This window comes from Nonomuraea sp. bgisy101 (assembly GCF_057708945.1).
The window spans coordinates 55,490-113,160 of record NZ_JBYITD010000004.1 but is presented as its reverse complement, the minus strand read 5'-3'; the positions used below and the strand labels follow the sequence as shown (position 1 = coordinate 113,160).

The 57,671-nt window shown below is 71.1% G+C and carries 35 protein-coding genes and 1 pseudogene (2 of these 36 running past the window's edge); 12 read left to right on the top strand and 24 right to left on the bottom strand.

Annotation, left to right across the window (positions count from 1 at the left end; translation table 11 throughout):
• A protein-coding gene (locus tag AC3EO4_RS09020) for a phytase (protein ID WP_431894806.1) crosses the window boundary here: on the bottom strand, positions 1-101 show its 5' portion. The gene continues 1,219 nt to the left of window position 1, outside the view; 101 of the gene's 1,320 nt are visible here — the first part of the coding sequence; it begins with the start codon at positions 99-101; its stop codon lies off the left edge, out of view.
• Between the two features lie 250 nt (positions 102-351).
• On the opposite strand from AC3EO4_RS09020, the gene AC3EO4_RS09015 reads away from it, so the two are divergent.
• Positions 352-747, top strand: coding sequence for a hypothetical protein (locus AC3EO4_RS09015; RefSeq protein ID WP_431894804.1), 396 nt, complete (start codon positions 352-354; stop codon positions 745-747).
• A gap of 50 nt (positions 748-797) precedes the next feature.
• Here the strand turns inward: AC3EO4_RS09015 and AC3EO4_RS09010 are convergent, their stop codons facing one another.
• From AC3EO4_RS09010 to AC3EO4_RS09000, 3 genes are all read right to left on the bottom strand, one after another.
• The gene (locus AC3EO4_RS09010) at positions 798-1,844 is read right to left on the bottom strand and encodes a magnesium transporter CorA family protein (RefSeq protein WP_379575191.1); all 1,047 of its coding nucleotides are present in this window, start codon (positions 1,842-1,844) and stop codon (positions 798-800) included.
• Positions 1,845-2,068: 224 nt separating this feature from the next.
• On the bottom strand, positions 2,069-4,294 hold the full coding sequence (locus AC3EO4_RS09005) for a transglycosylase domain-containing protein (RefSeq protein ID WP_431894802.1): 2,226 nt from the start codon (positions 4,292-4,294) through the stop codon (positions 2,069-2,071).
• Between the two features lie 9 nt (positions 4,295-4,303).
• A complete protein-coding gene (locus tag AC3EO4_RS09000; protein ID WP_431894800.1) occupies positions 4,304-4,612 on the bottom strand; it encodes a hypothetical protein in 309 nt (102 codons plus the stop codon).
• A gap of 1,015 nt (positions 4,613-5,627) precedes the next feature.
• Here AC3EO4_RS09000 and AC3EO4_RS08995 point away from each other — a divergent pair.
• The 3 genes from AC3EO4_RS08995 to AC3EO4_RS08985 all read left to right on the top strand — a co-directional run bounded on the left by AC3EO4_RS08995 (position 5,628) and on the right by AC3EO4_RS08985 (position 8,896).
• Complete coding sequence (locus AC3EO4_RS08995) at positions 5,628-7,181, top strand: glycosyl hydrolase family 18 protein (RefSeq protein ID WP_379575194.1); 1,554 nt, start codon at positions 5,628-5,630, stop codon at positions 7,179-7,181.
• Positions 7,182-7,251: 70 nt separating this feature from the next.
• Positions 7,252-7,491, top strand: coding sequence for a transposase (locus AC3EO4_RS08990; RefSeq protein WP_379575195.1), 240 nt, complete (start codon positions 7,252-7,254; stop codon positions 7,489-7,491).
• A gap of 190 nt (positions 7,492-7,681) precedes the next feature.
• Complete coding sequence (locus tag AC3EO4_RS08985; protein ID WP_431894798.1) at positions 7,682-8,896, top strand: sialidase family protein; 1,215 nt, start codon at positions 7,682-7,684, stop codon at positions 8,894-8,896.
• Positions 8,897-9,009: 113 nt separating this feature from the next.
• Here the strand turns inward: AC3EO4_RS08985 and AC3EO4_RS08980 are convergent, their stop codons facing one another.
• From AC3EO4_RS08980 to AC3EO4_RS08945, 8 genes are all read right to left on the bottom strand, one after another.
• Positions 9,010-9,339, bottom strand: coding sequence for a hypothetical protein (locus AC3EO4_RS08980; protein WP_431894797.1), 330 nt, complete (start codon positions 9,337-9,339; stop codon positions 9,010-9,012).
• Between the two features lie 206 nt (positions 9,340-9,545).
• Entirely contained in the window at positions 9,546-11,333 is a 1,788-nt protein-coding gene (locus tag AC3EO4_RS08975) for a non-ribosomal peptide synthetase (RefSeq protein ID WP_431894795.1), read from the bottom strand.
• A 3-nt stretch (positions 11,334-11,336) separates the two neighbouring features.
• On the bottom strand, positions 11,337-16,592 hold the full coding sequence (locus tag AC3EO4_RS08970; RefSeq protein ID WP_431894793.1) for a type I polyketide synthase: 5,256 nt from the start codon (positions 16,590-16,592) through the stop codon (positions 11,337-11,339).
• A complete protein-coding gene (locus AC3EO4_RS08965; protein ID WP_431894791.1) occupies positions 16,589-19,996 on the bottom strand; it encodes an amino acid adenylation domain-containing protein in 3,408 nt (1,135 codons plus the stop codon). Before AC3EO4_RS08965 ends, AC3EO4_RS08970 begins: the two co-directional genes overlap by 4 nt.
• The gene (locus AC3EO4_RS08960; RefSeq protein WP_431894789.1) at positions 19,993-23,031 is read right to left on the bottom strand and encodes a thioesterase domain-containing protein; all 3,039 of its coding nucleotides are present in this window, start codon (positions 23,029-23,031) and stop codon (positions 19,993-19,995) included. Before AC3EO4_RS08960 ends, AC3EO4_RS08965 begins: the two co-directional genes overlap by 4 nt.
• 2 nt (positions 23,032-23,033) lie before the next feature.
• Positions 23,034-24,662, bottom strand: a complete 1,629-nt coding sequence (locus AC3EO4_RS08955) for a beta-ketoacyl synthase N-terminal-like domain-containing protein (RefSeq protein ID WP_379575203.1) — start codon at positions 24,660-24,662, stop codon at positions 23,034-23,036.
• On the bottom strand, positions 24,662-25,996 hold the full coding sequence (locus tag AC3EO4_RS08950; protein ID WP_379575204.1) for a DUF6002 family protein: 1,335 nt from the start codon (positions 25,994-25,996) through the stop codon (positions 24,662-24,664). Before AC3EO4_RS08950 ends, AC3EO4_RS08955 begins: the two co-directional genes overlap by 1 nt.
• A 16-nt stretch (positions 25,997-26,012) precedes the next feature.
• Entirely contained in the window at positions 26,013-27,062 is a 1,050-nt protein-coding gene (locus AC3EO4_RS08945) for a Rossmann-fold NAD(P)-binding domain-containing protein (protein ID WP_431894786.1), read from the bottom strand.
• A 514-nt stretch (positions 27,063-27,576) separates the two neighbouring features.
• Between AC3EO4_RS08945 and AC3EO4_RS08940 the strand changes: the two genes are divergently transcribed.
• From AC3EO4_RS08940 to AC3EO4_RS08920, 5 genes are read left to right on the top strand one after another with little or no spacing between them, the layout of a single operon-like run.
• A complete protein-coding gene (locus AC3EO4_RS08940; protein ID WP_379575206.1) occupies positions 27,577-27,780 on the top strand; it encodes an MbtH family protein in 204 nt (67 codons plus the stop codon).
• A gap of 8 nt (positions 27,781-27,788) precedes the next feature.
• Positions 27,789-37,001 carry a non-ribosomal peptide synthetase gene (locus tag AC3EO4_RS08935; RefSeq protein ID WP_431895110.1) on the top strand — a complete coding sequence of 3,071 codons (9,213 nt, stop codon included), beginning with the start codon at positions 27,789-27,791 and terminating at the stop codon, positions 36,999-37,001.
• Positions 36,998-40,879, top strand: coding sequence for a non-ribosomal peptide synthetase (locus AC3EO4_RS08930; protein WP_431894783.1), 3,882 nt, complete (start codon positions 36,998-37,000; stop codon positions 40,877-40,879). The genes AC3EO4_RS08935 and AC3EO4_RS08930 overlap by 4 nt, the downstream gene beginning before the upstream one ends.
• A complete protein-coding gene (locus tag AC3EO4_RS08925; protein WP_379577593.1) occupies positions 40,851-42,125 on the top strand; it encodes an MFS transporter in 1,275 nt (424 codons plus the stop codon). Before AC3EO4_RS08930 ends, AC3EO4_RS08925 begins: the two co-directional genes overlap by 29 nt.
• Positions 42,126-42,127: 2 nt before the next feature.
• Complete coding sequence (locus tag AC3EO4_RS08920) at positions 42,128-43,033, top strand: TauD/TfdA family dioxygenase (protein ID WP_431894780.1); 906 nt, start codon at positions 42,128-42,130, stop codon at positions 43,031-43,033.
• Positions 43,034-43,135: 102 nt separating this feature from the next.
• Here the strand turns inward: AC3EO4_RS08920 and AC3EO4_RS08915 are convergent.
• From AC3EO4_RS08915 to AC3EO4_RS08880, 8 genes and pseudogenes are all read right to left on the bottom strand, one after another.
• Positions 43,136-43,402 (bottom strand): annotated as a pseudogene (locus AC3EO4_RS08915) (TetR-like C-terminal domain-containing protein); the annotation flags it as partial.
• A complete protein-coding gene (locus tag AC3EO4_RS08910) occupies positions 43,399-45,006 on the bottom strand; it encodes an ABC transporter ATP-binding protein (protein ID WP_431894778.1) in 1,608 nt (535 codons plus the stop codon). The pseudogene AC3EO4_RS08915 and the gene AC3EO4_RS08910, both read right to left, overlap by 4 nt.
• Positions 45,003-46,037 (bottom strand): serine hydrolase domain-containing protein, encoded by a 1,035-nt coding sequence (locus AC3EO4_RS08905; RefSeq protein ID WP_431894776.1) that lies wholly within the window; start codon positions 46,035-46,037, stop codon positions 45,003-45,005. The genes AC3EO4_RS08910 and AC3EO4_RS08905 overlap by 4 nt, the downstream gene beginning before the upstream one ends.
• Positions 46,034-46,486, bottom strand: a complete 453-nt coding sequence (locus AC3EO4_RS08900; RefSeq protein WP_431894774.1) for a GNAT family N-acetyltransferase — start codon at positions 46,484-46,486, stop codon at positions 46,034-46,036. The genes AC3EO4_RS08905 and AC3EO4_RS08900 overlap by 4 nt, the downstream gene beginning before the upstream one ends.
• On the bottom strand, positions 46,483-47,649 hold the full coding sequence (locus AC3EO4_RS08895) for an anhydro-N-acetylmuramic acid kinase (protein WP_431894772.1): 1,167 nt from the start codon (positions 47,647-47,649) through the stop codon (positions 46,483-46,485). Before AC3EO4_RS08895 ends, AC3EO4_RS08900 begins: the two co-directional genes overlap by 4 nt.
• 55 nt (positions 47,650-47,704) lie before the next feature.
• Positions 47,705-48,532, bottom strand: a complete 828-nt coding sequence (locus AC3EO4_RS08890) for an ABC transporter permease (RefSeq protein WP_379577581.1) — start codon at positions 48,530-48,532, stop codon at positions 47,705-47,707.
• Positions 48,529-49,500 carry an ABC transporter permease gene (locus AC3EO4_RS08885; protein WP_379577579.1) on the bottom strand — a complete coding sequence of 324 codons (972 nt, stop codon included), beginning with the start codon at positions 49,498-49,500 and terminating at the stop codon, positions 48,529-48,531. Before AC3EO4_RS08885 ends, AC3EO4_RS08890 begins: the two co-directional genes overlap by 4 nt.
• A 2-nt stretch (positions 49,501-49,502) precedes the next feature.
• Entirely contained in the window at positions 49,503-51,047 is a 1,545-nt protein-coding gene (locus AC3EO4_RS08880; RefSeq protein WP_379577577.1) for an ABC transporter substrate-binding protein, read from the bottom strand.
• A gap of 83 nt (positions 51,048-51,130) precedes the next feature.
• On the opposite strand from AC3EO4_RS08880, the gene AC3EO4_RS08875 reads away from it, so the two are divergent.
• Positions 51,131-52,009, top strand: a complete 879-nt coding sequence (locus tag AC3EO4_RS08875; protein ID WP_379577575.1) for a MurR/RpiR family transcriptional regulator — start codon at positions 51,131-51,133, stop codon at positions 52,007-52,009.
• 124 nt (positions 52,010-52,133) lie between these two features.
• Here AC3EO4_RS08875 and AC3EO4_RS08870 read toward each other — a convergent pair whose 3' ends face one another.
• Positions 52,134-53,546, bottom strand: coding sequence for a WGR domain-containing protein (locus tag AC3EO4_RS08870; RefSeq protein WP_431894769.1), 1,413 nt, complete (start codon positions 53,544-53,546; stop codon positions 52,134-52,136).
• Between the two features lie 155 nt (positions 53,547-53,701).
• Between AC3EO4_RS08870 and AC3EO4_RS08865 the strand changes: the two genes are divergently transcribed.
• Positions 53,702-54,526: a carbon-nitrogen hydrolase family protein gene (locus AC3EO4_RS08865; RefSeq protein ID WP_431894767.1), complete on the top strand. Its 825-nt coding sequence runs from the start codon at positions 53,702-53,704 to the stop codon at positions 54,524-54,526.
• A 46-nt stretch (positions 54,527-54,572) separates the two neighbouring features.
• Here the strand turns inward: AC3EO4_RS08865 and AC3EO4_RS08860 are convergent, their stop codons facing one another.
• Positions 54,573-54,941 (bottom strand): hypothetical protein, encoded by a 369-nt coding sequence (locus tag AC3EO4_RS08860; protein WP_379577569.1) that lies wholly within the window; start codon positions 54,939-54,941, stop codon positions 54,573-54,575.
• Between the two features lie 217 nt (positions 54,942-55,158).
• A complete protein-coding gene (locus tag AC3EO4_RS08855) occupies positions 55,159-55,404 on the bottom strand; it encodes a hypothetical protein (RefSeq protein WP_431894766.1) in 246 nt (81 codons plus the stop codon).
• A 215-nt stretch (positions 55,405-55,619) separates the two neighbouring features.
• Between AC3EO4_RS08855 and AC3EO4_RS08850 the strand changes: the two genes are divergently transcribed.
• Entirely contained in the window at positions 55,620-55,799 is a 180-nt protein-coding gene (locus AC3EO4_RS08850; protein WP_431894764.1) for a LuxR C-terminal-related transcriptional regulator, read from the top strand.
• Positions 55,800-55,814: 15 nt separating this feature from the next.
• Here the strand turns inward: AC3EO4_RS08850 and AC3EO4_RS08845 are convergent, their stop codons facing one another.
• Positions 55,815-57,671, bottom strand: the 3' portion of a protein-coding gene (locus tag AC3EO4_RS08845) for an ATP-binding protein (protein ID WP_431894762.1). The gene runs 513 nt beyond the window's last position; the window shows 1,857 of its 2,370 coding nt (coding positions 514-2,370); the start codon falls outside the window, past its right edge; its stop codon occupies positions 55,815-55,817.

Sequence of the window (57,671 nt, the reverse complement as noted above, 5' to 3'; positions counted from 1 at the left end):
ACGGCGGGAGGTGTGGCGGGGAGTGCGGAGGCGGAGACAGCGGGGAACACGGCGGGGAGTGCGGTGGCGGTCACCGCGAGGGCGGCCAGGAGGGTACGCATGGCGCCGGAGTATGCCCGCCGCACGTGTACTGCCGGTGAACGGCGGGCGCCGGTGCCCGCCGAGGGACTCGCGGGTCTCGCCCATCGCGCCCGGTGCGGCTTGGCGCGTCGTCGGATCCGCCCGATGAGCGCGCGTCCACGCGGTGTCCTGATCACCGCGGCGCGCTCGGGTCCGTCCAGGTCTGGGAGGCGTAGGCGGCGACCTCGGCCCGGTTGCGCAGACCCAGCTTGGCCGCAGGGCGGAGGCATCGTGCTCGTGGCCGGTGAGAAACCGCTCGCCCTCCTCCAGCCGGCCCTGCAGCACGCGCAGGTCGGCGAGGCGGACGAAGGATCCCGACCGGAGCGCCCGGTAGCTGGCGTCGTAGAGGCGCGCCGAGGCGGTGAGTTCGTGTGCGGCCTCGCGGGCCTGCGCGTCACCGCGGTCGGCACCCGGACGGGCACCGTCAGGCTCGCGTCCATCGAGGACCTGGTGCGGATCGAGGCCGACAGCACGCCGCTGCGTGCGCGGATCAGCGAGAAGGTGTACGGCAGAATCCTCAGGGACTCCCTTGAGGCGCTGGGGCGCTTCCGCACGGACACCGGCGTCGAGGTGCCCATCAAGGGACACATCGTCACCGCCGTCCACGCGGATGCCGGGCAGGGCTGAACGCGCGGGATGTCGCCGGATCCGAAGGTCACCGCTGGAAGCTCCTCCGGTCACAGCCAGCCCCGCCGCTTGAACACCGCGAAGAGCGCGGCGGACGCCAGCACCATCACGGCCAGCGCCGACGGATAGCCGTAGGCCCAGCCCAGCTCCGGGATGTGGGCGAAGTTCATGCCGTACACGGTGCCGACGAGGGTCGGGGCGAAGAAGATCGCCGCCCAGGCGGAGATCTTCTTGATCTCCTCGTTCTGGGCGTAGCTCGCCTCGGTCAGGCGCTTGACCTCCGCGTTCTGCGCCTGGCCGACCAGCGCGGCCTTGATGGTGAGGGTGGTCTGGTAGAACTCGATCACCCCTTGGAGATACTCCCTCTCGCCGTCGGCCACGCTGCGGAACCGGTCGAACTGGTCGGCTATGTCGACCACCAGCCGTTGCCCTGCCGGCGAGATGCGGGTGAGGTTGGTCATCCTGCCGTAGATCGCGCCGCTCAGCGCGCCCATGGTGCGTACAGCGAGCAGCCCGTGGCGGGCGCGGAACAGCTCGTTCAGGAACTCCTCGGGCTCGCCGACCTGCCCGCCCGTGACCCGCTGCTCCAGCCGCCACACGTCGCTGGTCACCGTCTCCAGGTAGCTCTCCTGGTTGCGGATCAGGGCGGAGACGATCGCGTACGACAGTTCGAACGGCGTGGCGGGGTGCAGCCGCCCCGCCTCGAGCCGCGCGAGCACCGCCTGGGTCTCGCGCAGGGCCGAGCCAGGCTCGACCGCCGGGTTGATCGGCCCGTGGACGGTCACCAGGTAGTTCCGGCCGATGAACTGGTCGAGCTCGATGAAGTGCACGTGCCCGCGTTTGCCGCGTTCGGGGGCGTGCAGGACGACGAACACGTGGTCGACGTACGCGTGCACCTTGGGCACGCGGTTGCGCTCGACGCAGTCACGGACCGCCATCGGGTGGAAGCCGAACACCTCCGACAGCACGCGGACGGCTTCGCTGTCACAGCTGGAGATGTCGACCCAGACGAGGCCGTCTTCATGGTCGAGCAGCGCTTTCAGTTCTTCGACGGGGCGTTCCTCGACGCCCTCGTCGCCGACCAGGCGAACGTCCATCGGTTCACCCCCCAAGCGAACCTCCGGGTGGCCGGGCAAAGCCGCCCGCGCGTACCCACTGCCCAAGGATCTCGCAAAAACGCTGAAGGCGTCAGCACCGTGCTGATCACGTCGTGGTGCGCGAACGCCTGGGTGTCCGATCACTCAAGGACCGCGAGGCCGCCCGCGCCTACCGTCGGTACATCGCGGTGCCGGTCGCGCTCGGCGAGCGCGACCGGCGGTTGTCACCGGCGGTTGTCACCGCCGGTGGTGACGTCCGCGCCGACGTCCTCCGCGGCACCCTCGTCGTTTGCCGCACCGTCGTCCTCCGCGGCGCCGTCGTCTTCTACGGCGCCGTCGTCCTCCGTGGGGGAGCGCTCGGGGCGGCAGTCGTCCTGGCAGCCGCCGAACCGCTCGGAGTTGACCGGGGTGAACGGCGTCGGCGGGACGTGCCGCAACGCCCCGATCATGGTGTCCTTCCAGATCGGTCCGGGGAGGGTGGCGCCCAGGACCGCCCCGTAGGAGCGCCCGCCGATCGTGACGCCGTTCAGCTTGTGCTCCTGCGAGCCTCGCGGGTCGCCGATGCTGACCGCGCCCGCCAGGTCCGGAGTGAACCCGGCGAACCACGCGGCGGCGTAGTCGTCGGTGGTGCCGGTCTTGCCCGCGGCGTCGCGGCCGATGCCGCCGACGGAACGCATTGTGCCGTTGGTGAACACGCCGGACAGCACGTCGGCCGCTGCGTCGGCGACCTCGGGGTCGAGCGCCTGGCGGCACTTGGGCTTGTACGCGGTGGTCCTGCCGTTCCGGTCGGTGATCCGGGTGATCGCCATCGGCGCGCAGTACCTGCCGCGGGCGCCGATCGCGGCGTACGCGGTGGCCACGGTCACCGGGTCCATCTCGTTGATGCCGAGCGTGAACGTCTCGTACTCCTGGAGCCTGCGCCCGTCGGAGCGGTGGATGCCCAGAGACCTGGCGGTCTCGACCGTGTCGCACAGCCCGACTCGCTGCTCCAGCATCATGAAGAAGGTGTTCACCGAGTTCCAGGTGCCGGTCCGCAGGGTCTTCCAGCCGGGGCTGCCCTCGTCGTTGGTGACGGTGTGGTTCGGGTCACCGATGTTCTGGCCCTTGCAGTTCTTGAACGCCGCGGGTCCCGACGCGCGGAAGCCGGCTCCCGCGGTGAGCCCGTCGTCGAGCTTCATGCCCTTGCCCAGGGCGTTGAGCAGGGTGAAGACCTTGAACGTCGAACCGGCCTGGAAGCCGACGGCGCCACCGTGGGCGGCGTCGGCGACGAGGTTGTAGGAGATCTCGTCCCTGGCCCTGCTGCGGCCGTACGGCCGGCTGGCGGCCATGGCCTTGATGGCCCCTGTGCCCGGCTGGACCAGCGCCTCGGAGGCGACCGGATCGTCGGAGGCGCGCACCCACTTCCTGATGCCCCTGTCGGCCGCCGCCTGCATGGCCGGGTCGATCGTCGTCTTGATCGTCAGGCCGCCGCGGTTGAGGAACGCGAGACGGGCCTTGGTCGTGCTGCCGAAGTCGGGGTTGCTGAGGATCTCGTGACGTACATAAAGGCAGAAGTACGGATATTTGCTGGACTCGCAGCCTCCGGGAAGCTTTGTGCCTTTGTAGCCCAGTTTGGCGGCCTTCGCCTTCGCCGCCTCCTCCGGCGTGATCCTGCCGAGCTCGGCCATCCTGCCCAGCACGACGTTGCGTCGCTTCAGCAGCAGTTCGCGCTGCTTCCTGCCCAGGTTGGGGTCAGTGGCGTTGGGATCCTGCACCGCCCCGGCCAGCGTCGCCGCCTGCGGCAGCGTGAGCGCTTTCGCGTGGACGCCGAAGAACCGCTTGGCCGCGGCCTCGACCCCGTAGGCGCCTGCGCCGAAGTAGGCGATGTTGAGGTACTTCTCCAGGATCTCGTCCTTGGTGTACTTCTTCTCGACCGCGATCGCGTGGCGCAGTTCGTTCAGCTTGCGCGCGTAGCTGGCCGCCAGCGCGTTGTTCCGCTCCTTGTCGGTGGCGGCGGCGTTGAGCAGCACCTGCTTGACGTACTGCTGCGTGATGCTTGACCCTCCCTGGCTCACCCCGCCCGCCTGGAGGTTCCTGGCGAACGCGCGGATCGTGCCCTCGAGGTCGATCGCGCCGTGCTCGTAGAAGCGGTCGTCCTCGATCGAGACGATCGCGGTCTTCATGATGTCGGCTACCTCGTCGAGCCTGACGACCTCGCGGTACTCCTCGTAGAACCGGGCGATCTCGCCGCCCTTGCGGTCCTGCACGATGGTGACCTGGGCCAGCGGCGGCTCGGCCAGATCCTGGGCCGAGATGTTCAGCTCGCCGGTGGCCGACACGAGGCCGACTCCCGCACCTCCCACCGCGGGCGCCACGATCCCCGCCACCACCACGCCCGCCACCGCCCCGACGGCGGCCAGACGCACGATGTTCGACGCGGCCGCCGAACGGCCCTCCCCGTTTCTGCGCATGTCCTCTTCCTAGGAGAGCTCGCCGAGTCCGCGGGCGCGGACGGCGGCGGCCCGGCGGCCGATGTGGATGGGCGCGGCGTCGGCGAACCTGACCACGGCGATGTCGTCGCGGGCGCCGTACGACGAGGCGACCGCGCTCAGGTCGTACAGGGCAGCGACTTCTCCTGACGACGGTGGCCGCAACCGGCCGAGCGTCGCCTGTCCGTTGCGCGCCTCGACCGGCAGGTTCGCGGCGCCTGTGCCGCTCGCCGGGAGGGAACTCGTCAACGTGGCCGCTGCCTGCGCCGCCAAGGGGCGATGGACGCGGAGGTGTCGCATGCCTGTCCTTGCTCTCGACTATCGGAGAGGCAGAAGCAAAGCAGAGCCCGTCTTTCGATGTCTAATACGGTATCGGGGCGAGATTGATCATATTTCGGATATGAATGCAGGTCTGCGCGTCCCGGCCTGTCGTCCGGCCGTCGCCACGGCGCCGGCGTCGGACCAGCAGTGAGGCGCCTGTCGCGGGGGCGTGGCAGCATCGGCCAGCTGTTCGATCTCCGCCCATCCTCCTTCCCCGGCCCAGGACTACGGCCTGAGCTGCATGGTCTGGGGGGCTGCATGGCCTGGGGATGCGCCCCCGGATCACCAGGGACGTCTCGACAGGCCGTATTACATAGACGAAGACGTTCGGCATCGACTTTCGGCAGGAAGAGCCACCGGCGTATTCGCCTGTGTGACATTCACGGTCGGCATTCCTTCGGTGTCTCCGGCGGCCGGCTGACGAGCGCGCGTATTGGCGAGGTGGCTCTCGGGCATGCCCTGCCTTTTCGACGCCGGTATCCCGGCCGTGGCGATTGACCTCATCGCCCGGTCGAGCGGCTGAACCGCCACTTCAAACCCGCGGTGGAACGGAAGCGAAAGAGCCGCACCATGACCACAGTCAGCCCGAGCTCCGCGGGAACCCCAGAGGACCAGCACGAGCCGAGGTGTGTCTGAAGCGAGGCGGCCACCGAAGCGGCGCACCACGCACCGGGGCCGAGGCCGCGATATATGGCGCCGCTATGGAAAACCGGTATGGAAGTCGAATCCGAACAACATTCCATCTGGTCGCCGAACGTCATGCCACGTCACGAGCTTTCTTGAAAGCCGCTCAGAGGGCGGGTCGCTCGACAGAATCCGGCAATGGTGACGCAAGGCAGATCGTTGACATATGCGGGCAGGGCCAGTCATGGACTTTGACAGTAAATATCCTGATAATTCGGGTCAGCTTGGCGCGAGCCCTGGCCTCGCAACTCCACTTCTCCGTCGTGTCCGGTGACCTGTCGCGCCTCGAGCGACAGAAGGGTCGTCCCTCATGAAGCGAACATCGCGTCTTCTCGTGCTGGCCGTATCGTTATTTCTGGCGATCGTGGGCGTGTTCGTGACGAATACGTCCGCCCAAGCCGCCAATCTCCTGGTCAACCCGGGTTTCGAGACCGGGACTCTCTCTCCCTGGTCCTGCGGCGGCGGGCTGGGATCGGTCGTCGGCACCCCGGTCCGTTCCGGCTCGAAGGCGCTCGCCGGAGCGGCGAGCGGTTCCGACAACGCGAAGTGCACCCAGTCGGTGACCGTACGGCCGAACACCGCCTACACGCTCACGGCCTGGGTGCGTGGAAGCTACGTCTACCTGGGCGTCACCGGCGGCGGGTCAGGCTGGACATCCTCGCCGGCGGCCTACACGCAGCTGTCCGTCTCCTTCACCACCGCCTCAGGCCAGACCACCGCCGAGGTCTATCTGCACGGCTGGTACGGCCAGGGCACCTACTACGCCGACGACGTCAGTTTCGACGGCCCAGGAGGCCAGACCCCGACCCCGACGGTCACCCCGACCCCCACTCCCACCCCGACCCCGAGCCCGACCCCGACCGTCACGCCTACGGTCACTCCCACGCCGACGCCGACGCCGACCGACACCACCTGCCCGGTGAAGGCACGGCCCGCCGGCAAGGTTCTGCAGGGGTACTGGGAGAACTGGGACGGCGCGATCAACGGCGTGCACCCGCCGTTCGGCTGGACCCCCATCACCGACCCCCGGATCAAGGCTCACGGCTACAACGTGATCAACGCCGCGTTCCCCGTCATCCGCTCCGACGGCACCGTCCTGTGGGAGGACGGCATGGACGCCACCGTCAAGGTCGCCACCCCGGCCGAGATGTGCCAGGCCAAGGCGCAGGGGGCGACGATCCTGATGTCCATCGGCGGCGCGGCCGCGGGCATCGACCTCGGCTCCAGCGCAGTCGCCGACCGCTTCGTCGCGACCGTCGTGCCGATTCTCAAGCGCTACAACTTCGACGGCATAGACATCGACATCGAGACCGGGCTCACCGGCAGCGGCAACATCAACCAGCTGTCGGCCTCGCAGGCCAACCTCATCCGCATCATCGACGGCGTGCTCGCCCAGATGCCGCCCACCTTCGGCCTGACCATGGCGCCGGAGACCGCCTACGTGACGGGCGGCAGTGTCGTCTACGGCTCGATATGGGGCGCCTATCTGCCGATCATCAAGAAGTACGCCGACAACGGCCGGCTCTGGTGGCTGAACATGCAGTACTACAACGGCAGCATGTACGGCTGCGCGGGCGACTCCTACTCGGCGGGCACGGTTCAGGGCTTCACCGCGCAGACCACCTGCCTGAACAACGGCCTGGTCGTCCAGGGCGTCACGATCAGGGTCCCGTACGACAAGCAGGTCCCCGGCCTGCCCGCGCAGCCCGGCGCCGGTGGCGGCCACATGAGTCCCGCGCTGGTGAGCCAGAGCTGGAACGCCTTCGGCGGCAACCTCAAGGGCTTGATGACCTGGTCCATCAACTGGGACGGCTCGAAGAGCTGGACGTTCGGCGACAACGTCAAGGCCCTGCAGGGCCGATAGAGGGCCTGTTCGGAGTTGAGATCAGAGGGCTTCGCCTGTGCTTTGGTCTCCGATCCTGTAGGCCATCGACATGGCGCGTGGAGACCTCACCGACGAGGAATGGTCCTTGATCGAGCCTCGCCTGCCCGTGGGCGAGCGAGGCCCGATCCCGGACCTGCGGCAGCAGTTCAACGCGGTGATGTGGCGGTTCCGCACCGGTAGTTCGTGGCGGGATCGGCCCGCCGAGTACGGGCCGTGGTCCATCGCCTACGACCGGTTCCGGTCGTGGGCGATGGCGGGCATCTTCGGGCACCTGATGCACGCCATGTAGGTAGAGCCAGCTCTACCCGTCGATCCTCGACCCAGCACCCATGCGCCCGCGGGTCCGGTCCACTTCAATGAACGGCGGGCCGCGCCTCCTTGGAGGTCGGCGACCACATCGCCCTGGCGTCGGCCCGCCGGCTCGTTTCGGCCGCGTTCAGGCCGCACCCCGTGATCTGCGATCAGCATGAAAGGCACATATGCGTAAATTACGGAACTTTGTCGCCGCGGCCGGAGCACTGCTGGCCGTGGCGATCAACGCCGCACCCGCGGCGGCAGACGAACCCACGCTCAACTTCCACCGGCAGACCTTGTGGCGGCAATTCACCACACAGGACCCCGACACCGGATCGCCGGTGACGACCTGCTTCAGACTCCCCGCCGTCGTGAAGACCAGCAACGACGTACTGCTCGCCTTCGCCGAGCGCAGGAACGCCAACAACTGCCTCGACCACGGCGCCTTCGACGTCGTCATGCGGCGCTCCACCGACAACGGCGTCACGTGGGAGGCCAGCAGGACGGTCCTGGCCAGTGCCAACGGCGCGGCACTCCAGGGCAACGCGACGGTCGTCGCGGACTCGACAGGGCCCGTCTTCCTGTTCACGACATCCGAGCCGACCGAGACGCGGACCACACCGCGCACGCCGAAGGTTCAGGTAAGTCACGACGACGGGCGGACCTGGTCGGCACCGAAGGATCTGTCGGCCACCATCAAGGCTCCCGCGCGAAGCGGCGACTGGTTCGCCACCGGGCCGGGGCATGGGATCCAGCTGACGCGAGGGAAGAACGCCGGACGACTGGTGGTGCCCGTCTACTACGGCATCGGCAACCGGCAGAGTGTACGGCTGGTCTACAGCGATGACCACGGCCGCACCTGGCGCACCGGCGCGACCGCCACGTACGACGCGTCGGTGCTGAAGCTCAGCGAGCAGACCCTGGTCGAGCGCGCCGACGGCGGCATCCTCGTGATCGCCCGCAACGGAGCGGTCCCCGACCAGACGTCCGTCCACGGCCTGGGCCGAGGCGTGAGCACCGACGGGGGTCTGACCTTCTCCGGCCGCTTCACGGCCGATCCGAACATCACCGCTCCTTCCACCCACGCCGCCCTGCTCCGGCAGCGCAGCGGCAGCCCCTACAGCCGCATCCTGCTGTCGGCCCCCGCTACACCGAAGACCGGCAACAACCCGGTGGGGATGAACGTCCGCTCCTCCTTCGACGAGGGCGCGACCTGGCGTGACCACGCCAACCGTGTCGACAACGCAGGTGTCCGCATCGACGACGACCACGCCGGGTACTCCGACATGACGCTCATCGGCAACGGCGCGATCGGCGTGCTCTACGAGGCCGGTGCGGCCCGCTTCAGGGACGAGATCCGCTGGACCTGGTTCTGGGAGAGCGCCATCGGCCTGCCCTGACCCGGTCCCACAGCAGGGCGACGCTGGGCGCAGGCCAGAAGTTCACCCGCCCGCGGGCCTTGCGTCACCAACCGGCACCGCGGCGCGCCAGGGCCTGTACGGACTTCGGATCTTCAGGCGGGTTGGAGGCTTCGGATCCACAGGATGGCTCCGCGTAGACGCAGGCCTGCCAGGTAGGTGTCGGGAGTCTTGTCGAACCGGAAGGCCGGCCCGTGCCACTCCTTGATCCGATCGATGCAGCGTTCCGTCGTGTTGCGCTGCGTGTACAGATCTGGATCAGGACCGTGCCCACCGGGAGTACCGGCAGGGCGCCGCCGCTGCTGGGACCGACGTATCGGCCGCCGCTTCGGGGCGATGCCGCCCGCTTCCTGGCGATCGGGGGGGAAGGGCGCCGCCTTCGTCGCCAGGCGCGGCATCACCGGCGCGCAGCCGGTGACGCTCACCCGCACCCCCGCGATCCGGCGCCCCGCGCCCCCCGCGATCCGGCGACGCCGCGATCCCGCGATCCCGCGACGCCGCGACCCCGCGATCCTGCCACCCTGCGGCGAAGGGGACGGCCGGTGGCGAAGGGCTACCGGCCGGAGTCACGTGGCGGGGGATCGGTGAACTCGGAGGACGGCAGGTGCGCCGCGACCTGGGCCAGGTGGCGTCAGGATCGCCGGCGCTGCCGTCGTAGAGCCGCCCGGGCCGCTGGAGCGTCGCTCGGCGCCCCAGTCTCTCCAGGCTCCCCCGTCGTGAGGTGGTGCGCGAGGGAGGCGACGGTGGGATGGGCGTAGAGGGTGGTCAGCGGGATACGCCGGCGCAGGACGCCTTCGAGCCGCTGCTGGACCTTCGCCATGAGCAACGAGTGCCCGCCCTGGTCGAAGAAGGATCGCTTCCAGTCCACCTCCCGCACGTCGAACACGGCGCCCCAGACGGCCGCGATCTCGGTGGCGAGCTCGGCCTCCGGCGCCGGCAGGTTCACCGCCCGCACCGGAGCGGGTCCGGGGTGCGGGTCTGGCAGGGCGGCCGTGTCGATCTTCCCGGTGGGAGTCAGGGGCAGCGTGTCGACTCCGACGATCTCGGCCGGAACCATGAAGTCGGGCAGCACCTCGGCCAGCCGCTCGCGCAGTCCTGAGGTGTCCTGTCCCAGGACGTAGGCCACGATGTGCGGCTCGCCGCGGACCTCGCGGGTGACGACGGCGGCCCGGGGCACCAGCGTGGCCAGCACGGCCTCGATCTCGCCGAGCTCGACGCGGTGGCCGCGGATCTTCACCTGCCGGTCGAGGCGGCCCAGGTAGGCCAGCCGGCCATCGGCGGACCACCGCCCCAGGTCGCCGGTCCGGTAGAAACGCATGCCGTCAGGATCGACGCCGAACCTGGCCTGGTCTCGCTCGGCGGCGCCCAGATAGCCGGCCAGGTACGGGCTGCGGATGACGATCTCGCCCTCCGCAGGGTCAGGCCTGAGCTCGATCTCCACGCCGTCCAGGGGCCGCCCGATGGGCACGACCGCGTCGTCGCCCATCTCGGCCGCGGTCAGGTGGTTCTGGGCGACGAAGGAGATCTCGGTGGCCCCGTAGCCGTTGACGAAGACGCTGGAGGCGGGGAAGTGCCGCTGGAAGCGGTCGAGGTCGTGGCGGACGACCTCCTCCCCGCCGAGGATGACGACTCGGACATCCGACAGCACCTCACCCTCGGAGAGGGAGTCCAGCAGATAGCGGTAGACAGTCGGCGTCGAGTGATAAATCGTGACTTGTCCGTCTACGAGCGCCTCCCTCAGCTGACCCAGGCCATGCAGCCGGAGGTCGACGGGCACCACGGCGGCCCCGTTGAGCAGCGCGGAGAAGCCGTCCGTCACCGCCATGTCGTAGCTGAAGGAGGAGACGACGCTGATCCGATCGGTAGGACGGATACGCAGGTTGTTGGTATGCGTCCGGATCTGGAACAACGCCCCCCGATGAGTCTGCACGACCCCCTTGGGGCGCCCCGTGGAGCCCGAGGTGAACAGGATGTACGCCGGGGAGCCCGGATCCACGGTGACGGGCCGGAAACCCGGCGCCGGCGGCATCGAGGTGAGGTCGACGAGTTCGCCGGTGAGCAGGTCCTTGTGCTCGGGCACGGTCACGACCAGCTCCGGCCGGGCCAGCTCGGACATGCTCGCCAGGCGGGCCGGCGGATAGGCCGGATCGAGCGGTACGTAGGTGGCCCCGGCCGTGAGCACGCCCAGGATGGCGGCGACCATTCTCGGGCCGTGCCCGACCAGGAGCCCGACCCTGGAGGCGCCGTGCACCGCCGACGCCACGGCCTGCACCTCCCGTGCGAGCTCGGCGTAGGTGAGCGGGCCCTCCTCGCCGAGCACCGCGACCCGGTCGGGATGCTCGGCGACGACGGCCCAGAACCGGGCGGCGATGGACTCCTCGAGCCACTCCGCCCGGAACTCGCGATGCTCGGCGTGCATGGGCTACCTTCCTCGCGCCACGCGCGGGATCGTGGTGGCGGAGGCCGCCGAGGCGGATGCCAGGGTGGCCGGCTGCTCGGCGCGGATCTGCTCGACCCTGGCGGCCATCTGCCGCACGGACGGGGCCTCGAAGAGCGTGCGCATCGGCAGCTTGACGCCGACCGCGGCCCGAGCCTGCGCGATCAGCTGGACCGCGATGAGCGAGTTGCCGCCGAGCTCGAAGAAGTCGTCATCGGCACCTACGTCGGGCACGCCCAGGATCTCGCTCCACACCCGGGCCAGCGCCGCCTCCACCTCGCCTTCCGGCGCGACGAAGTCCTCGGTCCTGGCCACCGGGGCCTGGGCCTCGAGGCTCTGGCGGGTCAGCCGCTCCCGCCGGGTGATCTCGGCGAGCGCGGTGGCGCTGATGACGACCTGCGGGCCGAGGTCGGCCGCGGCCAGCACGCGGAAGAACGCCTCGGCGCCGTCCGCCGGGCGGATGCCGGTGTCGGACCGCTGGTCCCCGGAGCTCAGCGAGCCGGTCACCGCCGAGGCGTCGATACGCCTCAGCACGAACTCCTCGATCTCCACGAGCACCGTGCCCGCCTCGTCCATCAGCGTCAGGTCGGCCGTGACGACCTCGGCACCGCCGTCGCCCCTGCGCCGCAGGTGGCTGTAGAAGCGGTCCGGCAGCGCCGACCTGACCAGCAGCCGGCCGTAGCTCAGCGGCAGGTAGGCGCCGCCGCCGTTGCCCCTGCCGAAGGAGGTGGCCACGTCGAGCAGCGCGGGGTGCAGGCCCCAGCCACCGACCTCCGCCGCCACCTGCTCGGTCCCCTCGACGAAGGCGAGCTCCTCGCCCTCGGTCCGCCAGATCAGCTCGGGCGAGCGCCACCGCGGACCGAACGTCAGCACTCCGGCGTACTCGCCGTCCTGCTCGGCCTCCGGTGTCATCCCTGCCTTCAGGGCCGCCACGTCCACGGCCGCGGCCGGTGCGGGCCGTACCCACGCCGCCGCGCCCTGGGTGTGCAGCCGCTCGCCGGCGCGCACCTCGAAGGCCGAACCGCCGGCGAAGGCGACCACGAGCTCGGTCGTGGTGTCGTCCGGCACGGCCAGAGGCTCCAGGAAGACCACGTCGCGCAGCTCCACCGCGTGGCCCTCATCCGGCGCGGGGACGACGGCCGCGAAGGCCGCCCTGGCGCATTCCAGCTGCCCGGTCGCGGGCAGCACCGGCACCCCGCCGATGCGGTGCTCGTCCAGCACCCAGTGGGTGTCGGCGGCCAGCGGCCCCGACGCCTGGTCGTGGGTACGGCTGCGCACGACCGGGTGGTCGACGGGCGTTCCCTCGGCGACGGTGGTCGGGCTGCTGGTGGTGGCCAGGCCGGTGGCGTCGGCGTTGGCGGCCATGCCCACCTCCAGCCACGCGCCCCAGTTGAGGCTCACGACGCGGGTGCCATGCCGGGCGCGGGCGAAGGCGTCCTGGAAGGCGTTCGCCGCGCAGTAGTCGACCTGGCCGAAGCCGCCGCTGACGGCGGTGACCGACGAGCAGAGCGCGACGAAGTCCAGCCCGAGGTCGCCGAAGACGTCGAACAGCGCGGCGGTCCCGGCGACCTTGGGGTCGAGTACGGCCTGCGCGACGGCCCGTTCCTTGATCTCGGCCATGCCACCGCCCGGCAGGCCGGCGGCGTGCACGATGCCGTGCAGCCCGCCATGCTCGGCCAGGATCTGCTGCCTGACCTCGCGCAACCGGGCAGGATCGGTGACGTCGGCGGCCAGGACCGTCACCTTGCCGCCAGCCTGCTCGATCCGGGCGATCGTGCGCGCGGCCCTCGGCGAAACCCTGCCGCTGCGGCCGAGCAGCGTCACGCGGGCCCGCAGCCGGGTGCCGAGGTGCTCGGCGAGGGTGAGGCCGATACCGCCCAGGCCACCGGTGATCAGGTAGACGCCCTCCTCGCGCAGCCCGGAGTCGCCCTCGCTCGGCCGTACTGGCTGGAAGTCGCGGACCCACCGGCGCCCGCCTCGCAGGGCCAGCACGTCGCCCGCCGGCTCCCTGCGCAGCTCGGCCAGGACGCTCGCGGCGGGGGTGCCACCGGATTCGAGGTCGAGGTGGCGCACCTGGAGGCCGTCGACCTCCAGCGGCACGACCCTGGCGATGCCCGCCACGAGCGCGTACTCCGGCCGGGTCAGGTCGGCGCCGCCCAGGGGGTCCTCGGTGCCGCAGGTGAGCACGTCGAGGCGGACCCCGTCGGCCCGCTGCGCGGCGGTCAGGGCCTGGACCAGGGAGAGGAGGCTGAAGAAGCCGTGCTCCTGCGCCTGGGCCCGGTCGCTGTCCAGCGCCCAGGCGTGCACGATGCGCGAGGGCAGGGAGTCGCCGAGCGCGCTGATCAGGGCGTCGTAGTCGGCGCGCTCGCCGGCCCGTACGGTGAACTCGCCGGAGTAGTCCGCACCGGGGCGGACCACGCTCACGTCGGCACCCTGTGCCCGGAGCGCCGCCACCAGCTGCTCGCCGCGCTCCCCGCTGACGAAGGCGAGGCAGCGGGTGACCGGCTCGCCGAGCGGGGAGGGCGTGAGCTGCTGCCACGCGGGGATCTCGAACCAGTCCTCCAGCGCCCGGGGGCCGGAGGGCTGCTGCGCCTTCGGCTTGGCCCCTGCCTCACCGGGCGGGATGAAACGGTACTCCCGCTCGTAGGGGTAGCCGGGCAGCGGCACCCGGTGGCCCTGCTCACCGTCCATGATGATCGGTACTCCGGCCGACCACAACCGGGCGGCGGAGCCGTACAGCACGTCCAGGTCGCCGACCGTCTCGCCGGGGCCTGGCAGGCTGGCGAGCGGCGGCAGCACGTCCTTGGCGCCGCGCAGCTGCATGCGGGCGAGCTGGGCCAGCTGCTTGCCGGGCCCGCACTCCAGCATCACCCAGTCCTTCTCGGCCAGCAGCCGGGCCACGCAGTCGCCGAAGCGCACCGGACGGCGGATGTGTCCGGCCCAGTAGGCCGGGTCGACGGCCTGGTCGGGGGTGATCCAGTCGCCGGTCACGTTGGACAGGAACGGCAGGGCGGGCCTCTGCCGCGGCACGGCGGCCACGAGGGATTCGAACTCCGCCAGGATGGGCTCCATCATCGGCGAGTGGAAGGCGTGCGAGGTCCGCAGCCGGGTGGCCTTGACGCCCTTGCCGTCGAGCAGCTCGGCGAAGGCCGTGATCGCCTCGTCCGTCCCGGCCACCACGCAGGTGCCAGGGCCGTTCACCGTGGCCACGCTCACCCCGTCGATGAGCAGCTTGGCGACCTCCTGCTCGTCCTTCATCACCGCGAGCATCGAGCCGGTAGGCATCGACTGCATCAGCCGTCCGCGCGCGGCCACCAGCCTCAGGGCGTCGGGCAGGGTGAACACGCCGGCGAGTGTGGCGGCGACGTACTCCCCGATGGAGTGACCGATCATGCCTGAGGGCTGCGCGCCGAGCTCCTGCCAGAGCCTGGCCAGCGCGTACTCCACGGTGAACAGCGCGGGTTGCGTGAAGCGGGTCTCGCGCAGCTTGTCGTCGCCGCCCTCGGCGAACATCAGCTGCCTGATGTCCTCGCCCAGCTCGGCACGGAGGAGCTCGGCGCACTCGTCGACGGCGGCGGCGAAGGACGGCTGGGCCGTGTAGAGCGCGGCGCCCATGCCCGCGTACTGCGCGCCCTGCCCGGAGAAGAGGAAGGCCACCTTGGGCAGCGTCCCGCCCGCGGTCCCTGCCGGGTGCCGCTTGGGGTCGGTCAGCGCGCTCACCGCGCCGGCCAGGTCGTCGGCCACGACGGCGACGCGGTGCCGAAGCTCCGGCCGGCCCACCCGCAGCGTGTGGGCCACGTCGGAGACGGAGAGCTCGGGGTGCTCGGTGAGGTGCTCGGCGAGCTGGGTGCGCATGGTGTCGAGCGCGCTCTCGGTGCGGGCCGAGAGCCGTAGCAGCTGCGGCCCCCGCGCGCTCGTGGCGGCGGCGGGGGGCGGCGCCTCCTGGAGGATCACGTGGGCGTTGGTGCCGCCGATGCCGAAGGAGCTCACCGCCGCCCGGCGCGGGCCGTCCTCCCACTTGGTGGGGGTGGAGACCACGTAGAAGGGGCTGGAGTCGAAGTCGATGGCGGGGTTGGGCCGCTCGAAGTTGATGCTGGGCGGGATCAGGCCGTGCTCCATGGCGAGCACCGCCTTGATCACTCCGACGACGCCGGAGGCCTGGCTGAGGTGGCCGACGTTGGACTTCACCGAGCCGATGCCGCACCAGCCGCGATCGTCGGTGCTGCGCCGGTAGACCTCGCTCAGGGCGGCCACCTCGATGGGGTCGCCGAGGGCGGTGCCGGTGCCGTGCGCCTCGACGTAACCGATGGTGCGCGGGTCCACCCCGGCCACGCCGAGCGCCTCGGCGATCACCTCGGTCTGGCCCGCGTGGCTCGGCGCGGAGAAGCCGATCTTGTTGCTGCCGTCGTTGTTGATCGCGTTCCCCAGCACCACGGCCCTGATGTGGTCGCCGTCGGCCAGCGCGTCCTCCAGACGCTTGACCACGAGCACGCCGACGCCGCTGCCCCAGATGGTGCCGTCCGCGCGGGAGTCGAACGGCTTGACGTGCCCGTCGGAGGTGGTGAAGCCGTCCATGGCCGGGTAGCCGGCGCCGTGCGGCAGCTCCACGCAGACCCCGCCGGCCAGCGCCATGTCGCACTCCCCGTTGCGCAGCGACTCGCAGGCCAGGTGCAGGGCGACCAGGGAGGAGGAGCAGGCGGTGGTGACGGTCATGGCCGGTCCCCGCAGGTTCAGCCGGTAGGAGACCGTGGTGGCGACGTAGTCGATGTTGTTGCCGATCGACATGCCGAGCTTGACCGCGTTGCTGTCCAGATCGGGGTTGGTCTGGAGGTTGAGCCACTGGTACTGGCTGGGCCCTGATCCGCCGTAGACGCCGATGGAGCCTTCGTAGGTGGCCGGGTCGTAGCCGGAGTCCTGCAGCGCGGCGTGCGACTGCTCCAGGAAGATCCGCTGCTGCGGGTCGGCGAGCTCCGCCTCGCGCGCGCTCATGCCGAACAGGCGGTTGTCGAAGCCCTCCATGTCGATCATGACCGGCGCGGCCTTGACGAAGGAGGGACTGGCCAGCTCCTCCGGAGTCGCACCCCAGGCGAGCTGCTCCTCGTCGGTGAAGAAGGTCACCGACTCCACTCCGTCGACCAGGTTGCGCCAGAACTGGCCGAGATCGTTCGCGCCCGGCACGCGGGCGCTCATGCCGATGATGGCGATGGGCTCGGCGCCCGAGTCGTTGGACAACTCTGTCACTGTCTCCTCCTGCGCTTGTCCCGCAGCTGGCGGCGTGTGTCGGCACGCCGGTCGGCGCGGCTCAGTTCCGGATTCGCGGCATCACCGTCGAGGTGGGCGGCCAGCGCGCGTACGGTCGGGTAGCGGAACATGTCCACGACCGTCACCTGGCGCCCGGTCAGGGCGGCCAGGCGGTCGCGGACCACGACGACGGCCATGGAGGTGCCGCCGACGTCGAAGAAGTTGTCGGTCGCGAGCACCTTGGCCCGGCCGAGCACGTCCCGCCAGATCCCGGCGAGCAGCCGCTCGGTGTCGGTGGCGGGATCCGCGCGGAGCCCTGATTCCGGTACGGCCTGCGCCGGCTCGTCCGTCACGCCGTGCGCGAGCGTGGTGACGTGCCTCAGCTCGAAGCCGGCCGCGGGGGCGCCCGGGTCGGCCACGGCCTGGTCGAGCAGGTCGATGAAGGACCGGAGCAGCAGCTCGATGCGCTCGGCGGTGTAGAGGTCGGTGTTGTAGACGAGGTCGACCGCGTACCTCCCGTCCCGCTCGACGACGTAGACCGTCAGATCGAACGGGGAACCCGCGGGCGCGGGCACGATGCCGGTGGAGTTCAGCCCCTTCAGCTCCAGCCGCGGCTCAGGGAAGTTGAAGACGTTGAAGAGCACCTGCACCAGCGGCGCCCGGCTGGGTTCACGGCGTATCGCCAGTGCTCCGACGATGTCCTCGATGGCGGCGCCGGGCCTGGCCATCGCGTCGATCATCGCATCGGCGCAGCCACGCACCCGCTCCGCGAAGGAGGCCTCCCCGGTCGAGCGCAGGCGGATCGGCACGATGTCGACGAAGAAGCCGATCAGGTCCTGGAAGGCCTCGTGCCTGCGGTCCGCCGCAGGGGTGCCGACCACGATGTCGTCACGGCCGGTGACGCGCCGGACCAGCTCGGCGAAGGCGGCCAGCCACACGCTCGGCGCGGTGGTGCCCAGCCGTACGGCCAGCTCGCGGATACCTGCCGTGGTCTCCGCGGTGAGCGCGGCGGTGGCCAGCGCGCCGGCGTGGCTCTGCACGATCGGCCGTGGGCGGTCCCTGGGCAGGTCGAGCGTCGTGGGGGCATCGGCCAGGGAGCGGGTCCACCAGGTCAGGTCCTCCGCGGCCCGCCTGCCGTCCCGCGCCGCTCGCCAGGCGGCGTAGTCGGCGAAGGTCGCCTCCGGTTCGTCCAGGACCTCGCCGGCGTAGGCGCGGGCCAGGTCGTCGAAGAACGGGCCCTCTGACCAGCCGTCGAAGACGGCGTGGTGGAAGGTCACCGCCAGCACGTGGTCGTCCGGGGCCAGCCGGAGCAGCCTGGCCTGCCAGAGGGGGCCGCGGGCCAGGTCGAAGTGCTGGGCGCCGGCCCGGTCCAGCCAGGCGCGGATCCCGTCCGGCAGGTCGTCCGGCCCGCCGCCCTGCCCGTCCGGCCGGCTGTCCGGCGCGCCGTCCAGGGCCTCGACCGCTATCCGCGCGGGTTCGAGCGCGGACACCTCCACGCGGGGCACACCGCCGTCGTCGGGCACCCGCCAGCGGAGCACCTCGTGCCGCTCGGCCACCGCGGTCAGCGCCCGCTCCAGCGCCGCCACGTCGAGCGGGCCGCGCAGGCGCTCGGCGAGCGCGATGTTGTAGGCGACGTTGCCGGGGAACAGCCGCTCCAGGAACCACAACCGGCGCTGCGCCGCGGTCAGCGCGGGCGGGCTGCCGGAGGGCAGCTCCTCGGCCACGGGAGGTGCGCCTTCCACCAGCGCCGCCAGCGCGCCGAGAGTGCGCGCGGCGTAGACGTCCTCCACCGCCACCTCACGCCCCAGCGCCTCGCGAAGGCCGCTGACCAGGCGCATGGCGCTGATGGAGTGCCCACCGCAGGCGAAGAAGTCGTCCTCCAGCCCAGGGACGCGGTCGAGCACCCGAGCCCAGACCTCGGCCACGGCGCGCTCGGCCGGCGATTCCGGCGGCGCACCCATGGCCGGGGCGTCAGGCACCAACGCGTGCAGCGCCTGGACGTCGACCTTGCCCGACGAGGACGTCGGCAGGCTGGGCAGGATGAGTATGTCGGCGGGGACCATCACCTCGGGCAGCCGCCCAGCGCAGTGCTCTCGCAGCAGGTCCGCGCTCACGCCGTCCCCCGTGCAGAAGGCCACGAGCCGGACGCCCGCGGGCCCCTCGACCGCCTCCACCACGGCGTGCCCGACCAGCGGGTGTCCGCGCAGCACGGTCTCCACCTCGCCGATCTCCACCCGCTGCCCGCGGATCTTGACCTGCCGGTCGGTCCTGCCCAGGAACGTCAGGTTCCCGTCCGGCTGCAGCACCACGAGGTCGCCGGTCCGGTAGAGCCGCTCGCCGTCGCCGCCGAACGGGTCGGGCACGAAGCGTTCGGCTGTCAGATCGGGTCGCCCCAGATATCCGCGGGCCAGCCCGACCCCGCCGACCAGCAGCTCGCCCGGCACGCCCGCCGGAACCTCGCGCAGTTCCTCGTCCACGACATGCACGCGGTGCCCCTGCTGGACGGCGCCGATCGGCAGCGGCCGGTCCCAGCTTCCCTCGGCCTCGAAGACGGTGACCGCAACCGTTGTCTCGGTCGGACCGTAGTAGTTGAGGAACCGGCTGCTCGCCCAGCGCTCCACCTGCTCGGGGCCGGGGGCCTCGGAGCCGGTGGTCAGCACCCGCCACTCGGGCAGGCGCGCAGGATCCAGCACCGGCAGCAGGGAGACCGGCAGGTCACCGGAGGTGACGCGGTGCTCCGCGCAGAAACGCTGGAGCCGTACGGGATCACGCCGGTCGTCCTCGCCTGCCAGCATCAGCGTGGCCCCTGCGGCCAGGTGCACGAACAGGTCGTGCACCGACACGTCGAACCCGAGCGAGGCGAAGGCGAGCCCGCGCGTGTCCTCGTCGACGCCCAGCAGCTCGATGTTCCTGAGCGCGTAGGCGCAGGCGCTGCGATGGCTGACCACCACGCCCTTGGGCGCGCCGGTGGATCCCGAGGTGTGCAGCACGTAGGCCGCGTTGCCGGGCAGCGCAGGACACCGTCCGGGCGCGGCGGGCGGGCCGTCCACCGGGACGGTCCGCACCCCGTCGAACAGCTCCGCGGTGGACTCGTCGACCACGACGAGGCGGAGCCCCGCGCTTCGGATGATCTGCTCCCTGCGCGCGGCGGGGCCGTCGGGGTCGAGCGGCACGTACGCGCCCCCGGCCAGAAGCACGCCGAGCACTCCGGTGACCATGCTCGGCCTGCGTCGCAGGCAGACTCCCACCAGATGCTCCGGCCCCACGTCCGGCAGCCGCGCGGCCAGGCCGCCCGCCCGCTCGGCCAGCTCGCCGTACGTGAGCACCTCCTGCCACTGCCGCACGGCAGGCGCCCACGGGCGGCGCTCGGCCTGGGCCAGCACCAGATCGGGCAGCGTCGTCATCCCGCGCCTCCAGGAAGGGGATCGACCATGTGCATGCGCAGCTCCGTGAAGTAACGGCGGCCCTCGGCGTCGGACAGCCAGGTCTGGCTCGGGCCTGGGAGCATCTCGGAAATCACCAGCCGCACGTCCTGCCCGGCGCCGAGGCGGGCCGAGCGGACCATCGAGCAGAGCAGGTCGGCTAAGACCGGGCTGGTGAGGTCGACGTAGAGCGGTTTGATCTCCGTGGACAGCTTGACGAAGACCTGCTCGGGCAGGCCGAGCTCACGCCGCCAGCGGCGCACTGCCAGGTAGCGCGCGCGCTCACCGCCGACGTCGGCCAGTCCTGTCGCGTCCACGGTGGTCCGCCAGGTACGGCGGGCGACGACCAGCCGGTCGATGGTGATCCTCGGGGTGTGCCGATCGCCTCCGACAAGCTTGAAGCCGTCCACGGCGTGGATCGACACCAGCTGCGAGAAGACCTCCAGTAGGGGCCGGCTCCTCCCGTCCGGCATGGTGGCCACCAGCTCCCCGTCCACCTCGTCGACCGGCACGGCCGTGGCGGGCACCAGCCGGCCTGGGTCGGCGCCGGGGGCGGCCGTCCAGCCCAGCTCGATGTCGGTCGGGTGCTCCAGCCCGTGCGCCACTCGGCCGGTGTAGCGGGGCCACTCCACCGGGTAGAGCGGCCTGACCCTGTCGGTTCCCAGGTCCTCGGCCAGCGCGTCGCGCAGCGGGCCGGGATCGGGGTGGGCGAGGGTGAAGACGGCGCAGTCGAAGGTCGCCCATGCGGCGTGCATCTCGCCCATGACCACCAGGTAGTCGCCGCGGTTGACCGCCTCGACGCTGTCTGCGCAGATCTGCAGGTCGGGGCTGTGCAACCGGCCGTCCGACCAGCCGGGTCCTGCTGCGGCGAACGCGTCGGAGGCGGCCAGCTCGCGGGCGGTGAAGGTCAGCTCGGCGGTGTCCTGGTCGACGTGGTCCAGGCCGAACAGCTCCGACCAGCGGCGGGCGAACTCCTCGGCGATGGCGTCCACGGGCCTGGGACCGGCGCCGAACAGCATGCCCTGGGCGAGGTACCACAGGTCCGACAGCAGCACAGGGCCGTCCGCGCGCAGATCCTCGTACAGCTCGCGCAGCGCCCGGCCGTAGGCCGTCGCCAGCTCGGCCGTCAGCCAGCGGGCGGCCTGGAGCATCAGCGCCATCGGCTCGGCGATACCGTCCATCAGCGGCTTGCCCACGGTCACTCGCACGTCGCGCGTGGTGTCCTCGTAGACCAGGCCGCGGCCGGCGTAGGTCTGGCCGGTCCTGCGGACCGGGTCGGTGCCGGTGACCTCGCTGAACACCGTGCTGAGCGCCTCCAGCGCGGCGCGCAGGGCATCAGGGTCGCCCGCGGCGCGCGCCACCTCTCGCTTGGCGGATACCAGCCGCTCCAGACCGGCATGGGCCCGCTCGCGCGCGGCAGGGTCCTCGATGCCGGCCAGCATCCGCCGGAGGTGCTCCTCGGCGTGCGGGCTCTGCGGCACGTCGCCCTGCCAGGTCAGCAGGCCGCGCTCGACCAGGAGGTCGAGCTGCAGGTAAGCGTCGGCTTCGGTGCGGATGCCCGCCTGCCCGGCCACCTCGGCGGCCACGTCGACGGCCCGGCGCGTGCCGTCGCATCGCGACAGCAGCAGTGCCTCGGCGGCCGACACCGGGACGGGCGGCTGCGCCGTCCGCCGCACCTGGCGGCCGTCCAGGATCAGCTGGGGTTGCAGGGCGGGCGGCAACCAGCGGCGTACCGCGAGATCCTCGGCCAGCTTCGCCGCGTACGCGCGCAGCGCCCAGTCCTCGAAGTACACGCGCCGGTCCGACAGGAGCCGTTCGCCGGGCAGTACCTCCAGCGCCGGGCCGTCCTCCGTGCACCGAACCCAGGTCACCGGCCCGAAGAAGCCCACCGTCTCGTTCTTGGCGCTGTAGCGCTGCCAGTACTTGACGGCGACGCGCTCCCGTTCGCGCCGCTTGCTGTCGCGGCGGCCGCCGCGGCTCAGGGCGTCCAGCGCGACCAGGGCGCCCCGGTTCTGCCAGGTGATCGCCTCGCGGAAGAGCGGGTCGGCGGCGATCCGGGTCAGCTCGTCGCCCAGCTCGTGCCCGGCCTCGGCGAGGATCTTGTCGAGGTCCTCCGCCGCGAGCTCGCCCGAGAGCAACGCGTCCGCCGCCTGCGCGCAGCCGGGGGCGGACAGGCGCGCCAGGCCGTCGGCAGGGAAGCCGGTGCTGCGCAGCAGCGCCTCGCTCCACACCCACCAGCCGGTGTCGCCGAGCGGCATGCGGTGGGCGCTCACGCGCGCATCCGGTCCGGAATCGCGCACCCGGTCCAGAATGTGGTCACGCCGCTCGCGCAGGAAGAAGTGGCCGCCGGGCTCGACGCTGAGAGTGAAGCCGGCGCTGGTGTGCCTGGCCCAGCCCCGCATGGCCTCGACGGAGATCGACTTGTCGTCGGCTCCGGCGAAGGCCTCGATCGGCACCTCGATCGGCGGCCCCGGCTGGTAGACGTACTCGTGCAGCCAGGTGAAGTCCGCGCGCAGGACCGGCAGGAGGAGCTCGCACAGCTCCGGCTCGGCAACCAGTTCCTCCGGCAGGCCGCCGAGCTCGGTGAGCCTGGCGATCAGCTCCTCGTCCGACACCTCCGACAGCACGCCGAGCGGTTCCACGTGGTCCGGCGGCCGGCACCCGCCCAGGTACAGCCGCTGCGGCAGCCGTTCGCCCCGCCTGGTCAGCTCGCGGGTCACCTCGAAGCCCAGCCTGCCGCCCATGGAGTGCCCGTAGATCGCGTACGGCCGGTCGGCCCGGGCGGAGACGGCGTCGGCGAGCTCCCCGATGTCGATGCCGAAGGGCTCCAAGAAGCGGCCCTCCCTGCCCGGAAGGACCATGGGCAGCACCTCGATCCCCGGTCCCGCCGCGGCGGCCCAGCCCTGGAAGGCTCCGGCCCCCGCGCCCGCCCACGGCAGGCAGAACAGCTGCATGGGCGCCGAGTGGCGGGGTTGCGGAACGGAGAACCAGCGGTCGAGCCAGGTGTCGGGTCTCATGGTCAGACCTCCTGCCGTTGGAACGGGTAGGCGGGCAGGGAGACGATGCGGCCGTCCGCCGCCGGCCAGGCGGGCTCGTCGCCTGCCACCCAGGCCTCGGCCGCCCGCGTCAGGTCCTCCGGCGCGTCCTGCGGCAGGCCGCGCAGCCGGGCGACGGCCTCGGGCAGGTCCCGGCAGACGATCGCCGCCCTGTAGGCGAACGCTCGGCGTCCGGCGGTCAGCGTGTGGGCGACGTCGTCCAGGTCGGTCAGGGGAGCGGCCTCCAGGTGGTCGGCCAACCGCATGCGGGCCTGGCGCAACGCCTCGGGCGTCCGGGCCGAGACGGGCAGGACACGCCAGCCGGTGGAGGCCGGGCGCGGCGGTTCGCCGGCGACCTGCTCGACGATCACATGGGCGTTGGTCCCGCCCAGGCCGAAGGAGCTCACCCCGGCCCGCCGGGTCTCCGCCTCCCAGGCCACGTTCTTGACCGGCACGTAGAAGGGGCCGAACTCGACGTCCGGATCGGCGCGCTCGAAGTGGAGGTTGGCCGGGATGACGCCGTGCCGTACCGCCAGCACGGCCTTGATCAGCGCCGCCGCGCCCGCCGCAGCGTCGAGGTTGCCGAGGTTGGTCTTGATCGAGCCGAGCGCGACGGCGCTCGGCGGCAGCGGGTCGTCGGAGAAGGCCTGGGCCAGGGCGGCGACCTCGATCGCGTCACCGACCACGGTGCCGCTGCCGTGCCCCTCCACGAAACCGATGGCGCCGGGCGCCAGCCCGGCGTCCGCCAGCGCCTCGGCCACCACGCTCGCCTGCCCGTCGAGCCCGGGGGCGGCGAACCCGGCCCGGCGGGCGCCGTCGTTGCCCACGGCCCAGCCCCGGATCACGGCGAGAACCTGGTCCCGGCTCTCGACCGCGTCCTGCAGGCGCTTGAGCGCCAGGACCGCGACGCCGCTGCTGTAGGCGCCGCCCTGACCGGCGGCGTCGAAGGCGCGGCAGCGGCCGTCGGGCGAGACCAGACCGCCGGGTGTGTGCAGGAAGCGGGGTTCCGTGACGCTCACCCCGCCCGCGAGCGCCAGGTCGCAGCGGTAGTCGAGCAGGTGCTGGGCGGCCACGCAGACCGCGGTGAGCGAGCTGGAGCAGGCGGTCTGCACGGCCATGGCGGGGCCGGTCAGGCCCAGCCGGTAGGCCACCTGGGCGGCCACGTAGTCGGGCGCGAAGCCCGGAACCAGCGGCTCGTCCGGGTCGCCGGTGAACTGCCGGTACAGGAAGTGCCTGTTGACCGAGGCACCGGAGAAGACGCCGATCAGCCCGTCGAAGGCCGCTGGGTCGCAGCCCGCGTCCTCCAGCGCGGCCCAGGACTGCTCGAGGAAGAGCCGTTGCTGGGGATCCATGGCGGCGGCCTCGTCCGCTGTCACGCCGAAGAAGTCGGCGTCGAACGCGGTCACGTCGGGCAGGCGGCCGCCCGCCCGCACGTGCGCCGGATCGGCCAGCAGCCGCTCACCCACCCCGAGCGCGCGCAGCTCGGCCTCGGTGTAGTCGTGCACGACGTCCACGCCGTCGAGCAGGTTGCGCCAGAGCGAGGGCACGTCGGGAGCGCCAGGGAAGCGCCCGGCCATGCCGACGACGGCGATCGCGTCCTCCGGGAGAGACATCAGCGGCAGACCACCGCGGCGACGTCCTCGACGGTCGCGACCTCGGTCATCGCCTCCGCCTCGAGCGGCGTGTAGTCCGCCGAGGTGTAGCGGCCCGACCCGTGCACCACCACGTCGCGCCAGTCGTCGGCAAGGCCGCGGTCGACGGCGTTGAGCACGCCCGTCAGTGCCATGACCAGGGACCATTCCCTGAGCCGGCGGAAGTCGGCGGGCAGTTCGCAGCCGGTCCCTGCGAGCAACTCGCGCACCTGCGGATAGCGGGCTACGCATTCGGCCAGCGAGACCACGATGCCGTCGCCGCCCGCGCGCTCGATGATCGCGTTCATCGAGGGAGAGGTGGCGGGCCGGTGGGTGTAGAAGGTCGGGTCGAGCACCTCGTCCGGGTCGTAGGTCAGCGCGGGGAAGCGCGGGTCGGCCGACTGCCGGTAGAGGCCGTCCGCCAGGGCGTACTCGGGCAGGTTGGCCCGCTCGAAGGATCCGTTGCGGAGGTTGAGCACCATGTCGGGGGTGCCGAGGTGCTGCACGAGCAGGCTGGCGGGCCGGTGCTCCGGGCTCGAGGAGCCGGAGTCCTCCAGCACGTCCCGGCCGCGGTGGTAGCCGAGCAGCCCGAAGGCGCTGGAGACCGCGTGCGCGTGCAGCCGGGGCCCGGTGACCGGGGAGACCGCATGCTCGAAGTACGCCCTGGCGGTGTCGGCGACGAGATAGTTGGCCAGGTCCAGCGAGTACCACAGGTTCTCGCCCTTGGCCCGCAGGTCGCCGGCGTACTTGTCGGCGAAGGCCCGGCCGAGCGCCTTGACCTGCTCAGGCTCGGGGCCGTTGTAGACGAGCATCGGGTTCAGCTCGCGCAGCTCGGGGTCGGTGGACAGCCGGCTGGAGCGGAGCTTGGCCAGGCACGAGCCGGGCGCCAGGATCACCGTGCGCAGCTGGTCGGGGCGGACCAGCCCGGCCTCGATCGCGCGCAGCACCGCGTCGCGCAGCGCGACGCCCTTGTTGGCCGAGGTCGGCGAGAAGATCGTGACCGCTTCGCCGTACCGCCTGATGTACTCCACCGCGCGGGCGACGATCATCAACGAGGCGAAGGTCTTGGTGGTGCCCGTGGCGGGGTTGCCCGTGAGGTCGAGCAGGGTCAGCCGGTGCTCGCCGTACTCGCCGAGCGGTTCCCAGCGCGCGGTGGCCACCGACAGGAAACGTTCCACGTCCGCGTCGAGAGCGGGCAGGTGGTAACCGGGGGAGAAGCCGATGTCCGATCTGACCGGTTCGAGGTCGTCGACGCAGGCCGCGATCGAGGCGGGGAGGCGGTCGTAGTAGTCGATTAGCAGGTTCGCTGCGTGCATCGTCGGGCGCACCTCGTTAGGGGTAGGAGGGGAGGTCACGGAGCCGGTCTCTGAGCTGGGTGAAGGCTTTGGCGGCGGATTCCAGGTCCGCGGTGTGGAAGCCGCCGGCGAGGTCGGGGGCGACCCGGGCGAGCTCCTCCCGGGCGGCGGGGCCGAAGGTGACGCGCGTGCCCTCCACGACCACCCCGTCCTGTAGGGCTGAGCGCTGGTTGAAGGCGATGGCTTCGGCACGCTCCAGGCCCGGCGGCAGGCGCAGGCTCAGCTGACCGGCCGCGAGACGCACCGGGTAGCCGCCCGGCAGCCCGAGCGGGCCCGGCAGGGAGGTGTCGAGGTCGCCGCCGGTGAGCAGGCACCCCAACACCCGGGCGGCGGTCAGGCCGGTGACGTGGTTGAGCTCGGTGCGCGAGGTGGCCCGCTGGGCGGCAAGGAGTGCGCCGACGTCGTCGAGGGAGCGGCCCTGGTGCCAGACCCGCGCCTCGTCCTCGGGGGAGGCGGGCGTGTACAGGTGGACATGGTGGGCGAGCACCTGCAGCTCTCGCTGGTCGGGCAGGCCGAGGGCGGTCTGGAGGCTGGCGGCCAGCAGGCCGGCGTTGCCGATCCCGCACAGCACGGGGACGCCGCACGCGGCCAGCACGGGGTTGACCGCGTCGGGGAAGCAGGCGTTGACGAACCAGGACCCAGGGCTGGCCGAGGCGAGTGCCGTGCCCGCGCGGACGGCGGACTCGGCCTGGAACGGCAGAGTGAGTCCGAAGCCGCCGCGCCGGAGCAGGGAGGTCCAGGCCGAGGGGGAGCTGAGCGACTCCCAGGGGGATTGGCTGGAGGCGGCCAGCAGCACGCCCGCAGGAGCGGCGGCCGCCAAGGCCTCAGGCAGGGGGTCCGTCACGGGGCGGAAGGTCACGCCGGAGCCGGCGATCGCGGCTCTGGCCATACCGACTTGGCATAGCTCAGCGGTCCGCGCCGGATCGCGCCCGATGACGGTGATCCGAGCCGGCGGCCCGGTCACGGCCAGGGCATAACAAACGGCTCTGGCCAGACCACCGGTGCCGATGACTGCCAATTCGGTCATGGGCCCTCCTCCGTCGGCCCCATGACCAGCTCACTGCGTCTTTCGATGCCCCCGACAAGCTCAGTCGTGCTGCTCTGGCCGGCAAGCGGGAGGTAACTCTGCACCGCCATGCTGGACTGATGCCTCTCTACATGCTGGTAAGCACGGAATTAAGGATTTCCCCCAAAACGGACGGATCGCCCGTTATGTCCCCAAACCATCTTGGTGAGTTTGGGCCCGGCCTATATTCCACAGTTCACCAAGGTGCTGTCAATCCTCCGTTTTACGGTCATGAACACTGTCAGTGATCGTTAGATGCGGTTCTCCCGACAAGTGTTGACTTGCCGGGTACCTGTGGACTTCAATCGGCGCGGCACTTCGTTCGAAGCGACTACAGGGGCTGTCAGGACGGGATAAAGTGCCCAACTGTTCCATTATTGGCCGTAACTTGTCATGTTTTGCGGCTCCAGGTCCCACATTGTTCTTTGGCGCGTCCGGCAACCCCTGACGCGGCGAAAGGGAGATAGGCGTACCCATGCCCAGTGGCGACTACAAGGTAGTGATCAACCACGAGGAGCAATACTCGATCTGGGCATCAGATCGCCCCACGCCGACCGGCTGGCGGGATGAAGGATTTTCGGGGGACCGTAATAGCTGCCTTGAGCATGTCGACAAGGTCTGGACGGATATGAGGCCCCGCAGTCTGCGTGAGGCCATGCAGGAGTCCGAGCAGGCGTGAGCGCGCCTATGGATCAGGCGTCCGGTTTCGCGCTTCCTGCCTCTTTCGCGCAGGAGCGGCTCTGGTTTGTGGACCAGCTGGAACCTGGGCTCGCCGTGTACAACATCCCGTTCGGCACCAGCCTGCCGGCCGGTGCCGAACCTGACGCCGTGACCGCGGCCCTGACCAGGGTCGTCGCCCGCCACGAGGTGCTGCGAACCGCGGTGGAAAACCGCGACGGCGTGCCGACCCAGATCGTGCTGCCCGAGGTCCCGATCGAGGTCCCGGTCACCGACCTGCGTGGACTCCCCGCCGATGAGCAGCAGACACGGCTCTCCCAGGTGCGTGAAGCCGACGCTGCCCGGTCCATCCCGCTCGATCAGGCCCCGCTGTGGCGGGCGCGCCTGATCCGCACCGGGGGCGAGCGCGACCACCTCTTCTTCACCGTCCATCACGTCGCCTTCGACGCCGCCTCCGTGGCGATCTTCCAGCGGGACTTCCTGGCCTGTTTCGGCGAGGCCGACCTTCCCGAGCTGCCCATCCAGTACGGCGACTTCGCCGCCTGGCAGCGCGGGCGATGGGACGGCGGCGAGCTGACCGACCAGCTCGGCTACTGGCGCAAGCAGCTCGCCGACCTGCCCGAGCCGCTGCGGCTGTCGCCCAGGGCGCCCGACCAGGGCCTGCCGCGGCACGCCGGCGGCGACATCGGCTTCGAACTGCCCGCCGCCACCGTGCAGGGCGTGCACCGGATGGCGCGGGAGCGGCACACCACACCCTTCGTGGTGCTGCTGGCCGGGCTCAAGGCGCTGCTGTCCCGCCTGGCCGGGCGGGCGGATGTGGTGGTGGGCTCCCCGGTGGGCGGGCGGCCGCTGCCCGAGCTGGAGCCTCTGATCGGCAACTTCGTCAACACCCTGCTGCTGCGCACCGAGTGCGCGCGGGAGGTGAGTTTCGACCAGCTGGTCGACCGGGTGCGGACCGCCGTCTTCGACGCCCTCGATCACTCCGAGGTGCCCTACGAGCGGCTCGTCGAGGAGTTCCGGCCGGATCGTTCGGACGGCGTGGGCGCGCCGCTGCATCAGGTCGTGTTCAACCTGCTGCCCTCTCTGGTGACCAACGGGCAGGTACGCAACGGCACCGCCAAGGTGGACCTGCTGATCGACCTCGCCGAGGTGGACGGGCGCATCGACGGGCGCATCGAGTACGCGGCCGCGCTGTTCGACGAGGCCTGGACGAGGGATTTCGCCGCCCGCTACCGCAACCTGCTCGACGCCGCCATGGCCGCGCCGGAGACCTCCCTGGCCGACCTGCCGCTCCTGCTGCCCGGCGAGGAGGAACGCCTCACCACGGCACCACCCCCCTTCAGCGCCGAGTTCGACACCGTGACGGAGGCCTTCGCGGCCCAGGTGGCCGCCCGCCCCGACCAGGTGGCGGTGGCCGACGCCCAGGGACGCAGCCTGACCTACGCCGAGCTGGACCGCAGGTCCAACCGGCTGGCCCACCGCCTGGCCGGAGTGGCCCGCCCCGACACCCCGGTGGCGATCTTCCTGGACACCGACGTCGAGCTCGCCGTGGCCGTGCTCGCCGTGCTCAAGGCGGGCGCCGCCTACCTGTCGCTGGACCTGGAGCACCCTGCGGAGCGGCTGCGCCGGCTGCTGGCCGACTCTGGTGCGACAGCCGTCATCACCAGCGCGGAATTCGACACCGACCTTCCGGTCATCGACGTGCGCGAGACGGATGAGCTGCCGGAGACGGCCCCCGAGATCACCCGTCACCCGGACATGCTCGCCTACGTCATCTACACCTCCGGCTCGACCGGCCTGCCCAAGGGAGTGGGCATCGCCGACCGGCACCTCACGGCCTACGTGGCCGGGGTCAGCGGGCTGCTCGGCCTGGCCCCTGGGTTGCGCCACTCGATGGTGCAGCCGCTGACCTTCGACTTCAGCGTCACCGTCTTCCACGGTTCGCTGCTCACCGGCGGCACGCTCCACCTGGCTCCGCGGGAGCGCGCGACCGACGCGGCGTGGATCGCCGAGCACCTCCGGCGCGACCGGATCGACGTGCTGAAGATCACGCCGTCGCATCTGGCCGCCCTGCAGCTCGACCAGTTGCCCGCGCGCACGCTGGTGCTCGGCGGCGAGGCGTCTCGCTGGGATTGGGTACGGCAGCTGCGCGCCCGTCCGCACGGCCCCGCGGTCGTCAACCACTACGGACCCACCGAGACCACCGTCGGCGTGCTCGGCCTCGCGGGCGATCAGGAGCCGGCCGGAGCGGGCGCGGTCACGCCCATCGGCTTCCCGCTGCCCCATGCCGAGGCCTACGTCCTCGATGAGGACCTGCGCCCGGTGCCCGACGGGGTCGTCGGCGAGCTGTGCATCGGCGGCGTCACCGTCGCCCGCGGCTACCTGGGCCGGCCGGGACAGACCGCCGCCGTCTTCGTCCCCCATCCCTTCGGCCGGCCGGGTGCGCGCATCTATCGCACCGGCGACCGGGCACGGCGGCTGCCGGGCGGCGCCATCGAGTTCCTCGGCCGTGCGGACGGGCAGGTCAAGATCCGCGGGCACCGGGTCGAACCCGGAGAGGTGCAGGCCGTCCTGGCCGCCCATCCCGCCGTCACCGACTGCGTGGTGGTCGTGCGCGGGCAGCACGAGCCCGAGCTGGTGGCCTACGTCGTCGGCGACACCCGGCAGCTGCCCGCCTACCTGGCCGAGCGCCTGCCCGCCTACCTCATCCCCGCGCACCTGGTCGAGCTGCCCGCGCTGCCGCTGGCCGCGCACGGCAAGGTCGACCGGTCCAGGCTGCCCGACCCGCCCGACGCCGTGGAGGCCGAGCGGGTGCCCCCGCGCGGCCCGGTGGAGGAGCTGGTGGCCGGCCTGTTCGAGGCGCTGCTGGAGACCGGTCCCGTCGGCCGGGACGACGGCTTCTTCGCGCTGGGCGGACACTCCCTGCTGGCCATCAAGCTGATGGGCCGCCTGCGCAAGGCGTTCGGCGTCGGGCTCTCGCCCAGGGCGCTGTTCGAGTCGCCCACGGTCGCCGGGGTCGCCGCCCTCGTGGCCGCGGCGCAGGGCCGCGGTGCCGAGCAGGTCCCGCCGGTCCTCCCCGTCCCCAGGGACGGCCTGCTTCCCGCCTCCTACTCCCAGCGCCGGCTGTGGTTCCTGGACCAGCTGGAGCCGGAGCTGGCCGTCTACAACACGCACGTGCGGCTACGACTGCGCGGCGCCCTGGACGCGGCGGCGCTGGAGCGTGCCCTGGTCATGGTGGCCGCCCGCCACGAGGCGTTGCGGTCACGGTTCGTCCAGCGCGACGACGACCTGTTCGTGTCGGTGGCGGCCGAGGCCGTCGTGCCCTTCGAGGCGGTGGAGCCTTCCGAGCTGGAAGCCTGCGGTGCCCGCCGGTTCGATCTGACCGCCGAGCCGCCGATCCGGGCTGCTCTGGCACGGCATGCCGTCGATGATCACGAGTTGCTGGTGACGCTGCACCACGTCGTCACCGACGCGTGGTCGGCGGTGCTGTTCGCCCGTGAGCTGGGTGAGTGTTACGCGGGCCGGACGCTGCCTGAGCTGACCGTGCAGTACGCCGACTTCGCGGCCTGGCAGAAGGAGCGGGTGGAGGGCGAGCTGCGCGACACGCAGCTGGCCTACTGGCGCAAGCGGCTCGCCGGAATGCCGGAACGCCTGGAACTCCCGGCAGACCGCCCGCGCCCCGCTCGCCGGGACTACGTGGGCGCGAACGTCCCGATCACCATCCCCGGCCCAGTCGTGGAGCGGCTGCGTGCCATGGGCGCGCAGGAGAACGCCTCCCTCTTCATGACCATGGTCGCCGCGCTCTCGATCGCGCTGTCCCGCGCGACAGGGCAGCGGGACATCGTGGTCGGCACGCCCGCGGCCGAGCGCCCCAGGCCCGAGCTGGAGTCGCTGATCGGCTGCTTCCTCAACACGCTGGTGCTGCGTACCGACACCTCGGGCGACCCCACCTTCCGCGACCTGCTCAAGCAGGTCAGGACCACCACGCTCGAGGCGTTCGCCAACTCCGAGGTGCCCTTCGAGGCGCTCATCGAGGAGCTGCAGCCCGAGCGCGACCTGGGCGCGACGCCACTGGTCCAGGTGCTCTTCAGCCTGGAGGACGCCGACCGCCCCGCGGTCAGCTCGGGCGGGCTGACCATGGAGTGGCGGGGAACCGGCACCTCGACGGCCAAGTTCGACCTCACCATGTACCTGCGCAGGGAGCCCGGCGGGGTCGGCGGCATCCTGGAATACCGCACCGACCTGTTCGACGAGGCCACCGCACAGCGCATCGCCGCGCTCTACACCGAGGTGCTGGCCGCCGTCGCGGCCGGGCCCGAGCAGCCGATGTCGGCCCTGCCCGCGCTGACCGCCGCCGACGAGGCGCTGGTGGAGCAGTGGAACGACACGGGTGCGCCGGAGGAGTACGCCTCCCTGGCCGAGCTGCTGGCCCGGCGGGTGGCTTCCACGCCGGACGCGCCGGCTGTCTGGGACGGCTCCTGGTTGACGTATGCCGAGTTCGGCGCGCGGGTTCACGGGCTGGCCTCGGCGCTTCGCGAGCAGGGCGTACGGCTGGGCGACGTGGTCGGCGTCTGCCTGCCGCGAAGCGTCGACCTGGTCGTGGCCGTCCACGCGGTCGTGGCCGCAGGGGCTGCCTACCTGCCGCTCGATCCCGGCTACCCCGACCAGCGGCTGGACTTCATGGTCGAGGACGCCCGCGCCGGCGTGGTGATCACTGGGGAGCCCGAGCGCTTCCCTGGGCTTGTCACGGTGCCTCCGACCGCGTCCGCGGAAGGGCCGCTCGACCTCGCGATCCCCCCGACCGCGCCTGCCTACCTGATCTACACCTCAGGGTCGACGGGCGTGCCGAAGGGCGTGCTCAACTCCCACGAGGCCATCGTCAACCGGCTGACCTGGACCGATCATGCCTTCGTGCTCACCGCCGAGGATCGGGTCCTGCTGAAGACGACCTTCACCTTCGACGTGTCGGTCTGGGAGCTGTTCTGGCCGCTCATCGCCGGAGCCGGGCTCGTGGTCGCCGCTCCCGACGCGCACCGCGACCCGGCCGCGCTGGTCCGCCTCCTTGCGACCCACGGCGTGACCACCGTGCATTTCGTGCCGTCGATGCTGGACGCTCTCCTGGACGAGCCGGTCCTCGACCTGCCCTCGCTGCGCCGGGTCTACTGCTCAGGCGAGGCGCTGCCGTCTGCCCTGGTCGCACGGGCGCACGAGAGGCTGCCCGGCATCGAGGTGCACAACCTCTACGGTCCCACCGAGGCCGCCATCGAGGTGACCTGGCACAGGTCAGAGCCGGACGAGCCCCGCACGCCGATCGGCGCGCCCATCCGGGGCATCAGGATCGAGATCCTCGACTCCGACCTGCGCCGTGTTCCCGTCGGCACTCCCGGCGAGCTGTGCATCGCAGGGATCGGCGTGGCCAACGGCTACGCGCGGCGTCCCGGGCTGACCGCCCGGCAGTTCGTGCCCGACCCGTACGGCCCGGCCGGCGCGCGCATGTATCGCACCGGCGACCTGGCCCGCTGGTTGCCGAACGGCGAGGTCGACTACCTGGGCAGGATGGACGGCCAGGTCAAGATCCGTGGCATGCGCGTCGAGCCAGGGGAGATCGAGTCGCTCCTGGCCGCGCACCCCTCGGTCAGGAGCGCGGTGGTACAGCCCGTGCGGGGCGTGCTCGCCGCCTACGTTGTCGGCACGGCCGACCCGGCGGCGCTCACCGGCCTCCTGCGCGAGCGGCTGCCCGAGCACATGATCCCCGCCTCGTTCACCTTCCTCGACGAGCTCCCGACCAACGCCAACGGCAAGCTCGACCGCGCCGCCCTGCCGGAGCCCGGTCAGGTGCAGCAGGACTCGGCGGCCACCCCGCCGCAGGGTCCGGTGGAGGAGCTGGTCGCGACGCTGTTCGAGTCGGTGCTGGAAACCGGTCCGGTCGGCCGGGAGGACGGCTTCTTCGGGCTCGGCGGCCACTCGCTGCTGGCCATCAAGGTCGTCACCCGCCTGCGCGCCGCCTTCGGCATCGACCTGCCGGTCCGAGCCCTGTTCGAGGCGCCGACCGTGGCCGGCCTGGCGGAGCGCATCGCCGCCGCCCGCACCGCCACCTCGGCCGAGGTCGTGCCCATCCCGCGTGACGGGCTGCTGCCCGTGTCGTACGGCCAGCGGCGGCTGTGGTTCCTGGACCAGCTGGAGCGGGAGCTGGCCGTCTACAACACGCAGGTGCGGTTGCGCCTGCGGGGCCCGCTGGACGCGGCGGCGCTGGAGCGTGCGCTGGTCGCGATGGCTGCCCGGCACGAGGTGTTGCGATCGCGCTTCGTGGAGCGTGACGACGATGTGTTCGTGTCGGTGGCGGCCGAGGCCGCGGTGCCGTTCGAGGCGGTGCGGTCGGAGGAGCTGCAGGCCTTCGGGGCTCGACGGTTCGACCTGACGGTGGAGCCGCCGATCCGGGCGGCTCTGGTACGGCACGCTTCGGATGATCACGAGCTGCTGGTGACGATCCATCACGTGGCCAACGACGCGTGGTCGTCCGGACTGTTCGCCCAGGAACTGGGCGAGCTCTACGCGGGTCGCGAGCTGCCCGACCTGGCCGTGCAGTACGCCGACTACGCGGCCTGGCAGCGGGACCGGGTGGAGGGCGAACTGCGCGACACCCAGCTGGCCTACTGGCGCGAGCGGCTGGCGGGCATGCCGGAACGTCTGGAGCTCCCGACGAGCAAGCCGCGTCCCGCTCGCAGAGGTCACGACGGAGGCAACGTCCCGTTCATGATCTCTCCCGAGGTCTCCGAACGCCTCCGGCTGCTCGGCGCGGACGAGAACGCGTCGCTCTTCATGACGCTCCTGGCCGCCTTCACCGTCCTGCTCGCCCGCCACACCGGACAGCGGGACATCGTGGTCGGCACCCCCGCCGCCGAGCGGCCCCGGCCGGAGCTGGAGCCGCTGATCGGCTTCTTCCTCAACACCCTCGTGCTGCGCACCGACTGCTCCGGCGACCCCACCTTCCGAGAGCTGATCGGCCGGGCCAGGAACACCGCGCTCGAGGCCTTCGCCAACTCGGAGATGCCCTTCGAGGCACTCGTCGAGGACCTGCAGCCGCGCCGCGACCTCGGCAGCACGCCGCTGGTTCAGGCGCTCTTCAGCCTGGAGGACGCGGAGAGGTCCGAGCTCCGCGTCGGCGAGCTGGAAGCCGAGTGGGTGAGCTCGGGCACGACCACCGCCAAGTTCGACCTGTCGCTGTATCTCCAGCGCTTCCCCGGCCAGCTCGGTGGGATCTTCGAGTACCGTACCGACCTCTTCGACGCCGACACGATTTCGCGGCTGGCCGAGCACTTCGTCGCTCTCCTGTCCGCCGCCGTCGCCGATCCTGACCTGCCCGTCTCCGAACTGCCCCTCCTGACCGCCGATGTGGCGTCGGTGGAGGGGTGGAACGCGACCGGCGCGCCTCGGGAGTTCGTGGCGTTGCCCGACGTGGTGGCACGGAGGGTGGCGTCGTCGCCGGACGCTCCTGCCGTCTGGGACGGCTCCTGGTTGACGTATGCCGAGTTCGGGGCGCGGGTGAACGCGCTGGCCTCGGTGTTGCGGGAGCAGGGTGTACGGCTGGGCGATGTGGTGGGCGTGTGCCTGCCGCGTGGCACCGATCTGATCGTGGCCGTGCACGCGGTGATGGCCGCCGGCGGGGCCTACATGCCCCTGGAGCCCGGCTACCCCGATGAGCGCCTGTCCTTCATGGTGGCCGATGCCGGAGCTCGCGTCGTGATCACCGAGGAGCCGCGGCGCTTCCCCGGGGTGACGGTGAGTCCGGCCGCGTCAGGGGACCCGGCTCCGCTTGGTGTCCGGATCCCGCCCAGCGCCCCCGCCTATCTGATCTACACCTCCGGCTCCACCGGCCGTCCGAAGGGCGTGCTCGTCTCCCACGCGGCCATCGCCAACCGACTCGTGTGGATGGGGGAGGCCTTCCCCCTGACCTCCGGTGATCGAGTCATGCAGAAGACGCCGTTCACCTTCGACGTGTCGGTGTGGGAGCTGTTCTGGCCCCTCATGGAGGGAGCCGGGCTGGTGGTGGCACCTCCTGGGGCACACCGCGACGCGGACGCCCTGGTCACGCTGATGCGACGGGAGAACGTGTCGATGGTGCACTTCGTGCCGTCGATGCTGGATGCCGTGCTGGACGCGGTCGCGGAGGAACCCGACCTGGCGGTGCCGTCGTTGCGGCGGATCGTGTGCTCGGGTGAGGCGCTGCCCTCTTCCTTGGTGGCTCGCGTGCACTCGGCGTGGCCCGGTGTCGAGGTGCACAACCTCTACGGCCCGACCGAGGCCGCCGTCGACGTCACCTGGCACGCGTGCCGGGTGGGTGAGGAGCGGACGCCGATCGGGGCGCCGATCAGGGCGACGCGGATCGAGATCCTCGACGCCGACCTGCGACGGGTGCCCGTGGGCGCCGCCGGCGAGCTGTGCATCGGCGGGGTGCAGGTCGCGCAGGGTTATGCCGCCCGGCCGGGCCTGACAGCCGATCGGTTCGTCCCCGATCCGTTCGGACCACCCGGATCGCGGTTGTACCGCACGGGCGACCTGGCGCGCTGGCTGCCCGACGGCGAGGTCGACTACCTGGGCCGCATCGACGACCAGGTGAAGATCCGCGGCATCCGGGTGGAACTCGGCGAGATCGAGGCCGTCCTGGCCCAGCACCCCGGCGTGCAGGCGGCCGCGGTCCGTCCGGTCGGCGGCGTGCTGGCGGCCTACGTCGTCGGCACGGCGGATCCGGGGGACATGGCCGGCTTCCTGCGCCAGAGGGTGCCCGAGCACATGGTGCCCGCCTCCTTCACGGTGCTGGACCGCCTGCCGGTGACAGCCAACGGCAAGCTCGACCGCAAGGCACTCCCCGAACCGCAGGCCCCTGTCGGCGTGCCGTACGAGGAACCGAGCGGTGAGATCGAGCGGGCGCTGGCCGCGGTCTGGGCGGAGGTGCTGGGCGTCCCGACGCCCGGCGCCCACGACAGCTACTTCGCGCTGGGCGGGGACTCCATCAGATCGCTCAAGATCGTCGCGCGCCTCCGGGCCCGCGGATACACGCTCGCGCTCGAGGACATCTTCGTCCACCAGACAGTGCGCGAGTTGGCCCAGGTGGTCACCACCGGGACGGTGAACGAGAGCCGCAGCACCAGCGAGGCGTTCAGCATGCTCGGCGCCGCGGACCTGGACCGGCTGAAGCAGCGTTTCCAAGGAGGCAAGCGTTGACGGCTCTGGAACTCGAGGACGCCTACCCGCTGACCGCTCTGCAGTCCGGGATGCTCTTCCACAGCGCCTACCAGGAAGACTCCGCGACCTACCACGACGTCTTCACGTTGATCCTGCGTGGGCCGTACCAGAGCGACACGTTCCGCGTCGCCCTTCGCGAGGTCATGGCCCGGCACTCGGTCCTGCGCACCTCGTTCGACCTGACCGGCTTCGACGAGCCCATCCAGCTGGTCTGGCAGGATGTCGAGCCACCCGTCGAGGAACTCGACCTGTCCGGGTTCGAGGACCCCAGGCAGCGCCTGAGCATCTGGCGCGAGCAGGAGAAGCACCGGCCCTTCGACTGGGAGGCCCCGCCGCTCTTCCGCGCCGTCATCCACCACCTCGACACCGACTGGTTCGCGCTCACGCTGAGCTTCCACCACGCGATCCTCGACGGCTGGAGCGTCGCCTCCATGGTGACCGAGCTGCTGGACCGCTACGCCGCGGGGCTGCAAGGGGTGCCGCAGGCGCCGGCCGTACCCCCGCCCTCCTCCTTCCGCGACTTCGTCGCCAGGGAGAAGGAGGCGGTGGCCTCGCCGCAGACCGAGCGGTTCTGGCGGGACGCGCTGGCCGACGCGCCGGTGACCGCGCTGCCCAGGCTTCCCGGCTACCGCACGGGAGACGCCGAGGACACCGTCTCGCATGCCGTACCCCTTGACGACCAGCTCGTCGAAGGGCTGGAGAGGGTGGCGCGGCAGGCCAGGGTGCCGCTGCGCACCGTGCTGCTCGCCGGGCATCTACGCGTGCTGGCGCTCCTGACGGGCGACCCCGACGTGGTCACCGGCATCGTGACGCACGGCAGGCCCGAGCACGAGGCGGCCGAGCAGGTCCTCGGGCTGTTCCTGAACAGTGTGCCTGTGCGGGTGCGCACCGACGTGCCGAGCTGGGAAGAGCTGATCAAGCGGGTCTTCGCCGCGGAGGTGGCGTTCCTGCCGCACCGGCTGTATCCGCTGTTCGAGATGCAGCGTCTCAGCCAGCGCTCTCCCCTGATCGACGTGCTCTTCGACTATCGCGACTTCCACGTCTACCAGGACCTCGGCCCCGGCGGGGTCGTCCAGGTCGAGGAGAGCGAGTTCTTCGAGCAGACGAACCTGCCACTGTCCGCGAACTTCACCTGGTCGCCGCAGGCCGGCGGGCTGGAGTTGAAGCTCAAATATGACATCACGCAGTTCTCCGCCGATCAGGTCGTGCGGGCGGGTGAGCACTACCGCCGGGTCTTCGCGAAGATCGCCGAGGATCCGGCGGCTGACCCGCGCGATTCCGAGGAACTCCTGGCCGCCGATGTGGCTTCGGTGGAGGGGTGGAACGCGACGGGCGTGCCTCGGGAGTTCGTGGCGTTGCCCGACGTGGTGGCGCGGAGGGTGGCGTCGTCGCCGGACGCTCCTGCCGTCTGGGACGGCTCGTGGTTGACGTATGCCGAGTTCGGGGCGCGGGTTCGTGGGCTGGCCTCGGCTCTTCGCGAGCAGGGTGTACGGCTGGGCGACGTGGTGGGCGTGTGCCTGCCGCGTGGCGCCGACCTGATCGTGGCCGTGCACGCGGTGATGGCCGCCGGCGGGGCCTACATGCCGCTGGAGCCGGACTACCCCGATGAGCGCCTGTCCTTCATGGTGAGCGATGCCGGGGCTCGCGTCCTGATCACGGAGGAGCCTGGCCGTTTCCCCGGTTCGGTGGTGGTGGCTCCTACCGAGTCGGCGGACGGGCCGGCTTTCGCCCTGACGATCCCGCCGACAGCGCCCGCCTATCTGCTCTACACCTCCGGATCGACGGGACGCCCGAAGGGCGTGCTCGTTTCCCATGAGGCCATCGCCAACCGGCTGGTGTGGATGGGAGAGGCGTTCCCGCTCGGGGCCGGTGATCGGGCCGTGCAGAAGACGCCGTTCACCTTCGACGTGTCGGTGTGGGAGCTGTTCTGGCCCCTGATGGAGGGGGCCGGGCTGGTGGTGGCGCCCCCGGGCGTCCACCTGGACGCGGCCGCGTTGGTCGAGCTGATGCGCGCTCACAGCGTCTCGATGGCGCATTTCGTGCCGTCGATGCTGGACGCGGTCATGGAGGTCCCGGATCTGGACGTGCCGTCGTTGCGGCGGATCGTGTGCTCGGGTGAGGCGCTGCCCTCTTCTCTGGTGGCTCGCGTGCACTCGGCGTGGCCCGGTGTCGAGGTGCACAACCTCTACGGCCCGACCGAGGCCGCCGTCGACGTCACCTGGCACGCGTGCCGGGTGGGTGAGGAGCGGACGCCGATCGGGGCGCCGATCAGGGCGACGCGGATCGAGATCCTCGACGCCGGCCTGCGCCGGGTTCCGGTCGGGACCGCGGGCGAGTTGTGCATCGGCGGGGTGCAGGTCGCGCAGGGGTATGCCGCTCGGCCAGGTCTGACTGCGGAGCGATTCGTGCCGGACCCCTACGGCCCGCCGGGGGCACGCCTGTACCGCACGGGCGACCTGGCGCGCTGGCTGCCCGACGGCGAGGTCGACTACCTGGGCCGCATCGACGACCAGGTGAAGATCCGCGGCATGCGGGTGGAGCTCGGCGAGATCGAGGCCGTCCTGGCCCAGCACCCCGGCGTGCAGGCGGCCGCGGCGCGGCCTGTCGGCGGCGTGCTGGCGGCCTACGTGGTCGGCACGGCGGAGCCGGAGGAACTGGCGGTATTCCTGCGCCAGCGGCTGCCCGACCACATGGTGCCCTCGTCCTTCACCGAGCTGGACCGGTTGCCCGTCACCGCCAACGGCAAGCTCGACCGCAAGGCGCTCCCGGACCCGGCGCCGGTGGCCCGGGCTCCCTACGAAGCACCCCGCGACGAGCTGGAAGAGACCCTCGCCCAGATCTGGGCGGAGATCCTCGGCGTGGAGCGTCCCGGCATCCGTGACGACTTCTTCGACCTGGGCGGACACTCGCTGCTGGCGCTCCGCCTGGCCCTGCGGATGCGGCAGGCGCTCGGCAGGGAGATCCCCGTGGCCACGGTGCTCGCCGCGCCGACGATCGCCCAGCTCACCGAAGCCCTGGCGGACGAGGGCGAGAACCCGGTCTCCCGCGGCCGGGTCGTGCCGCTGCGCACCGCCGGCAACCGCCCGCCCCTGTTCCTCATCCACGCGCTGGGCGGGCAGGTCTTCCGGTACCGCCCGCTTGCCCAGCATCTGGGTGACGACCAGCCGGTCTACGCCATCCCGGCGCACGGGCTGACCGAGGGCGACGCCGTACAGACCACCATCGACGAGATGGCGGAAACCTACGCCGGCTACATCCGCGAGCTCTTCCCCGCCGGGCCGTACTTCGTCGGCGGCTTCTGCATCGGCGGGAACATCGCCCTCGAAGTGGCCCGCCGGCTGCGCAAGGACGGCCACGCCGTGCCGTACGTCTTCCTGGCCTGGTCCTCGGCGGAGGAGCCGGTCGTCGGCTCGACGCTGGAGGACGACACCGCGCTCATGGTGCACGCGTTGGCCGGCGGGGCGACCTCGCTCGACCCCCGCGAGCTGAGCCTGATGGAGCCGGCCGAACGGCTGCTGGCCATCGTCAACGCCGCCACCAAGGAAGGCCAGCTTCGCACGGAGAGCACCGACCTCGACCAGATCCAACGCTACGTCGAGGTCTTCCGCGCCAACGCGCACGCGGTGGGGCGCTACAAGCACGACACCTTCGACGGGCCGGCTGTCCTGCTGATCCCCGAGGAGGACAACGCCCCACCCGACGAGGACTACGGGTGGCGGGCGTTCGTCCCGAACCTGGAGACCGGGCTCATCCCCGGCGCGCGCTTCAGCGCGCTCTACAACCCCTACGTCACCCGGACCGCCAACGCATGGAGGAGGTGGATGGACCGTGGTCTCGAACACCGCGCCCGCCACTGAGGCAGCACCGACAAGCCTCTGGAAGCATCGCGACTTCCTCAAACTCTGGGTCGGTTACAGCACCTCCCAGTTCGGTGGCCAGATCACCGTCGTGGCCATGCCGCTGGTCGCCATCATCGTGCTGGGCGCCAGCGAGGCCGAGGTCGGCACGCTGGGCGCGGTCGGGCGGCTGCCGTTCCTCCTCTTCCTGTTCGCGGGGTTCTGGGCCGACAGGTTCCGCAAGCGGCCCACCATGATCGCCGCTGACATCGGCCGTGCCGTCCTCCTCCTGGCGGTCATCGGCCTCTACGCCGCGGACATGCTGACGCTCTTCTGGCTCGGCGCGATCTCCTTCCTGTCCGTCGTGCTGTTCGTGTTCTTCGAGGTCGCGAACATGTCGCACCTGCCGTTCCTGGTGGGACGCGAGTTCATCGGCGACGGCAACGCCAAGCTCCAGCTGAGCAACTCCGTCGCCCGAGTCGCCGGCAACAGCGTCGGCTCCATGCTGGTCACCGCCTTCATCGCGGTCCAGGTCCTGATCGTCGACGTGGTGACGCTGGTCGTCTCCGCGATCAGCTGCGCGCTCATCCGCAAGCCCGAGCCCGTGCCGGAGCGCGGCGAGGACCGGCCCGGCGTCTTCTCCTCCATCGCCGAGGGCATGCGCTGGGTGCTGCGCGACTCGCTGATCCGCCCCAGCATGATCGCCGCCGGATTCTACATGTTCTTCTACACCGGCATCGAGGTGCTGCTGCCCATCTGGATCATCAAGGGCCTGGGCCTGCCGGCGTACTGGGTCGGCATCCTGCTGGCCGTCGGCGGGCCCGGCGCCATCCTGGGCTCGCTCCTGGCCGTCAGGTCCATGAAGAAGATCGGCATCGGGCCGTCCTTCTTCTGGATGACCGTCATCGGCAACCTCTCGCTCTTCCTCATCGGCCTGGCCACCGGGCCCACCTGGCTGCTCGTCACCATGATCGGCCTCGCGCAGTTCCTGCTCGGCATCACCGGCCCCATCGCCATGGTGTCCAGCGGCACCCTCCGCATGGGCGCCACCCCTGAGCACCTCCAGGGCCGCGTCATGGCCTCGCAGCGGACCGTCGCTCTCAGCCTGGCGCCCGTGGGCGCCCTGCTCATGGGCCTGCTCGCCGAAGGCATCGGCCTTCGTACCACGCTGCTCATCTGCGCCGCAGGCGCGGTGATCCCGATCATCGTGTTGGCGCTCTCCCCGATCCCTCGCACTATGGGCATGCCGGAACCGCAGGAGCACTGACCATGGACAAGATCACTTCTGGCGCGACGACCATCGCTGTTCTGGGCTCTCCTGACCGCGGCTCCGCTGATTCACTGCTGCTTCAGCACGGCGCCGTCCTGTTCCGAGGGCTCGGCGTCGACTCGCCTGCCGCGTTCCATGAGTTCGTCAGGACCTTCGGGGAGCCGTTCACGAACTACCGCCATGGCAACTCGCCTCGCGTCGCCGTACAGGCCGGTGTGTGGACCTCCACGGAGTATCCGGCGGAGTACGAGATCTCTCTGCACAATGAGCTGTCCTACGCTCACCGGTGGCCTTCGAGGTTGTTCTTCTACTGTGATCAGGCTCCCGCCACCGGCGGCGCCACTCCCGTGTCCGACTCGCGTGCCGTGCTGGCCGCGCTCACGCCTGAGGTGCGTTCGCGGTTCACGTCTCTCGGGGTCGCCTACCTGCAGAACCTGCATGGCGGGTTCGGGCTCGGCAAGTCCTGGCAGGACACCTACGAGACCGAGGATCGGGACGAGGTCGAGCGTGCCCTCGCCGAGACCGGCGCCGAGTTCCGGTGGACGGACGACGATGAGCTGCGCGTGCGGCAGGTTCGGCCGGCTGTTCGTGTGCACCCGGTGACGGGGGAGGATGTGTGGTTCAACCAGGCTGAGCAGTGGCACGTGTCCAGCCTGCCCGCCGATGAGGCCGAGGCTTTGCTGGAGATGGCTTCTTCTGACGAGGAGCTTCCTCTTCAGGCGACCTTCGGGGATGGGAGTGCGCTGGGCGCGGACGACCTTCGCATGGTGCGGGAGGTCGCCAAGCGCAACGAGTGCGCGTTCCCGTGGGAGCGGGGAGACGTCATGATGATCGACAACCTCCTGGTGATGCATGGGCGGCACGCCTACACAGGGAATCGGAGGATTCTCGTCTCGATGATCTGACGTCGGTCGCCGGAGCGCGCCGCGGACGGTGATCGTCCGCGGCAGGCGCATCCTCCGGGGCCGACGGATACAGCCGTGCGGAACCCGCTTCCGCGGAAGTCTGCCGCCGCGCATGAGCGTCATCAGCCCGTGCAGGCTGCTCCAGAGGGTCTCGGTGAGCGCGCCCAGGTCGTCGTCGCCCGCGTGCGGCCGGACGGCCTCACTTAGCTCCCCGAACGCCGCGTGCAGTGCGTCCGGTGCCGCGGGCGTGGCGAACGGCAGGTCGATGACCTGGCTGAACATGGCGTCGTACAGCGCGGGCCGCTGCTCGGCGAACGCCGCGTAGGCGGCGCCGACGTCGGCGAGGGCCTGTCGGGGGTCGCAGGTCAATCGGCGCCCGCGGGTGACGGGATCGCGGCCAGCAGCTCGCGGGTGTAGTCGGACGTAGGGTGCTCGAAGATCTGGTCAGCGGTTCCGCTCTCGACGATCCGCCCGCGCTGCATCACGTGGACGGTGTGCGAGATCATGCGGACCACGGCCAGGTCGTGACTGATGAACAGGTAGCTGAGCTTCAGCTCCCGCTGGAGCTCGGCGAGCAGTTCGAGGATCTGCGCCTGGACGAGCACGTCCAGGGCGGAGACGGCCTCGTCGAGCACCACGAGGTCGGGGGAGAGCGCCAGCGCCCTGGCGATGGCGACCCGCTGGCGCTGGCCGCCCGACAGCTCGTGCGGCAGCCGCTGCGCGAGGGAGGCGGGCAGCGCGACCTGGTCGAGCAGGTCGGCGACGGTCTGCTTGCGGTCGGCCGCCGTGCCGACACGGTGCACGCGCAGCGGCTCGCTGATCGACTTCTCCACGGTGTAGCGGGGATCGAGCGAGGCGTAGGGGTTCTGGAAGACCGGCTGCACGCGGCGGCGGAACGCGAACAGCTCGCGCCGTCCGAGCGAGGTGAGGTCGGTGCCGTCGAAGCGGATCCGCCCGGAGGTGGCATCGTCCAGGCCGAGCAGCAGGTTCGCGGTCGTCGACTTGCCCGACCCCGACTCGCCGACGATGGAGACGGTCTGGCCGCGCGGGATGCTGAAGGTGACCGTGTCGACCGCGGTGAACTCCGCCGCGCTGCCCCTGATCGGGAAGACCTTGCGCAGGTCCTCGATCTGGACGAGGTCGGGGGCCTCCCGCGGCGGCTCGGCCAGCCGTACCGACGACAGGCTGGGTACGGCGCGCAGCAGCCGCCGGGTGTACTCGTGCGCCGGGTCGGCCAGGATCTCGGCGGCCGGGCCGACCTCGACGAGCTCGCCCTGGTACATGACGGCGACGACGTCGGCGCGCTCGGCGGCCAGGGCGAGGTCGTGGGTGATGAGGAAGACGGCCGTGCCCATGTCGGCGGTCAGCTCGGCGAGCTGGTCGAGGATGCGCCGCTGGACGGTCACGTCCAGCGCGGAGGTCGGCTCGTCGGCGATGAGCAGCTTGGGACGGCAGGCGAGCCCCATGGCGATGAGCGCGCGCTGCCGCATGCCGCCGGAGAACTCGTGAGGGTACTGGTTGATCCTCTGCGCGGGGTCCGGGATGCCCACCATGTCCAGCAGTTCGACCACACGCGCGCGAGCGGCCTTGCCGACGGCGAGGCCGTGCACCTCGAGGGCCTCGGCGATCTGGTCGCCGATGCGCATGAGCGGGTTGAGGTTGGACATCGGGTCCTGGGGGACGAGCCCGATCGCGGCCCCCCGGATGGCGACCATCTCGCGCTCGCCGGCCTCGGTCAGATCGCGCCCGTCGAAGAGCACCTGCCCTCCGGTGATGCGCCCGTTGTCGGGAAGGAGGCGGTTGACGGCGGCGGCCGTGGTCGACTTGCCCGAGCCCGACTCGCCGACGACCGCGACGGTCTGGCCCGGCATGATCTCCATGGAGACGTTCTTCACCACGGTGACGTCCTGCTTGCCGCTGCGGAAGGCGACTGACAGGTCACGGATGGCCAGGAGCGGCGTGCTGCTCGTCATGCTGTCCTCGATCGTTGTGTGGTGGCCTTCAGCAGCTCGTGCCAGAGCGCGTCCGTGGACACGGGGGTCCCGTCGACCAGCAGCCGGTTGCTGACCATGACCAGGGCGATGTCGCGGTCGGGCACGAAGCCGACGGCGCCGCCCACATAGCCGGGGTGGCCGAGCACGGTGACGGTCTCGTCCCTGACCCGCAGCTCGTACCGCCGGAAGCCGAGCGCCTGCTGGGCGTCGGGGCCCGGCGCGAAGAACTCCCGCGCGACCTCGGGCCGCCACAACCTGTCGTGCTCGCGGTAGCGCGACAGAGCCGTGCAGTAGCGCAGCAGGTCGGGGACGGTGGAGAAGAGCCCGGCGTGTCCCGACACGCCGCCGAAGGCGTGGTAGGCGTTGCCGTCGCAGACCTGCCCGATCACGGGTTCGCGGCGCCACCTGGCGAAGTCGGCGCTGCGGAAGGGGACGGGGTAGGGCCGCTGCGAGTCCAGCATGCCCATCTCGACCCGGTCGTCCCGCGCGCTCATGGCCACCTGCGGGCCCGCGGGACGGGCGTACCTGGTCGAGGTGAGGCCGAGCGGCTCGGTCACCAGCTCCGCCACGGCCCGGTCGAGCGGGAGCCCCGTGACGGCGGTGATCACCCGTCCGAGCAGGATGAACCCCAGGTCGGAGTAGTGCCGCTCCCGGCCGGGGCGGTAGCGCGGCGGCGGCAGCTCATCGCGGATGTAGAGCGGGTACCACTCCCACAGCCCGCCCCTGTGCAGCAGCAGGTCGCGCACGGTGATGCCGTCGAAGCAACCGGGCAGGTAGGAGCGCACCCGCGCGTCCAGCTCGACGAGGTGGTCGGAGACGAGGCGGATGAGCGCCGTCGTCGTGGCGACGATCTTCGTGATCGAGGCGAGGTCGTGGTGCGTGTCGATCGTCATCGGCGCCTCACCGACGCGGACGCCGTCCTCCCAGCGCACGGTGCGGTGACCGGTGCATTCGGTCAGGTCGAACCACGGGGCGCGGACGGCCGTCACGACGCCTGCGGGGGCGTTCACGCCAGCACCTTGGTCAGCCGCAGTTCGGGCTCGCCGAACTCGGGCGTGACGCGCTCGGTTCCTTCGGGCCGCCAGCCCTGCCGGCGGTAGAAGCCGATCGACGGAAGGTTGCCGCGGAACACCCACAGGAACGCGGTGGTGACGCCGGCCGACGACAGCCCGCTCTCCGCGGCCCCAAGCAGCCGCGCGCCGAGCCCGCCGCCCTGCGCGGCCGGGTGCACGTACAGCGAGTGGACGGTGTCGCCGGAGAAGCGCGTGAGACCGCGGATCCGGCCGTCGTGCTCCGCCACCAGGGCCGGCCTGCCGGTCCACAGCTCGCGGGCGCGCTCGGTGGACATGGCCGACACCAGCCGCTCGGGCAGCACCCTGGCGTAGCTCTCGCGCCAGCAGGCGAGAAAGACCTCGACGATGCCGTCCAGGTCGTCAGGGGTCGTGGGGCGCAGCCTCATCGGCTGAGACGGAGCGACCGCGGCCGGTCGGCGATCGGCGCGGGCAGGACGAGCGGCCCGGCTCCCGGCGTGAGCGTGCCGAGGACGCGGGGCGCGCGGGCGCCGGTGCCCGCGGGAACGGTTCCCGGCAGACCGTGCGCGGTGCACCAGCCGATGAGGGCGAAGGCGATCGCCTCCTTGTCGTCGGCGGGAGCGCCGTATTCGTCGGACAGCGCGACCGTCACCCCGGCGAGCGCCTCGCGCAGGCCCTTCATGAGCACGGGGTTGCGGCAGCCACCGCCCGAGACGACGAGCAGGTCCACGCCTGCGGCCAGGACGTCCCTGGCGACCGTGCGGACGGTGAGCTCCGTCAGGGTGGCCACCAGGTCGGCGTCGGAGACCGGGTGCCCGGCCCTTTCGACCGCGTCCTCGACATAGGCGAGGTGGAACAGCTCCTTGCCGGTGCTCTTCGGCGCGGGCAGCAGGTAGTACGGCTCGTCGAACAGTACCGCGAGCAGCCGTTCGTCGACCCGCCCCGAAGCGGCGATCCGGCCGTCCTCGTCGAAGCCCCGCCCGCCCGGCCACCTGCTCGACACGACGGCGTCCACCAGCGCGTTCGCGGGGCCGATGTCATAGGCGAACAGCTCGTCGCGCCCGCGCACCACCGTCATGTTGGAGATGCCGCCCAGGTTGAGCGCGGCGGCGCCGCCGTCGTGCCCCGCGAGCAGCAGGGAGTCGAGCACGGAGACCAGGGGAGCGCCGTGCCCGCCCGCCGTGATGTCGCGGATGCGCACGTCCGACAGCACCGGCGTGCCCGTCCGCTCGGCGATCCACGCGGGCTGGCCGATCTGCAACGTGCCGAGCGCGTGCGCGGCGTCCACCCAGTGGAACACCGTCTGGCCGTGCGAGACGATCAGATCCACCGGCCCTGCCTGCTCGATCGCCTCGGCGGCGGCCTCGGCGAAGCTCTGGCCGATGAGGGTGTCGAGGACGCACACCTCGGCCAGCGTCGTCGGCGCGGGAGGCAGCGCCTCGACCAGCCGCGCGCGCAGCTCCGGCGTGTACGGCGTGCTCGAGGTGTGCCCGACCCTGCCGTTCAGCACGCCACCGTCGAGGTCGAAGTCGACCGCGGCGACGTCGATGCCGTCATGCGAGGTGCCGGAGATCATTCCGAGGACTCTCATGCCTGCACTCCTTGCGCGGCCCGCGGCCGCCGTTCCGACGTCGGTTCTGAGAGGTTCACCGCTTGCCCCTGTTGCGCGGGTCGAGGGTGTCACGAAGGCCGTCGCCGAGCAGGTTCAGGCCCACCACCAGCAGGACGACGACCGCGCCCGGCGCGATCAGCGTCCAGGGGGCAACGAAGACCAGGCTGCGCGCCTCGAAGATCATCGATCCGAGCGAGGGGGCGGGCGGCGGCGTGCCCAGGCCGAGGAAGCTCAGCGACGCCTCGGTGAGCACCGCCCACGACAGCGACAGTGCCACCTGGATGACGATGATCGAGGTGATGTTGGGCAGCACGTGCCGCAGCATGATCATCCATCGGCTCTGGCCGGTGGAGACGGCCGCCTTCACGTATTCGATCTCTCTGAGGGAGAGCACGGGCCCGCGGGTGACCCGGATGAAGATGGGCACGTAGACGATCGCGATCGCCACTGCGATCGTGAACCAGTTGCGGTCGAGCACCGAGGCGAGCGACAGCGCGAGCAGCAGCGGGGGGAAGGCGAACAGCACGTTCGTCACCCCGCCGACGGCCCCGTCGGCGAAACCCCGGTAGAAGCCCGCCACCAGCCCGCCGAGCGTGCCCACCACGGTGGAGAAGGCGACGGCGACGACCGCGATGAGCGCCGAGTTGCCCACCCCCGCCGCCACCCTGGAGAAGACGTCCCTGCCGAACTGGTCCGTCCCGAACAGGTGGGCGCCGGAAGGCGACAGGAAGCGCGACGGCGGATTCTGCGCGATCGGGTCGTGCGGCAACAGGCCGAAGTACGACAGCAGCGCGACGACCGCGAGCAGCGCGAGCAGCGCGCTGCCTGCCAGGCCGCCGGGGCTCTTGCGCAAGGCGTTCATGAGGCTCGCACCCGCGGGTCGATGATCCGGTAGAGCAGGTCGGTCACGAGGTTGACGATCACGAAAGCCAGCGCGATGACCAGCACCGTGCTCTGCACGACCGCGTACTCCTTCTGCTGGATGCCCAGCAGCACCTGCCTGCCGATGCCGGGAACGGAGAAGATCTGCTCGACCACCACGGCCCCGCCCAGCAGGTAGCCGAACTGCAGGCCCGTCATCGTCACGATCGGCACGAGCGCGTTGCCGAGCACGTGCCTGACCTGAAGGCGTCTCGGCGGCACGCCCTTGGCGCGGGCGGTGCGGACGAAGTCGTTCGAGCGCACCTCCAGCACGGCCGTCCGGGTGGTGCGCAGGATCGGCGCCGCGATGCCGAAGCCCAGTACGAGCGCGGGCAGGAACATCTGCTGGAGGTTGAGCAGCGGGTCATCGAGCAGGCCCGCGAAACCCTGCCCGTTCGGGTTGAAGCCGAACGAGGCCGCCATCACCGACAGCAGCGTCGTGGCCAGCAGGAAGGCCGGGATCGACAGCCCGCCGAGGCTCACCACCTGCCCGAGCGCGTCCCTCGGGGAGTTCGTCCTGGACGCGGCGAGCATGCCGAGCGGGACGCCGATCAGCAGGGCCAGCACGATCGAGAACACCGCCAGCTCGAACGTGACGGGCAGCGAGTGCAGCGTCAGGTCGAGCACGCTCTGCTGCGAGCGGGCCGAGTAGCCGAGGTTCCCGCTGAACATGTTGCCGAGCCAGGAGAAGAACTGGGTGAACAGCGACTGGTCCAGGCCGTAGTACCGTTCCAGCGCCTCCCGCTGCGACGGGGTGAGCGCGGCGGCCTCGGTGCCCAGGCCTGCCGTGATCTGGTCGCCGGGAATCGCCCGGAGCATGACGAACACGACCACGGCCACCCCGAAGAGGGTGCCCAGCATGCCCGCCACGCGCCAGACGACTCGGTGGCGCACGAGTGCTCTGAGCATGGCTAGGAGAGCGTCGTCGTACGCAGGTACTGCAGAGAGCCGTTGGCCATGGGCACGAAGCCCTTCACCTGCGCCGTGGTGCCGGTGTAGGTGTAGCTGGTGAACAGCCAGATCCACGCGGCGTTGTTCTCCAGTTCGGCCGACACCTTGGCGTAGATCGCCTTCCGCTCGGCCTGGTCGGTCGTGGCCTTGCCCTCGGCGAACAGCTTGTCGAGCTCGGGGGAGCTGTAGCCCGCGACCTTGTTCAGGTTGCCCGTGCTGGTGAAGTAGCGGCCGTACATCCCGTCAGGGTCGGGACGCCCGCCGTTCAGCGCGACGGCCGCGTCGAAGTCGCCCGCGACCCACTTGTCCACGAACGCGCCCGACTCCAGCACCTCGAGGTCCAGGTTGATCTTGGCCTCGGCGAGCTGTGCCTTGAGGTTCTGCGCCTCGTTGACGGAGGTGGCGTACTCACCCTGGGAGACGATCGTCTTGATGGTCACCCCCGACGCCTTGCCTGCCTTGCCGAGGTAGTCCGCCGCCTTGGCCACGTCACGAGTGGGGCAGGGGCGCTGCTGCGGGTCCGACTTGAACACCGGCGAGGTGATCGGGCCCGTCACCTCGCCCTCGCCGAGCGCGGCGGTGTCGAGCACCTGCTTGCGGTCCACCGCGCACTGGATCGCCAGGCGGACGTTGAGGTCCTTCAGGTCGCCGTGCGTCGCGTTGAGCTGGAGGGCGTGGTAGCTGAGCTGCGGGGTCTTGGTGATGGTGATCGCGCCGCCCTGAGCGGTCTGCGCGACGAGCGGGTCGTTGAAGACCGCGAGCTGGACGTTGCCCGACTGCATCGCCGAGACGATGGACGACTCGTCGGGGATCACCCTGAACTCCACACCGCCGAGCTTCGGCTTCTCACCGCCCCAGTACTTGTCGTTCCTGGCCAGCGTGATCGACTGGCTCGCCACGCGCTTCTTCATCGTGAAGGGCCCGGTGCCGTTGGGGGTCGTGTTGAGCTTCTCCTCGGTGTCGTCGGAGGAGAGCATCGCCATGTTGACCGTGGCCAGGTTGGCGGGCAGGGCGGCGTCGGGGGTGGTCAGGTTCAGCACCACGGTGTGCGCGTCGGGAGCCTCCACCGACTTCACCGAGGACAGCGATGCCCTCGCGACGGCCGCGGTGGCCTCGGCCATGATCTTTTCGAGGGAGGTCTTGACGTCCTTGGAGTCGAAGGCGCTGCCGTCGCCGAAGGTCACACCCTTCCGGAGGGTGAGCGTGAGGGTCTTGCCGTCCTCGGAGGGCTTCCACGACTCGGCCAGGCCCGGCACCACGTTGAGGTCCTTGTCGAACTCCGTCAGCGTGCCGTAGATGTTGGTCAGCACGTTGACGGCCTGGAACTGGGTGGCCTTCCAGGGAAAGAGGGTGTCCGGGTCCGTGGTGACGCCGATGACGAGATTTCCGCCCGCGGCGCCCGCCGCGCCGGTACTGGTCGCGGGCCCGGGGGATGACGAGCAACTGGTGAGAGCGATGGACAGCGCTGCGGCGGCGCCGATTGCGGAGAACGCGCCACGGGGCATGTGGCCTCCTCGGACAGTAGGTCATAAAATTACCGAGACCTTACCAGCCGTGTACAAGAATTCCTCAAGAGGGTTTGGTGAAGATGGCTGACGGCAAGTTGCTCATCCGCATACGAGCGGCCGTGCCCACGCTGCGACCCACGGAGAGGCGCATCGCGGAGCTGGTCGTCGGCGATCCCGCGGGCGCCGCCAACCTGTCCATCGCCGAGCTGGCCGCCCGCTGCGAGACCTCGACCACCTCGGTGGTGCGCTTCTACAAGCGGATGGGCTACCTGCACTTCAAGGACTTCACCATCGACCTGACCAGGGAGGTCGCGAGGGAGGAGCTCGCCACGTCGAACCTGCCCGAGGTGTCGGGCGACATCGACCGCCACGACTCGCTGGAAGGGATCGTGTCCAAGGTGGCGATGAACGAGACGCTCTCCATCGCCGACACCGCACGCGCGCTGGACATGGCCGCGCTCGGCAGGGCCGTCGCGCTGGTGCTGGCGGCCCGGCGCATCGACACCTTCGGGGTGGGCGCGAGCGCCCTCGTCGGCCTGGACCTCCAGCAGAAGCTGTCGCGCATCGGCAGGACGGCCATCAACTGGCACGACTCCCACTCGGCCTGGACCTCTGCCGCCACACTCAACGCCACCTGTGTGGCCGTCGCCGTCTCGCACACGGGCGCGACCGTGGACACGGTCGAGTTCCTGGCGATCGCCCGCAAGTCCGGCGCCGCCACCATCGCCATCACCAACTTCAGGGACTCCCCGCTGGCGGGCACGGCCGATGTCACGCTCACGACGGCGGCGCGGGAGACCGAGTTCAGGTCGGGCGCGCTCGGCAGCCGCATCGCCCAGCTCATGGTCGTCGACTGCCTGTTCACGGGGGTGGCCCAGGCCTCCTACGACGAGTCGATGGCGGCTCTGCGCAACACCTACACGGTGGTCCACGACCGCATCATCCACAAACGCGGCTGAAAGGATCACTCCGCTTCCCTCTCCTCCCGCACCCCTGACCGGCCACGCGCGGAACCGCTCGGCGGGATCCGGCTGTCGCTCGCGCGGGCAGGGCGCCGGTCGGGGTGAGGCGGGCGGTGCCGCGTCAGAGCAGGCGGCGGATCTCGCCGTGGGCCCGGTAGAAGCCGCCGCGCCCGGCGGAGCGGACACCGTCGACGAGGTAGCGGGCGCCTGCCTCGCGGACGTCCTTGGGGAACTGGACGTTCCACGCCTCGTAGCCGGGGCTGACCACGCGCACGCGCAGCCGCTCACCTTCGCGCACGCACTCCACGACCACGCCGTCCCCGGCGAGCGTGGTCGTCTCGACCACGGCCGACGGCTCGACCACGGCGAGGGACGCCGCCGCCTTCACGTCCACGGGCTGCGGCACGGTGCCCGCCCTGGCGGCCGCGATCGCCGCCTCGCTCGCGTCGATGCAGGCCAGCGAGCCGTCGGTGGTGACGATGTAGAGGCGCTCGTCGAGGTACTGCATCGAGAAGGCCGAGCCACAGCCGGTGGCGAGCTTCCACAGCCGCTCGCCGGAGGCGTCGAAGCAGTACACCGAGGAGTGGTTGTCGCCCGCGAAGACGTGGCGGCCGCCCGGCGAGGTGGCGCACGAGTAGACGGCCCCGTCGCACCGGTAGACGGCCTCGACCCGCCCGTCGCTCTTGGCCAGGCGGTGCACCGCCCCGCGGGACGTTCCGGCGTAGACGGCCTTCTCCTCCTGCCACCCGAACAGCACCTGCTCGGCGAGTGCGGTCTGCCAGACGGGCGCTCCGTCCTCGGCGTCGTAGCGGGCGACGCCGCGGGAGTGCCCGTGGTAGACGGCCTTCTCGTCGCACCTGACCATCCAGGCGGAATCGCCCTGGCCGGAACGCGCCCACTGGAACTCGTCCTCGTAGTCGATCGTGGTGATCCGCCCTGCCCTGTCGGACACGCCGAGGACGCCGTCGTGGATGTCGAGCCAGTAGATGTCCACGTCGGCGGCGATCTCGTAGGCGGCCCGCGGGACCTTCCCGCTCAGGTCGTACACCCTGCCGTCGTCGCAGCCGGCGTAGATCCAGAAGTCGTCGGCGACGATGCACTTGACGCCGTCGGGCAGGCGGTAGCGGCTGGTCACGGTGCCTGCGTGGGAGACGGTGTAGACGTCACCGCGCTGGTTGCCGACCCAGCAGCGCTCCTCGTCCACGAAGATCCCGAAAGCCGCCGCGCCGCTGTCGAAGCGCCACAGCACGGGTGCCTGATGGGCGGTGGAGCGGGTGCTCGTGATCGCCCTGCGGGTGACCGCCCTTCGCTGACGGACGCCCCGCTGGGCGGGCGCGTAGCCCTTACGGACCTTCTCGCCGATCTTCTTGGCGGCGGCGGCCCGCGCCTTCGCCTCGTCGGGGAAGGCGGTGACCTTGGTCTGGCCGCTCTCGCCGATGCGCCCGTAAGTGATCGTCACCTGTGCGCCGGACACGGTCACCTCGTAGAACTTGTGCGATCCGCCGCCGTCCTCAGACAGCTCCAGGTAGGTCATGTCCACGCTCTCCAGATGTGCAGGGCTTGATCAACTGCCCGGGACACTAGAGCACAGCAGTGACAAAGTCGGATATCTCCTGCTCAACCAGCCTGGCGGGTCGAGGGCTCTGGGCGACGCGTGCTTACAAGATTACGAGCGCTACGATGCCGGGTATGCCAACGGAGTCGTTGATCGTGGCGGTCGCCCAGACCTCGGCCGAGCCGGGTGACGTGAGCACGAACGCCGCTTCGGCGGTCGCCCTGGTCCACGGCGCCGCCGATCTCGGGGCGCGGCTGCTGATGTTCCCCCAGCTGTCACTGGTGGGCTATGACCTGGCTCTCTTCGCCGACCCGTCGTCCTGGGTGACCGAGAACGACCCGAGGCTCGACGTCGTCCGTCAGGCCGTCCAGGAGCGCGAGCTGACGGCCGTGGTGGGCGCCGCGTACCGCCGGCCCGACGGCACGGCCTGGATCGCCTCGCTGGTGATGCGTCCCGGCGGAGGGATCCACGTCCACGGCAAGCGGAACCTTCACGGCGTCGAGCGAGACCTGTTCCAGCCCGCCGGTAGGGGTCCGCTCCTCGACGTCGACGGCTGGCGTGTCGCGCTGGCGTTGTGCCTCGACGCGGGGATGCCGGGCCACGCGGAGGACGCGGCCCGTGATGGCGCGGAGGTGTACGCGGGCTCGGCGCTGTACACCCGGGAGGAGGCGCGGCGCATGGACATCCATTTCGCGGCCAGGGCCATGGACCATCGCATGTACGCGGTGGTCGCCAACCATGCCGGGACGGGGCCTGGCTGGGAATCGTGCGGCGGCAGCGGGGTCTGGCACCCGGACGGCACGCGGCTGACCCAGGCAGGAACCGGTCCTGACCTGCTGACCACGGTCCTGTCCCGCGGCGAGTTGCAGGCATTGCGCGACAGGGACGCTCTGGCCGGCCATCCGCGCGGAGCGGCCCAGGGCCGCGGCGGCGTGGCCGTCGTGGATCAGAGGGGCTGAGGCCCTCGAGGCCGCCGCGAACCCAGGAGGCGCTCGCGGCGTCAGGTCATTCGGGCTGGTCCCAGATGCTGGGTGTACCGCCCGCCCCGCGCACGGTGGTGCGCTGGTCCGCCGGCCATTCGAGCGCCGAGCGCGCGTTCTCCAGATCGTCGGTGGCGATCACGATCTTCACGCCGCCGAAGGTGGTGTAGGCGAGGTCGATGTTGACGTTCGCCTCCGCGAGCTGTCTGGCCAGCTCGCCGAGCGTCCCAGGCCGATCGGCGATGTCCACGACCAGCACGGGGCGCTCGTCCGCGACCCCCATCCCCGCACGCTGGAGAGCCTCCCTGCACCTGTCGGCGGCCTCGTCGTCGACGAGCAGGTGGACGATGCCCCTGCCCTCGCCCGTGAACGCCGCGAGGCCCCTGATGTTCACGCCGGACTCGCCGGTGACCTCTCCTAGTCGAGCCAGCTCACCCGGCTGATCACTCAGAATGACAGCTATGTCCGTGGGCATCGTCTGTCAATCTTCTCACCAGGGAACGAATGCGACAATGTCGCGGCTCTGCCGCCGGCTGGGAGCTCGCCGGCGCGTGACGGGCGCGGAAAGGCCCTCCGGGAGCTCCCGGAGGGCCGTCGAATCGTGGTCCGAGCTACAGCTCCTCGGCCGTGCCCAGGTACATCACCCCGGGCTCGGCGGGGTTGAAGGCGAAGGCGGTGACCCGGTCATACGAGTTGTGGGTCTTGGTGACCAGGTCCCGCCTGGAGTCGTGCCGGTAGATGTCGGTTCCGATGCCCGACCAGCCGGTTCCGAACTCGAAGTGGAGGACGCCGGGGTCCGTCGGGTGGACGGTCGGCGGCGGCCCGTTGGTGAGCGTGATCCCGCCGTCCTGGTCCACGACGGGGGGCCGATCGGAGGCGTGCGATCCTGCCGCTGAGCACCGACGCGTCGGACCAGGCCGACAGCGCGGTCGTCGTCCACCCCTCCACCCTGCTCGACGCCCTGGTCAGCCTGTTCGAGGTCCTGCGGCGGTCGGCGCTGCCGCTGCCGGCCGACTCGTTCGAGGTTCCAGCCACGGGAGCGGCGGATCAGCCGGTTCCGGAGCTGTTCACAGTGCTCGCGGCAGGGCTCAAGGACGAGGCCGTGGCCCGCCGGCTCGGGGTGAGTCTTCGAACGGTGCACCGGCGGGTCAGCGAGCTGACGGACAGGCTCGGCGCGCGCACCCGGTTCCAGGCAGGGCTGCTGGCCGCCCGGCGTGGCTGGTGGGGTCCGGACGGGGCCGACGAGCGGTGAGGCCCGGCGCGGGTCTCACCCGCCGGGAGGGTGCTCCTCGTCGGGTGGCCTGTCCAGCTCACCGATCCAGACGGCGATCTGGGTGCGCGAGTTGAAACCGAGCTTCGTCAGGATGTGCTCGACGTGGCCCTCGGCGGTTCGCTGGGCTATCACCAGCGAGGCCGCGATCTCCTTGTTGCTCATTCCCTGCGCGATGAGCCGGGCGATCTCCATCTCGCGGGGGGTCAGCGGCGACGGCGGCGCGTCCTGCGCGGGCGGCCGGCCCGCGACGGCGTCCTCGGCGAGGACGTAGTCGAGCGCCTCCTCGTAGGAGAGCCCGGCGCCTCGCCTGACGGCCGCGCCGAAGGCCGCCCCGCCGAGCGCCTCGCGGGTACGCGACTCGGATTCGTCATAGTGGCGAAGGACATGCACGTATTCGAGCGGCATCACGTCGATCCTCCGCCTGATGGTCTGAAGGACGCCGAGCAGCTCCGCCGCCCGCTGGAATCGACCCTCACCTGCGGCTATCCAGATCAGCACCTCCAGGTTGAACCGCACTCCCAGCAGATCGTCGATCGAGTGCTGGAAGCGCAGGCTCTCCTTCGCCAGCGCTGCCGCGCGCCGGCCGTCGCCCTGCCGCCAGGTCTCGACGGCGAGTGCCATCAGCGCGTACGTCCTCACCCACCTTTCGCCGTGAGCGTCGCACACGGCCAAGCAGTCCTCGCCGGCGGCGATGGCACGCGGCGAGTCGCCCAGCAAGGAGCAGGCCAGGCAGAGCCAGACCAGGGCCAGCGCCAGGCCCATCGGATCGCCGGTGCCGCGATGGCGGGCCATCGCCTGCTCGTAGAGCGCGACGGCAGACTCGGTATTACCGCGATACATCGCGATCATCCCTGAGCAGAGCGCGACATAGGCCAGGGCGGGCTCGTGCCCGAGCCGTTCACCGAGCGCCCGCGCCTCGCGCAGCATCTCCTCGGCGGCGCGGATGTCGGTCTGGATGATCCTGAGCCAGCTGTTCGCCCACAGGGCCCTGGCCCGCAGCTCGCTCGGCCCGGTGACAGCGGCGAGCCCCTGGTTGATCCAGTGGCACCCCTCGCCCAGGTAGGTGCCGGTGATCCAGTAGTGGAACAGGTCGGTGGCCATGCCCAGGCCCGTTTCGACCTCGTCCGGTACGGCGAAGCAGTACTCGAGGGCCAGGCGCAGGTTGGCATGCTCGGGCCGTAGCCTGCCGAACCACTCCGCCTGGCCGGGGCCGAAGACGTGCGCCCGCAGCTGCGTCGCCTTCTCGCGGAAGTAGTCGCGGTGCCGGCGACGCAGCTCCGGCTCCTGCCCTGACGCGGCGAGCTGCTCGCGGCCGTACTGCCTGATCGTCTCCAGCAGCCGGTACCGCGCCGCAGGCAGGGACGACAAATGATCATCGCGAGCCAGGACGGACTTGTCCACCAGTCCGCTCACCAGGTCCATGATCTCGTCGCGGTCGATGCCGTCCCCCGAGCAGACCTCCTCGGCCGCCTCCAGGTCCAGGCCGCAGGCGAACACCGAGGTGCGCGCCCAGAGCAGCCGCTCCTGCTCGGTGCACAGGCCGTAGCTCCAGTCGATCAGCCCTCGCAGCGTCTGCTGGCGGGGCACCACGGCCTGCGACCTCGTGGCGAGCAGCTGAAACCGGTTGTCCAGCCTGGCCAGCAGTTGCTCGACCGACAGCGCTCGCAGCCGCACCGCCGCGAGCTCGATCCCGAGCGGGATGCCGTCCAGGTGGAGGCAGATCCGCTCCACCGCCTCCCGGTTGGCGTCGGTGACGGCGAAGCCGGGCAGCACGTCCCCTGCCCGCTCGGCGAACAGCCGCACCGCTTCGCCGGACGCGCCGGCCGAAGGCCGCGCCATGCCCGCATCCGG

Excerpts from the sequence above, each read along its gene's own strand:
- AC3EO4_RS08935 (WP_431895110.1), top strand. The coding sequence starts at position 27,789 with ATGGATCAGGCGTCCGGTTTCGCGCTTCCTGCCTCTTTCGCGCAGGAG.
- AC3EO4_RS08950 (WP_379575204.1), bottom strand. The coding sequence starts at position 25,996 with ATGCACGCAGCGAACCTGCTAATCGACTACTACGACCGCCTCCCCGCC.
- AC3EO4_RS08955 (WP_379575203.1), bottom strand. The coding sequence starts at position 24,662 with ATGTCTCTCCCGGAGGACGCGATCGCCGTCGTCGGCATGGCCGGGCGC.
- AC3EO4_RS08900 (WP_431894774.1), bottom strand. The coding sequence starts at position 46,486 with ATGAGGCTGCGCCCCACGACCCCTGACGACCTGGACGGCATCGTCGAG.
- AC3EO4_RS08945 (WP_431894786.1), bottom strand. The coding sequence starts at position 27,062 with ATGACCGAATTGGCAGTCATCGGCACCGGTGGTCTGGCCAGAGCCGTT.
- AC3EO4_RS08965 (WP_431894791.1), bottom strand. The coding sequence starts at position 19,996 with ATGACGACGCTGCCCGATCTGGTGCTGGCCCAGGCCGAGCGCCGCCCG.
- AC3EO4_RS08885 (WP_379577579.1), bottom strand. The coding sequence starts at position 49,500 with ATGCTCAGAGCACTCGTGCGCCACCGAGTCGTCTGGCGCGTGGCGGGC.
- AC3EO4_RS08865 (WP_431894767.1), top strand. The coding sequence starts at position 53,702 with ATGCCAACGGAGTCGTTGATCGTGGCGGTCGCCCAGACCTCGGCCGAG.
- AC3EO4_RS09000 (WP_431894800.1), bottom strand. The coding sequence starts at position 4,612 with ATGCGACACCTCCGCGTCCATCGCCCCTTGGCGGCGCAGGCAGCGGCC.
- AC3EO4_RS08995 (WP_379575194.1), top strand. The coding sequence starts at position 5,628 with ATGAAGCGAACATCGCGTCTTCTCGTGCTGGCCGTATCGTTATTTCTG.
- AC3EO4_RS08880 (WP_379577577.1), bottom strand. The coding sequence starts at position 51,047 with ATGCCCCGTGGCGCGTTCTCCGCAATCGGCGCCGCCGCAGCGCTGTCC.
- AC3EO4_RS08960 (WP_431894789.1), bottom strand. The coding sequence starts at position 23,031 with ATGAGACCCGACACCTGGCTCGACCGCTGGTTCTCCGTTCCGCAACCC.
- AC3EO4_RS08875 (WP_379577575.1), top strand. The coding sequence starts at position 51,131 with ATGGCTGACGGCAAGTTGCTCATCCGCATACGAGCGGCCGTGCCCACG.
- AC3EO4_RS09010 (WP_379575191.1), bottom strand. The coding sequence starts at position 1,844 with ATGGACGTTCGCCTGGTCGGCGACGAGGGCGTCGAGGAACGCCCCGTC.
- AC3EO4_RS08895 (WP_431894772.1), bottom strand. The coding sequence starts at position 47,649 with ATGAGAGTCCTCGGAATGATCTCCGGCACCTCGCATGACGGCATCGAC.
- AC3EO4_RS08940 (WP_379575206.1), top strand. The coding sequence starts at position 27,577 with ATGCCCAGTGGCGACTACAAGGTAGTGATCAACCACGAGGAGCAATAC.
- AC3EO4_RS08985 (WP_431894798.1), top strand. The coding sequence starts at position 7,682 with ATGCGTAAATTACGGAACTTTGTCGCCGCGGCCGGAGCACTGCTGGCC.
- AC3EO4_RS08975 (WP_431894795.1), bottom strand. The coding sequence starts at position 11,333 with ATGCACGCCGAGCATCGCGAGTTCCGGGCGGAGTGGCTCGAGGAGTCC.
- AC3EO4_RS08990 (WP_379575195.1), top strand. The coding sequence starts at position 7,252 with ATGGCGCGTGGAGACCTCACCGACGAGGAATGGTCCTTGATCGAGCCT.
- AC3EO4_RS08910 (WP_431894778.1), bottom strand. The coding sequence starts at position 45,006 with ATGACGAGCAGCACGCCGCTCCTGGCCATCCGTGACCTGTCAGTCGCC.
- AC3EO4_RS09005 (WP_431894802.1), bottom strand. The coding sequence starts at position 4,294 with ATGCGCAGAAACGGGGAGGGCCGTTCGGCGGCCGCGTCGAACATCGTG.
- AC3EO4_RS08920 (WP_431894780.1), top strand. The coding sequence starts at position 42,128 with ATGGACAAGATCACTTCTGGCGCGACGACCATCGCTGTTCTGGGCTCT.
- AC3EO4_RS08870 (WP_431894769.1), bottom strand. The coding sequence starts at position 53,546 with ATGACCTACCTGGAGCTGTCTGAGGACGGCGGCGGATCGCACAAGTTC.
- AC3EO4_RS08890 (WP_379577581.1), bottom strand. The coding sequence starts at position 48,532 with ATGAACGCCTTGCGCAAGAGCCCCGGCGGCCTGGCAGGCAGCGCGCTG.